This is a genomic window from Micromonospora aridisoli, from assembly GCF_056150025.1.
On record NZ_JAXCFK010000002.1, the window covers coordinates 56,945 to 114,615 of the forward strand.

Here is a 57,671-nt window from a genome sequence, read left to right on the forward strand (position 1 = left end):
TCCGGGCGCTGATGGACAAGGCGGCGAGCACGGGCACGCTGACCAACCCGAAGAAGCTCAACGCCTTCCTCAGGTCGGTCACCGACGCGGTCACCGTCGACCAGGGCTTCTCGCTGACCGACATGGCCGTGCAGTTCCGCAATCTGCGCGGCGAGAACCTGACCTTCGTCACCAGTCCGCACCTGGGCAGCCAGACCATCAACGGCGAGTCGGTGGTCGTCTCCGACCGGGAGAACGCCCTGGCCATGTACCGGGCGATGTCCGGAGACACGATGGCCGACTGGATGCGGGCCAACAAGCAGTCGACCACCGAGAACGGCTGACCACGACCGAAGGACCAAGGGTGACCCGGAACGGCCCGGTGCTGCGGCTCGCGGGCCGAGGGGTGCGGCGATGGTGCGGATCGCGCCTCGGCTGAGCATCTGCTGTGAACCAACAGCCGAACGTCTATTTCGTTCTGGACGGTCGGCCATTTCAGCAGGATGACGCGGCGGAGAACGTGAACTGGACGCCACGCGAACTCGCCACCACGGGAATGCGTACGTAAAGTGTTCCCGCCCCCCAATGCGAACACGAGCTGGAGCACGAATGCCGGTTCACAGCCCCTCTCTGCTCGAGCCGCCTCGCGCGTCCGCCGCCCCGCCGACCCGACCGAGCGGCGGCTCCGGCAAGTCCGCCAAGAAGCGCACCCGGCGCAAGGACCCCCTCTGGGCCCGACTCACCGTGATCTTCGGTGCCGCGCTGATGATGACCAGTGGTGTGGCCATCGTCGGCAGCAAGGCGTTGATCAGTCAGGCCACCGGCAGCATCGCCCAGCGCAACCTGCTCGGCGACGCCGGCAAGACCAGCGCGGAGGGCGGGGCCGACCTCAAGGGCCCGATCGACATGCTGCTGCTGGGAGTGGACGCCCGGGAGCGATGGGCGGCCGACGACGTACGCGCGGACAGCATCATCGTGCTGCACATTCCGGCGACCCACGACCAGGCGTACCTGATCTCGATCCCGCGGGACACCGAGGCGCGGATCCCGGCGTTCGAGAAGACCGGCTACCCGGGCGGCGTCGGCAAGATCAACGGCGCGTTCCAGGCGGGCGCACAGAACGGCGGCGGCTGGGAGGGCGGTGCCCAGTTGATGGCCCAGACCATCAAGGGCATGACGGGGGTCAGCTTCGACGGCGCGGCGATCATCAACTTCGGTGGCTTCAAGAACGTGATCGACGCCCTCGGCTCGGTGCGCATCTGCCCCAAGCAGGAGGTCACGTCGATCCACATGTCGTACGTCGACGGCAAACCGATGTGGAACGCGGACGCCAAGAAGACCGGCAAGCCGCGCACCCCGGTGGTGCACAAGAAGGGCTGCCAGGAGATGGAGGGCTGGGCGGCCCTGGACTTCTCCCGGCAGCGGTACGGCCTCAAGAACAGCGACTACGACCGCCAGCAGAACCAGCAGCAGCTGATCAAGGCGATGGCCAAGAAGGCCACCCAGAACGGCAGCCTGACCAACCCGGTCAAGCTGAACGAGCTGGTCAAGGCGGCCGGCAAGGCTTTCATTCTGGACACCGGTGGGGTGCCCGTCGAGGACTTCGTCTTCACCATGCGCGGGGTCACCGGCAATGAACTGATCATGCTGAAGACCAACGGCGGCACGTACAACGCCAAGGGCAACGGCACCGAGGCGCTCAGCGAGCAGACCCTGGACATGTTCCGGGCGGTCCGACAGGACAAGCTCGCCGAATTCGTCTTCTACAACCCCGAGGTCATCTCCTCCCGGAAGTGACCCGACGGCAGGTGGCGATGTCGCGAACCACCGTCACCCAACGTGTCCGTTCCGTAGCCTGACATGAAGCAGATTCATGTCGCTGCGGGAGGGACGTCACGGCCAGAACGGGACGGGCGGGCGGAAAGCGGGCATCCGGGCACGGCTCCGGACGGCCGCGGTGGCCCCGCGTACTGCTCGGGATCGGGCTGGCGGTGGTGCTGCTGACCACGCTCGCCGTGGTGGGCATCCGGGTGCTCGCCGACCGGTACGAACGCACGATGACCCGGGCGGAGCTGCTCGACCCGAGCGCCCGCGCCGACCGCACCGACCTGGACGGCCCCCTCAACTACCTGCTCGTCGGCTCGGACCGGCGGCCCGGCGACACCGCCGCCGAGCAGCGCACCGACACCATCCTGATCGTGCACGTGCCGGCCGGGCTACGCGAGGGTTATCTGGTCTCCGTCCCGCGCGACCTGCTGGTGGCCATCCCACCGGGCGGCGGCTATCCGGGTGGCGAAGACAGGATCAACACCGCGTACGAGTACGGCGGGGGCGGCGAGGCTGGCGCGCACCTGCTCTCGGCCACCCTGGCCCGGCTCACCGGCATCCGCTTCGACGGTGCCGCGCTGGTGGATTTCGCCGGCCTGCGGAACGTGATCGATCTGCTCGGCGGGGTCGAGATGTGCGTACGCGAGGAGGTGCGATCGATCCACACCGACCGGGTCTTCCGTCCCGGCTGTCAGCGGATGGACGGCGCGCAGGCGTTGGACTACGTGCGTCAACGGTACGACCTGCCGGGCGGTGACTACGACCGGCAGACCCACCAGCAGCAGTTGCTGGGGGCGATGCTGGAACGTGCCGGCGAGACCCGGCTGCGCAGCGATCCGGTCCGACTGCATCGGCTGATCGGGGCGGTCGGCGACTCGCTGACCGTGGACACCAACGGGGTGCCGGTGGAGGACCTGCTGCTGGCGCTGCGCGGCCTCGCCACCGACGGGCTACGGGGCGTGCAGGTGCCGTCCTATCCTCAGATGATCGACCAGGTGTCGTACGTGCGGCTGGACAACGGCGGTGAGGGGCTGTTCGAGGCGGTCCGCGGCAGTCGGATGCCGGACTGGGCAGGTGCCCATCCACGCTGGGTGACCCGGCTCTGAAGGGTCGACGGGCGCGGTCTGCGGCAGGGCCTCGCGGTCCGGTCGCGGGAGGCCGTGTGACGAGGTTCTAGGCTTGGTACCCGTGTTCGGACCTCAGATACCCACCGTGACCATCTCCGAGATCAACGATGAGACCTACCTGCTCGACGTCCGGGAGGACGACGAGTGGGCGGCCGGTCACGCCCCCGGCGCGCACCACCTGCCGATGATGGAACTGCCCGCCCGCCTGGCCGAGGTGCCGACCGACCGGGACGTGGCGGTCATCTGCCGCTCCGGCGGTCGCTCCGCCCAGGTCGTCGCCTATCTCCTGCGTAACGGCTGGGAGCAGGTCAGCAACGTCACCGGCGGGATGGGCGACTGGGCGGCCGCCGGACGGCCGGTGATCGGCTCCGACGGGCAGCCGGGTCGGGTCCTGTAGGGAAGCACGCCGATGGACGGCCCGCTCGTGTTCGCCCACCGTGGCGCCTCGTACGACCTGCCGGAACACACTCTCGCCGCCTATCTGCGCGCGCTCGACGAGGGCGCCGACGGCCTGGAGTGCGACGTCCGGCTGACCCGCGACGGGCACCTCGTCTGCGTGCACGACCGGCGACTGAACCGAACCAGCAACGGCCGTGGTCTGGTCAGCGCCCGTACCCTCGCCGAGCTGGAGCAGTTGGACTTCGGTTCCTGGCATCCGGGCGGTGTCCCGGCCAACGGCGACGAGGTGCTGGACGACTCGCACACCCGGCTGCTCACCCTCGAACGGTTGCTGGAGGCCGTGCTCGCCGCCGGCCGGCCCGTCCGGCTGCTGGTCGAGACGAAGCACCCGTCCCGGTACGGCGGCGACGTGGAGCGCCGCCTGGTCGCCCTGCTGCACCGGTACGGCCTGGTCGAACCACACCCGGACGCACCGGTGCAGATCACCGTGATGTCCTTCTCCCCGCTGGCGATACGCCGGATCCGGATGCTGGCCCCCGCGCTGCCGACCGTACTGCTGCTGGAGGTGCTGCCCCGCTGGCTGCCGCTGGGCCGGCTGCCGTTCGGTGCCGGCATCGCCGGCCCGGGGATCGCGCTGGTCCGCGCCCGCCCCGCGTTGGTGCCGGCGCTGCGGGCGGCCGGCAGCCAGGTCTACGTCTGGACCGTGAACGAGCCGGCCGACCTCGACCTGGTACTGACGGCCGGGGTGGACGGCGTCATCACCGACCGCCCGGCGCAGACTCTCGCCCGGCTGCACCGGTAGGTGCGACCCGGCAACCCGGTGGTGGAGGCGAGGCGGCCGCCCCGGGGGTGCCCGGGAACACGAGAGGCGGTGCACACTCGGGTCATGCCCGACCGCACCGACTACTCGGCTCTCATCGCCGGGCACACCGTCGTCATCGACATGATCAACTCCGGTGACGCGGGTCTGCCGGTCCTGAACCAACTGCTCCGGGTGGCCCAGCCGGCCCTCGGCGCCGCCGGGATGGCGTTCGTGGAGTTCGCGCCCAGTGGTGGCCGGGTGATCGCCGCCACCGGGGCCGCCGAGTGGACCGTCGGCCGGCCGCTGCTCCCCAACGATCCGGTCACGATCTGCCTGCTGGCCGGTCCACGGGTGCAGTGCGTACAAACCGACCAGCTCACCAACGCGCTCGCCGACGAACTCGCTGAACGCGGCCTGCGGCGGATGGTCGTCGCCCGAGCGGAGATCGGCGGGCACACCGTTGGCAGCCTGCATGCCCTCTACCACGCCGGCGACGAGGACCCGAGCGCCGAACAACGCGGCGTGGTCGGCTACCTCAGCGCCTGCATCGCCCACATGTACGGCGACCAGAGCGGCCTGCCGGTCCACGGCGACGGTCCGGTGGTGGCAGCACTCGCCGACGGGTTGGCCGTGGTCGACCGGGACGCGCACGTACGGCTCTGGAACCCGGCCGCCGCTCAGGTGACCGGCCGCTCCACCGCCGACGCCATCAATCAGCCACTCCCCTTCCCGCTGCCGCCGTCCGGGCAGGTGCTCGACCACCGCCTGCCGAACGGGCGCTGGCTGCGGATCACCTCTGGTGAGCTGCCCGGGCCCGGCGCCCTGCGGGTGGTCACCTTCCGGGACACCACCGACCAGCAACGGCACGACCACGAACGGGACCTCTTCGTCGCGGTCACCAGCCATGAACTGCGCACTCCGGTGACCGTGATCAAGGGCTACGCGGACACCCTCACCGACCACTGGGAGTCGCTGAGCGAGACCGACCGGCGGCAGGCGGCACGGGTGATCGGGCAGCGGGCCAACGAGTTGGCCCGCCTGCTCGACCGGCTGCTCTCCTCGGCGGCCGAGGCGTGGCCGGGTGACGGGCCGCCGGCCCCGTTCGACCTCGGCGAGACGCTGCGGGCGGCCGTCACCGACCTCCCCACGGAGCTGCGTCGTCGGACCACCCTCCAGGTGCCGGCCGAGTTGCCCAGGGCGATCGGGCACCGGCAGAGCCTGGCCACCGTGCTCACCGAACTGCTCACCAACGCCGGAAAGTACTCCCCACCCGACTCCCCGATCGACGTCACCGCCGGTGCCGACGGCCAGACCGTCTGCTTCCGGGTCAGCGACCGGGGCATCGGCGTACGCCCGGAGCACGTCGAACGGGCGTTCGACCGCTTCTGGCAGGGTGACTCCGGCGACCGGCGTCGCTATCCCGGCACCGGTCTCGGCCTCTATCTCGTCCGCCGGATCGTTGAACAACAGAATGGGTGGGTATTCCTTCGACCGAGAAACGGTGGGGGTACGGTCGCAGAGGTGCGGCTGCCCCGCAGGTGACAGTGGGGGTCACGGGGCGAAAGAGGGGCGGAAGTGGCGACGACAGCGGTCGAACGGGCGTGGTGCGTGGTGGTGCCGCACCACGCCAGTGGTGCGCGCATCGCCCGGCATCGGCTCGCCGCCGAGCTGGCCGGGGCCGTCTCCCCGGCGGTGCTGGCGGATCTGGTGGCGGTTCTGGCTGAGCTGGTGGGCAACGCCGTGCGGCACGCTGACCCGTTACCGGGAGGCGTGGTCCGGGTCGCCTGGCGGCTGCGCTGCACGCCCGAGGGGCCGCAGCTGCGGCTGCGGGTCACCGACGGCGGTGCCGCGTGCCGCCCGCAGATCCGCCCGCCGAACATGGAGGCCGCCGACGGCCGTGGCCTGCACATCGTCTCCGGCCTGGCGAGCGGCTGGGGCGTGGAGCGCGACGGTCTCGGGCAGAGCGTCTGGGCCGACTTCGACCCGGTCGGTGACCGGTCGGCGCTGGTGCCGACCGGCTGAACCGGCCGGTCTAGCATCCGGTGCCGTAGCGGCGGCCCGGACTCCGCGTCGGCTCGACCGAGGGCGTCGACCCACGCGCTAGGCTGTCTCGCCGTGAGCAAGCGTCGAAAGAACCAGCGAGCCGTCACCGGCCCCGGCAAGCGGGAACGGATCCGGGACGTCTTCGTCCCCCGGCCCTTCGAAGGGCTGGCCGACGAGCCCGAATGGATCGCCCTGCGGGAGCTGGTGCCCGCCGCCTCCGCGCCGCTGCGGCTCACCCAGGAACTCGTCGACGAGTACGGCGACCGGCCGGTCACCCTGGCCACCGTGCTGCCGATGGCCGCTCCGGCGATGAGCCGGCAGGACGGGCACGTCTTCGTCGGGCTCCAGCGCCATCTCCAGTCCGGCGACGTCTCCCGCGACCTGGCCGAGTCGCTGCTCTGCGCGCTGCGCACCGCTCCCGGCGCCCCGGTCGCGGTGCCACCGCTACCCGGCCCGGGTCCCCGGCTGCAGGACATCCTGGTCGACGGTCCGCTGGAGATCAGCCTGCACGAGGGCTTCGAGTTCTGGCTGGTGCCGGAGGCCGCCGACGATCCGACCGTGCAGGCCTCCCTGGAGCGGGCCAACGCCGCGATCTATCCCACGGTGCGGCTGGCGTCCGCGCGCGCCGCGTACTGGTGCCGGGTACCGGAGAAGGCCCACGTCCGCTGGGTGCTCCCCGAGGCCGAGGAGGCCGCCCTGGACGCCCTGGCCCGGCTCGGCGCGGCCGGCTCGCTGACCCTCGGCGAGGAGACCCGGTTCGCCGGCATGTTCCGTGCCCACGGGCGGCTGGTGCCGGTCTGGGACCTGCCCGAGGAGGTCCCGGCCGGCGACTGGGAACAGCCGGTCGCCGACTTCGCCAAGCGGTACGCCGACGCCCTGGCCGATTCCGCCCCGCTGGACGCCGCCGCCCGCCGGTCCCGGCAGGGACTGCTCGGCCGCCAGCTCACCCTGCGCTGACCGCGCCCGGTTGTTAATAAGGGGCCCTTGCTCTACCGCAGGCGTTAAGAAGGTGCCCTTCCTTGCTCTCGGAGCAGCGGGCAAGACATGCAACGGGGGCCGCCTCGCCCCGAACCCAGCTCCGAGCCGGCGATCGGGATGAGTTCGATCCCGGCCCGCTCCAACTGGGCGTTGGTCTCGACGTTGCGCTCGTAACCGACGCAGAGGCGGGGCGCGAGCGCCAGGGTGTTGTTGCCGTCGTCCCACTGCTCCCGCTCGGCGGTCACCGGGTCGAGCCCGGTGTCGATCACCCGTAGCCGGTCCAGGTCCATGGCGTCGGCGGCGGCCCGCAGGAACGGTGCCGGCCCGTCCACCCGCGGGTCATCGCCGTCGGTGCCGGCGATGACGGTGTACGCCGACAGGGTGCTGGCCACGTTCGGGTACATCAGCACCGCGTCGACGTCGACCATCGTGCAGATGGTGTCCAGGTGCATCGTGGCCCGTTCCTGGGCGATCGGCACGACGAGGATGGTGTGCGCCAGGCCGGCCGCGAAGACCCGCCGCGCCAGGCGCTCGGCACCGGCGGGCGTCGTCCGCTCACCGACCCCGACGGCCAGCACCCCGGGTGCCAGCAGCAGCACGTCGCCCCCTTCCAGGGGTTCCAGACCTGGTCGGTAGACGAACTCGGTACCGGCGAACCGGGGATGGTGTCGATAGATCGCATCGGTCAGCGTGGTCTCCCGCCGCCGGGCGGGCATCGCCAGACTCGTCACGCCGACCCGGTCACCGATCCACAGTGACGAGTCGCGGGTGAACAGCAGGTTGGGTAGCGGATCGATGATGAAGTCGTGCCGGTCCATCAGGGTGTAGACGAGCCCACCCCGGCGCTCCCGTCCCAGCCGCAGCTCCTCGTGGGCCAGTCCGGCGACGAGAACGTCGGCCAGCGCGGCCGGGTCGAGATAGGCCAGGTGCGCGCCGACCCGGGCGCGCAGGGTGTCGCCCAGCCGGGGCGAGTTGAGCACCTCCTCGGTCAGCTCGGTCCGGGCGTCCGGCACGGCCAGCGCCTCGGTGAGCAGGTCGGTCAGGTAGAGCACTTCGACGCCGCGTTGCCGCAGGGCCGCCGCGAAGGCGTCGTGCTCCTCCTGCGCCCGGCCCACCCACGGAATCGCGTCGAAGAGCAGCGAGTCGTTGTTGCGCGGGGTGAGCCGGGCGAGTTCCGGCCCCGGCCGGTGCAACAGGACGGTGCCGAGTCGACCGACCTCACTGTCCACGAAGTGGCTCACCCTCGCAGCGTAGGGCAGGGTTTGGCGGTATCCGGTAAAACAACCGTGGGTGAATATGGCATTCATCCACAGTCATTCCGGCGCTCCGGCTTGCCGACCACCGGGACTGGCAACGTAGGGTAGTGAGAAAGTAACTTCGAGGGACCTTTTGCCGGAGGTCGCGATGACTGTCTTCCCCGCTCGTCGAGCCGTACCGTCCGCCAGGGCGCTGCCGCCCGTGGCGGTGCCGCACCCCCGGGTCGAGTCTCCCGGGGTGGTCGCGACCCCTCGCCCGTCCCCGTTGGAGTGGGCACGTCGGCGCCGGGCCGAGCGGGGCGCCCGACGGCTGGAGGCGGCCGGTGCCCGCGCCCTCGGCCAGCTCAACCACCTCGGGCCGGCGTGGCACGTCATCGACTGGCCCCGCACCGACGCGGCCGACGTCCTGCTCGACGACAACGCCGACAACCGGGCCGGGTTCCTGGCCATCGGCCCGAGCGGACTCTTCGCCGTCACCATCGCCGACCACGGTCGGGCCCGTGTCCTGGTGGCCGGCGACGTGGTGCAGATCAACGGTAAGCGCCCGCCGTACGTTGCCGAGGCCCGCCGCGACGCCCGGCGCGCGAGCAAGGCACTGACCGCGGCCGTCGGCCATCCGATCCCGGTGACGCCGGTGCTCACCTTCGTGGGTTCCGGCGTCATCAGCGTCTACGGCCTTCCGAAGGACTGCCTCATGGCGACCCACCGGGAGCTCGACCGGCTGCTCGTGGCCGGCGGCAACCGGATCAGCCCGGCCACCGCCGAGAAGCTGTCCCGGGTCGCCCAGCACCCCAGCACCTGGGGAAACGGCGACTACCCGCCGGCAGCCGACTACCGGTGGTACGACCACGGCCGAACGGCCGCTGACAAGCCGGCCGGCCGCCGGTAACGTCAGCGGCGACGCCACGCGGCCGGGCACGGCTCAGCTCGCCGGCCCGCGCCGTCGCCGACCGGGCACTGATCAACACCGACGGCACCTGACGCCAACGCGGTCGGCGGTCCCTGCCGCGACCGGCTAGCGTGGACGTACCGTCGGTGTGCATAGGAGGCTCGGTGGCCCACGTCGAACTCTCGCTCTCGGAAGTGTTCCCGCCCTCCGTGGGGACACCGACAGAGCCGGGGTACGACAACATCAGCCGCTGGTCGGCGACGGTTTCCAGCGCCGAAGAGCCCTGCCTGCTGATCGACGCCGAGACCCGGGTGCTGGCCGTCTCGACCGCCGGTTGCGAGCTGCTGGGGCTGGGCGCGCCGGAGGACGTGATCGGTCTGCCACTGCTCGAGGGCGGGCTGCGGCTGCTGGATTTCACCGCCTACCGGGGCGAGCTGGCCGAGCCGGAGATCGACAAGATCCCACCCCTGCTGGCGCTCACCTCCGGGCGCCTGGCCCGGGGTCTGCTGCGGATCGAGGCGGCGGAGGAGGGCACGCCCGACGCGACCGTCGACGCCATCTCCACACCCGTGGTCACCGACGGCACGGTCGCCGGCTCCCTCACCTTCTTCTCCGAGGTCTGAACGCTCCCGTGCCGCTCATCCCACCCCGCCAAGCCGGCGTCGGTCGGCCGGTCGGCACGCCCCGACGGTCGGTCGCCGCAATCGCGCTGACGCTGCTCCTGCTGACCGCATGCGGCGAGCCCCCGGAGCTACGCGACGGGGCGCGAGGGCTGCCGACGCTGGCGCCCACGGCGACGCCCGGCACGTCGGCCACCCCCACGTCACCACCCGTCGGCGGGCTGCCCGGTGCCGGTCTTCCCCGACCCACGACCGATCCCGGACTGGTCGCGGTCGCCTGTCAGGGTGGCCCCACCGGGCAACGGATCATCGATCTGGTCCGTGGGCGCGGTGGGATGCTTCCCCGCAACGCGCGGGTCAGCGTCCGCACAGGGCCGTTGTGCGCTGCGGACTGGCAGTTCACCACCCTCGACGTGGCCGGGTACGAGCCGCTCCAGGTGGTCACCCGTGATCGAGCCGGAACCCTGCGCCTGGTCACCGCCGGCACCGACGTGTGCACGGTCGAGGTACGGGTGGCCGGCCCCGCCGGTATCCAGACCCTCGCCTGCGGCAGCGACGGCGGGGGTCCTCCGGTGCCAGTTCCCTCGACGACACCATCACCCACGCCGTCGGGCACGCCATCGGGGTCGTCGCCCTCGCCGTCGGGATCGTCGCCGACGCCGGGTGCGTAGGCTGAGCGTATGCCGGGAACGCCACCGACACGCTTCGTCTACCTCGGGCCCGAGGGCACCTTCGCCGAGCAGGCGCTGCGTACCGTGCCCGCCGCCGAACGGGGCAGCCGCACGCCGGCCCGCAGCGTCGGTGAGGCGTTGGAGGCCGTCCGCGCGGGCGAGGCCGACGCGGCCCTGGTGCCGCTGGAGAACTCCATCGGTGGCGCGGTCGGGGTGACCCTCGACGAGTTGGCCGAGGGGGAGCCGTTGGTCATCACCCGGGAGGTGATCCTCCCGGTCGAGTTCGTGCTCGGCGCACGCCAGGGGACCATGCTGCCGTCGGTACGCAGCATCGCCGCGCACCCCCAGGCGTCCACCCAGTGCCGGGGCTGGTTGCGTACGCACCTGCCCGACGCGGTCGTGGTGGACGTGCTGTCCAACGGCGCGGCGGCGGCCGGCGCGGCCAATGGCGAGTACGACGCGGCGATCTGCGCCCCCATCGGTGCGAGCCGACACCGGCTCGCCGTGCTGGCCGACAAGATCGCCGATCACCCCGACGCGGTGACCCGCTTCGCACTGCTGTCGAGGCCCGGCCCTCCTCCACCGCCCACCGGCGACGACGTGACGTCACTCGCCGTCTACATCGCCCACGACCGGGTGGGCGCGCTGCTCTCCGTGCTGATGGAGTTGGCGGTCCGGGGCGTCAACCTGACCCGGATCGAGTCCCGGCCGACGGGCGAGGCGCTCGGCCGCTACGTGTTCTTCCTCGACTGCACCGGTCACGTCGCCGATGCCCGGCTCGGCGAGGCCCTGCAGGGCCTGCGCAGGGTCTGCGCCGACGTGCGCTTTCTCGGCTCGTACCCCCGGCATCGATGGGACCGGACGAGCGGCGATCGGCCGGTCGCCGCTCCGGCGGGGCTCTCCGACGCCGACTACACCGACGCCGCCGCCTGGCTGGCCCGACTGCGGGCCGGCGAACTCACCTGAGCGACCCGGCCACCGGACCAGATCGCCGGCCGCGCTGAGCCGGCAGGGCGGTTCAGCGCGTCGTCAGCCCCAGCCCAGCTCGTGCAGGCGCGCGTCGTCGATGCCGAAGTGGTGGGCGATCTCGTGCACCACGGTCACGGCCACCTCGTCGACCACGTCGTCGTCCGTGTCGCAGATGCGCAGGATGGGGTTGCGGTAGATGAGGATGCGGTCCGGCAGTACGCCCGCGTAGTCCCAGCCCCGCTCGGTCAACGCGTGTCCCTCGTAGAGGCCGAGCAGGTTCTCACCGGGCGGCGGATCATCCTCCACCAGAATCACCACGTTGCTCATCAGCGCCAGCAGTTCCTCCGGAACCTCGTCCAGCGCCTCCCCCACCAACTCCTCGAACCGCTCACGCCCCATCTCCACCGCCACGCCCCCATTCTTCCCCACCCCACCCGCGATCTTGCATTTCCGGTCGCCGTGAAGCGGCGCAGAGGCCGCGCAACGGCGACCGGAAAGTGCAAGATCCGGCGGGGCTAGGTGGGGTCAGGAGGTCAGGCGGGCGGTGAGGGTGATCTCGGCGCCGGGCGAGAGCAGGCGGGAGATCGGGCAGTTCTGCTTGGCGGTCTCGGCCAGCTTGGCGAACTGCGCCTCGTCGATGCCGGGCACCTCGCCGACGGTGTCCAGCTCGATCCGGGTCACGGTCATCCCGGCGTCGGTCTTGTCGAGGTGCACCTTCGCGGTGGTCTCCACGGAGGTGGGCGTCGTGCCGGCGTCGGCGAGAGCCTTGGAGAAGGCCATCGAGAAGCAGCCGGCGTGCGCGGCACCGATCAGCTCCTCGGGGTTGGTGCCCTCACCCTCCTCGAAGCGGGACTTGAAGGAGTAGTTCCCTTCCAGCCCGCCCTTGCCGGTGCGGATGGTGCCGGACCCCTCGGTGAGGTTGCCCTGCCAACGTGCGGAAGAAGTGCGGATAGGCATACACCTGACGCTAGTCCACCGGGGGCCGGCAGGCGACCGACCGCCTCGGCCGCGTCGGCGTTCCTCGCGTCACGGACCGGCTGTGTCATGATGCGACGGATACCCTCGGGGCACGGCGGCCGAGCCACCAGGAGAGGTGAGCGATGACCAACGACCTCCCCATCCCCCGTCAGGACGACCGCTCCGAAGGCGCCAGCGTCCTCGAGTGGGGTGCGGAGGACGAGTCGCCCGCGGCGGGTCGGTTCCGGCGGGCCTTCGGTGGTCTCGGCCGGGACCACCGGATGCCGCTGCTGCTGGCCGGGCTCGGTGCGGTGGCGGCCCTGGCGTCGCTGCTGGGCGAGTGGTCGACGATCACCATCCCCAACGGTGGACCGGACCCGTCCACCCCGCTCGAAGTCACCAGCGGCGTGGCGGACGTGGGGCTGGGCTCCGCGTACCTGGTCGGGCTCTTCCTGCTCGGTGCCGCCGTGGCCCTCGCGCTGCGCGGCACCGATCACGTCCGGGCCAACGCCCGGGTGGCCGGGCTGGCGCTCGCCGCCGGCGTGCTCGCGCTGCTCGCGGCGACCGTGGTGTCGCTCGACGACACGATGCGACGGAGCATGTTCTACAACCCGGAGTTGACCTTCGACCTCGAGTACGGGCGTGGCCTGCTCGTCGCTTTCGTCGCCGTCGGGCTGTTCGCCGCCGCGCTCCTGCGGACCTCGCCCGAGCCGGCCGGGATGGCGGCGGACGAGCCGCGGCGGCGCGCCCGGCGCAGGGCCCTGGAGCCGGAGCCGGAGGGGGACCGCCCGCCCGCCGACATCACCGTCACACCGACGGTTCCCTTCGCCCGGGAGGCGCCGCCCGACTGACCGCCGGAGTCACCTCCGGTGCGTCGCCCGTTGGCACCCGATTCGCCTGGAAGCCATGGTTGCGACCAGTTCTGCGAGGTACGGTTGCTGCCCGCCGTCACGCCGGGTCGCCGATCGACGAGGTGAACGGCTGGTCGCGACGGCGGCGGGCGAAGGAGGAACGATGAACCGCCCGGGCCTGCCCAAGCTGATCGCCACCGACCTCGACGGGACGCTCGTCCGTAGCGACGACACCGTGTCAGCCTTCACACACGAGGTGCTCGACCGGGTCCGCGCGGCCGGCATTCCGGTGGTGGGCGCCACCGGTCGCGGGCCCCGGTTGACCGAACTGACCCGCAACGACATCCGTGCCGCCGACTTCCTCGTGCTGGCCGGTGGCGGCCGGGTGGTCGACCAGAGCGACCCGGAAGGGCCGGTGGTGCTACGCGACGAGCGCCTCTCCAGCGAGGTGCTGGCCGTCCTGCTCGCCGAGCTGGAGGCTGCGGTCGGCCCGCTGACGGTCATGGTCGAGGCGTCCGACGAGCACGACGCCCCGCTCTGGGGTGACTACCACCCCGCCTGGCCGTACCAGGACGCGTTCGAGGTCCGCAGCCGCGCGGAGTGCCTCTCCGGTGATGTGATCAAGGCGTTCGCGCGTACCGCCGATCACCACGTGGACGAGTTGCTCGCCGTCGCCAGGGAGATCGTCCCGCCGCATCTCGCCACCCTCACCCAGGCCGGTCTGGGATTCATCGAGATCTGCCCGCCCGGGGTGGACAAGGCCTCCGGACTCAGCGTGATCGCGCAGAGCCTCGGCGTGGACCCGGCCGACGTGCTGGTCTTCGGTGACATGCCCAACGACCTGCCGATGTTCGCGTGGGCCGGGTGGGGACGGGTGGCCGTCGCCAACGCCCACCCGAGCCTGCGCGCGGTCGCCGACGAGGTGACGCTGCGCAACGACGACGACGGGGTGGCCGTCTACCTCGACCGGCTACTGTCCCGGTGATGGACTCCACCCCGCTCCTGGTAGCCAGTGACATCGACGGGACGCTACTGCGCGACGACCGTACGCTGAGCGCCCGGACCGCCGCCGCGCTGGCCCGGATCTCCGCTCAGGGCACGCCGGTCGTGCTGGTCACCGGCCGGCCGATCCGCTGGCTCCGGCGGGTGTACGACCAGATGGCCGAGCCACTGCCCGCGGTCTGCGCGAACGGCGCGGTGGTCTACGACCCGACGAACGACGAGGTGCTGCGGGCCGATCCGCTGGCACCGGAGCTGCTCGCCGAGGTGGTCCGACGCCTGCGTGCCGAGATACCGGGGGTGAGCCTGGCGGTGGAGGTGGTCGACAGCCGGCAGATGCGCCACGAGGCGCACTACCCATTGCGCTGGGACCCAGACGACGAGGCGATCAGGGCGGTGGAGACCGCCGAGGAACTGCTGTCGGCACCGGCGGTGAAGCTGCTGGCCCGCGCCGGTGAGCAGGACCCGGACCGGTTCACCCGGTTGATCGCGGCCGCCCTCGCCGGGCTGGCGGAGGCCACCCACTCGTCACACTCCGGGCTGGTGGAGATCTCGGCGGCCGGGGTGACGAAGGCCGCCGGCCTGGCCTGGTACTGCCACCGCCTCGGCATCGCCGCGCCAGACGTACTGGCCTTCGGTGACATGCCCAACGACCTGCCGATGCTCACCTGGGCGGGGCGGGCCGTGGCCGTGGCCAACGCCCATCCGGAGGTGCTGGCGGTCGCCGACGAGGTCGCTCCGGCGAATTCGGCCGACGGGGTGGCCGCGTACCTGGAGAAGACCTTCGGGGTGGACTAGGCCGGGCCGGGTGCGGCGCGCGACGGGCGTGCCGCACCCGGACCGGACGGTCAGAGGTACTGGCCGGTGCTGTGTCCCTCACCGCCCGGCTGCCCCATGCCGGGCATCCCCGGCAGCATGGCCCCGGCCGGCCCGCTGGGCAGCGCCTGCCGGCCGGAGCGCATCTGCTCCAACTGCACCCGGGCCGCCATCTGCTGCGCGACCAGGGCCGCCTGGATGCCGTGGAACAGCCCTTCCAGCCAACCGACCAACTGGGCGTGGGCGATGCGCAGCTCACCCTCGCTCGGTGCCTGGTCCTCGGTGAACGGCAGCGAGATCCGCTCCAGTTCCTCGCGCAGCTCGGGGGCGAGCCCCTCCTTCAGCTCGACGATCGACCGCTGGTGGATCTCCCGCATCCGGTGCCGGCTGGCGTCGTCCAGGGGAGCGGCCTTGACCTCCTCCAGCAGCTGTTTGATCATGCTGCCGATCCGCATCACCTTGGCCGGCTGCTCGACCAGGCGCGACGGATCCTCGCCGGGTCCGTCGTCGGTCTGCACGGTGCCGACGGGGCGACCGTCCGGTCCGACCACCACCACGGTGCCGGAGTGGCCGGTGCCGTCCCGGCCGGGCTCGTCGTTCTGTCCAGCGGAGCGCGCTTCGGTCATGCCCTCCATCTTTACCCAGTGGCAGCCACCAGTGCCCGCCGGCCCGCTGTCCGGTCTCGCGCGGGCGTCAACCCCGGCCGTTCCGGAAACCGCGCTACCGTCGCCCGATGCCCTCCGATCCCCGGGCGGTGCTCACCCGCCCCGCGCCTGAACCGGACGTGACCGTCGCCTATGGCGAACACCCCGACCAGATCGCCGATCTACGCCGTCCAGCGGGCTCCGGCCCGCCCCGGCCGCTGGTGGTCGTGGTGCACGGAGGTTTCTGGCGTGCCGAGTACGACCGGCGGCACACCGGGCCGCTGGCGAGCGCGCTGGCCACGCTCGGGTACCCGGTCGCCCAGCTGGAGTACCGGCGCACCGGGCAGCCCGGTGGTGGTTGGCCGGGCACCCTCACCGACGTGCTGGCGGGGATCTCCGCGCTGCCCGGACTGGCCGCGGCCGCCCTGCCCGGGCGGGTCACCTCGGCGCCGCCGGTGCTGGTGGGCCACTCGGCTGGCGGGCACCTCGCGCTGTACGCCGCGGCGCACGCCCCCGGCGCGGTCGCTGGCGTGCTGGCTCTCGCCCCCGTGGCGGACCTGGCCGAGGCGTACCGGTTGGATCTGGACGCCGGTGCGGTGGCCGCGCTGCTCGGCGGCGGCCCGGCCGACGTGCCGGAGCGGTACGCGACCACCGATCCCCGGTCACTCGTACCACTGCGGCAACGGACCGTAGTGATACACGGCACGCTCGATCAGCAGGTCCCCATCGACCTCTCTCGAAGTTATGTGACCGCCGCCCGCGCCGCGGGTGCCGATATACGCCTGATTGAGCTGGCAGATAGCGAGCATTTCGGCCTTATCGCGCCAGGCTCGACGGCCTGGCCGGAGGTAACCGACGCGTTGCGGTCTCTGCACGAAGATCATTAGCCATTGACGCAGCGTCGCGGAGCAGGTAGAACGCCGAAGGGGCGGATGCCGCCCGGCAACACATTCGAAGGGAACCCGGTGTCGCAGATGAACCGCAGGCGGGCACTCCAGCTGCTGGCCGCGCTCGGTACGGGCGGACTCGTCGCCGCGTGCGGCTCCGACGCCGAGCCCGAGGTCACCGGCACAGAGAGCCCGATCAAGATCGGGCTCATCGCGCCACAGTCGGGTGCGAGCAAGGCCGTTGGCGACGAACTCCTCAACGGCTTCGAGCTGTACCTGGACCTCAACGACAGGCGTCTCGGCGGCCACCCGGTCGACCTGATCACCGCCGACGAGGGCGACAACGTGAAGTCCGGTCAGGCCGCCGTCGACGGACTGCTCAAGCAGGGCGTGCTCGCCCTGACCGGGGTCGCCAGTTCGTCGGTCATGTTCGGTATCCGGAACGTCGTCGAACAGGCGCGGGTTCCGCTGATCGGCTCGAACGCCTCGCCCGCGAGCCTGCAGAGCGTCGTCTACATCTGGCGCACCTCGTACGTGCTCGACGAGGCGGGCCGGGCGCTCGGTCGTTACCTGAAGGACGAACTCGGTCCCTCCGACCGGGTCGCGACGATCCTGCCGGAGGGGGTCGTCGGCGTCGAGGACGTGCTGCGCGGCTTCCGCCAGGAGTTCGGCGAGTCCGACCCGCGCATCGCCTCCCCGGTGGTCTGGACCACCGGCAACAGCAGTCCGAGCAAGACCGCCTACGTCTCGGACATCAACCGGGCGCTGTCCGGCAACCCGTCCGTGGTCTTCTGCTTCTACTCCGGTGACGCGGCGGCGGCGTTCATCATGCAACTGCGCGACGCCGGGTTCCGGGGTCAGATCTACGCCCCCGGCTTCCTCACCGAAGGCTCGGTGCTGGAGAGCATCCGGCCGGCCAACGACGCGCTCGGCATCCGCACCGCGTTGAACTACTCCGCCGACCTGAACAACGCGGCCAACCGCCGGTTCGCCTCGGCGTACCGCAAGAAGCACAACACCTCCCCGACCACGTACGCGATGGCCTCGTACGATGCGGCCAAGGTGCTCGACCAGGCGATCCGTCTGGCCGGTTCGGCACCCACCCCGCAGCAGGTCAACCTCGCGCTGGGCCGGATCGGGCAGATCGACAGCCCACGCGGTGCCTGGCAGTTCAACCAGCCGCGCACGCCGCAGCAGAAGTGGTACCTGCGCGAGGTGCAGCGCGACGGTCAGGTGGTGTCGAACGTGCTGGTCAACGAACTGGCCACGCTCGGCTGATTCGAAATCCGACAGACGGAGGCCGGCCCCACCTGGGGCCGGCCTCGTCGTTCTGACGGGCTCAGAACCGCAGTTCGGCGATGCAGCACTTCACGCTGCCACCGCCCTTCTTCAGCTCGGCCAGTTCCACCGGCACCGGTGTGTAGCCGGCCGCCTTGAGGCGACCGGCGAGCCGGGTTGCCTCGCTGTTGAGCACCACGTTGGCACCGTCGCTGACCAGGTTCAACCCGAAGGCGAGGGCGTCCTCGTCGTCCGCCAGCACCGCGTCGGGGAAGAGCTGGGTGAGCACCCGCTGGCTGGCGGCCGAGAAGGCGCCGGGGTAGTAGACGACGTTGCCGTCGTCGATCGAGGCGAGCGCCACGTCCAGGTGGTAGAAGCGCGGGTCGACCAGCCGCAGCGAGATCACCGGCCGGCCCAGCGCCTCCTGGGCCTCGGCGTGTGCCGGCAACTCCGTACGGAAGCCGTGGCCGGCCAGGATCAGCCCGCCGTGCGCCTCCGGCAGGTACGCGAAGTCACCCTCGCCCTCGTTGGTCTCGTTCGGCGCGATGAACCGCCAGCCCTGCGACTCGTAGAAGGCCCGGTGCGTGGCCGCCTCGGCGGCCCGCTGCTGGTGCTTGAACTGCGCCCCGTAGACCGTGCCGTCGACCATGAACGCGCCGTTGGCGGCGTAGACCATGTCCGGCAGGCCGGGCTCGGGCACCAGCAGATGCACCTCGTGGCCGAGGCCGACCAGGGTCTCCCGCAGGCGGTCCCACTGTTTGACCGCCAACTCCGCGTCGACCGTGGCGGTCACGTCCATCCACGGGTTGATCGCGTACTCGACCGCGAAGTGCTCGGGAGAGCACATGAGATATGTCCGCTTTCGCGGCACTCGCTGCTGGTTCACGGTGACCAAGGGTAGGTACGGTAGAACTTTGGTAACAGCCGCAAACATTGCTTCCCAGAGGCGGAACATTGCAGATCGACGCCGTAGACCAGCGAATCATTGCTTTGCTCGTCGCTGACGCTCGCGCCTCGTACGCGGACATCGGCACCCGGGTGTCGCTCTCCGCTCCCGCGGTCAAGCGACGCGTCGATCGTCTGCGGTCGGCCGGAGTGATCCGGGGATTCACGGCCATCGTCGACCCGGCCTCGGTCGGGTGGACCACCGAGGCCTTCGTGGAGCTGTTCTGCGCCGGCCGGACCACACCGGCTCAGATCGGCGCCGCCGTGCGTCGTCACCCCGAAGTGGTCGGTGCGTACACCGTCTCCGGCGAGGCCGACGCGTTGGTGCACCTGCGGGCCGCCGACATCGCGCACCTGGAGGAGGCGCTGGAGCGGCTGCGGGCCGAGACGTTCGTGACCTCCAGCCGCAGCACCATCGTCCTCTCCCGGCTGGTCGAATCCCCGGGGGTCGGCCCCTCCACCGGCTGACCCGGAACCCGCCGGGACGGATGGAACCGGACGCCGAGTCGCCGCGTCGAACCGCCCATGAAACGGGGAGCCAAGGTCGTCACTGCCGGCGGGTCGCTGGTCGCGCTGGCGCTGCTCGCCGGCAGCGTGGCCGTGTCGCAACCCGCGCCGACGGGTCCCGACTCCGCCGGAACACCGATGGTGCCGGTCGGCCTGGTCAGCTTCGACTCCTGTGCCGACGCCCTCACGGAGCTGCGTAGCGCGGCCGCCGCCTCCGTCGGCCCGTACGGCTTCGCCGGTGACTCGGTCCTGTTCGGCGACCGGGCTGCGGCGATCGGTGGCGCGGAGTCGGTGGCCCGCACCTTCGCCGGGGCACCGGGCGAGGCCGGCGTGGACGCCTCCGCAGGTCACTCGACCACGAACAACCACGAGGCCGGCGCGGACGAGCCCGACCTGGTCAAGACCGACGGTCGACGGATCGTCACGGTCACCGGCGGCGTGCTGCGGGTGGTCGATCCGGTGAGTCGGAGTGTCACCGGTCGGCTCGACCTGACCGGCGGCCGGGAGGATCTGCGCTGGCACGAGCATCGGATGCTGCTGCTCGGCGACCGTGCGCTGGTGCTCACCGAGGAGATGGTCGTCCCCGCCGACGTGTTCCGATCGGTCCGCCGGCCGGACACCCGTCTGCTCCTGGTCGACCTGGCCGAACGGCCCCGACTGCTCGGCACGTACCGGATCCAGGGCAGCACGGTCGACGCCCGGCTGACCGGAGACACGGCCCGGGTGGCGGTCCGCGCGCCCGCCCGACTGGAGTTTCCGATCGCCGATGAGGGCAGCGATCCGGTCCGGACCAAGCGCAACCGTCAGGTGATCTCGCGGGCCGGGGTCGAGGCGTGGCTGCCGGAGTACGAGTGGACGGCCGGACCGGAGCGGCACACCGGGCGGGTGGGCTGCGACCGGCTCAGTCGGCCGGAACGGATGACCGGCTCGTCCACGCTCACCGTGCTCAGCTTCGACCTCACCGCGGACCGACTGGGCGACGGCGACCCGGTCGCCGTGGCCGCCGACGCCGACACCGTCTACGGCACGGCGACCAGCCTCTACCTGGCGGGTCAGCGTCCGATGCCGCTCGTCGGCACACCCCGCTGGCGGCCGTCGTCGGCCGAGCAGGTCACCGACATCTACCAGTTCGACACCGCCGCGCCGGGCCGTCCGCGTTTCCTCGCCGCCGGCTCGGTGCCCGGCTGGCTGGTCAATCAGTACGCGCTCTCGGAGTGGGCGGGGCACCTGCGGGTGGCCACCACCACCGGTGAGTTCTGGGGCGAGGGGCGCGCGTCCGAGTCGGCGGTCCGCGTGCTGCGTCGCGAGGGCGGATCACTGGTAGCGGTCGGCGTGGTCGGCGGCCTCGGGCGGGGTGAACGCATCTACTCGGTGCGCTACCTCGGACCGGTCGCGTACGTGGTCACCTTCCGGCAGACCGATCCGCTGTACGCGCTCAACCTGGCCGACCCGGCCGCACCCGTGGTCACCGGCGAGTTGAAGATCACCGGCTACTCGGCGTACCTGCATCCGCTGCCCGAGGGTCGCCTGCTCGGCGTCGGGCAGGAGGCCGACCGCCAGGGCCGCGCCGAGGGCGTACAGGTGTCCCTCTTCGACGTCCGCGACCCCACCCGGCCGACCCGGCTGGACCAGTGGCACCTGCCCGGCGGGTGGTCCAACGCCGAACACGACCCGCACGCCTTCCTGTACCGGCCGGACAACGGACTGGTGGCGCTGCCCGTCGACGCCGGTGTCCGGCTGCTGCGGGTGGACGACGACACGATCCGGGAGATCGGCGAGGTGACCCACCCGGCCGGGGGCGACCACGACCGGGGGTGGGGCCCAGCGGTACGTCGGTCGTTGGTGATCGGTGACGTGCTCTGGACGGTCTCCGACGCGGGCGTACGCGCCACCGACCCGGCCTCGGCCCGGAGCCTGGCCTGGATCGCCGCGACCTGAACCTCCCTCCCCCGCGGGTGGGGCCCGGTTTCTCGGGGTTTCCGGGCCCCACCCGCCTTGACCTCAACCACGCTTCAAGTGATCGACTCGAAGAGAAGCGTCGGTTGGGGGGAGAGCCATGCGGGCGGTGTGGATCCACGAGTTCGGCGGTCCCGAGAAGCTGGTGCCGGGCACCGCTCCCGATCCCGTACCCGGGCCGGGTCAGGTGCTGATCGACGTGGTCCACACGAACATCACCTTCGTGGAGACCCAGTTCCGGGCGACCGGTTTCGGGCCGTCGGGCACCACCCTGCCGGTGATCCCGGGCAACGGCGTCGGCGGCGTGATCAGTGGGGTCGGGCCGGGCGTCGACCCGGAACTGGTCGGCCGACGGGTGGTCAGCGGCACCGGCGGCTCCGGTGCGTACGCCGAACGGGTCGCCGTCGACGCGTCGCTGCCGGTGGCGGTACCGGACGGCTTGCCGCTGGACCAGGCGGTGGCCCTGCTCGCCGACGGGCGTACGGCTTTGATGCTGGCCGACGCGGCCGGGCTCCGGCCCGGCGACCGGGTGCTCGTCGAGGCCGCCGCCGGTGGAGTGGGCGGCCTGCTGGTCCAGCTCGCGGCACGCGCCGGTGCCCGGGTGGTCGGGCTCGCCGGCGGTACGCGCAAGGTTGCGCTGCTGCCGCCGCTGGGTGCTCAGATCGCGGTGGACTACCGGGAGCCCGACTGGGCGGGGCGGGTACGGTCGGCGGTCGGCGCGGTCGACGTGGTCTTCGACGGGGTCGGGGGCGAGATCGGGCGGGACGCGTTCGAACTGCTCGACCGGGGTGGCCGGATGCTCAGCTTCGGACTGGCCAGTGGCGAGTGGGCCGGCATCGACGCGGAGACCGCCGTCGGACGAGGTGTGACCCTGCTCCGGCCGACGCCGACACCTGCTCAGCTGAGGGCGTACACCGAGCGGGCGCTTGCCGAAGGAGCGGCCGGGCGGTTGCGCGCGACGATCGGCCAGCGGTTCCCGTTGGCACGCGCAGCCGACGCGCACGCGGCGATCGGGGCCCGGTCGACGGTCGGCAAGACCCTGCTCGACGTGCGCTGAGCGTCGTCACAGGTACATGCCGGTGCGGTGCTCGCCACGCCCCGGCTTGTCCCCCTCGCCGAAGAACCGCTTGCCGCCGAACTCGCCGTGCAGACGGTCGTCCAGTTCGTCCGCGAGCCCGGTCATCACCTGCACCGCCAGCATCAGGTGCGTCGGCTGGAAGTTGCGCCCGAAGACCGGGATCGACGCCCACACGGTGTCGTCGGCGCAGTAGAGGCGACCGATCGGCATCCGGTTGGTCAACTCGGAGAGCTTGACGTAGAGCCGCTCGGTCGGCTCGACCTCGGTCAGCACCGGAGAGAAGACGTCGACCAGGGGCGGGTTGTCCCGTACCCGGACGAAGACCATCGCCGAGCCGGCCCGGATGTTGATGTCACCGTCGGAGTCGACCTGGAGCCGGTCGGAGTCCGACTTCAGCATGGTCGAGACGACCGTGCGGACCCGCTCGGCCAGATCCAGCACCTCGGTGTCGGCCTCGGCCTCGTCGGTGGCGGCCAGGGCCTTCTCCAGCTCGGCACCGATCTCCCGCGCCAGGTTCGCCTCGCTGCGGGCGGTCCCCAGTGCCGGCCCGGGAATCGGTTCACCGTCGCCGTCCTCGATCGCGTAGACGAGGAAGGCCGGATGCGGGGCCCCGTAGATGTCCCGCAGGGTGCGAGACAGGAGTGCGGCCAGTCGGGTGGTCTCGTCGGTGGCGCAGTCGAGCCCGAACAGGTCGCCCGAACCGTCCACCACCCCCGGCGGCGACCAGCCCAGCGCGACCATGTCGGCGACCGCCGCGCGGTCCAACCGGTAGCCCTGGGGCAGCGTCGCGTTGCCCACCGCCCGGGCGGCGAACCGGCCCTCCGGCCGAACCTCGACGTAGACGGAGTAGACGGCGTCATCGGTCCCGGAGGCGGTCGGGTCGAGGGTCAACGCCACCTCCGCGCCGGGCGGCAGCGTGGACAGCCGGTCCGCCAGCGCCCGGGCGAACTCCCGCCACGCGTGGGTCACCTTCGCCCGTAGGTCGGCCGTGCTCGGCTCGTCGAGCAGGATCGACTCGTGGTGCGCCGGCGTGCCGGGCGGCGCCGAGGGGTGGTCAGCCGTCATGATCGCCTCCGTCCGTTCCGGTCACCCTACCCAGCCGGCCGCTGGCGGGGATCAGCGCGGACCGTGATCGGACAACGACCCGGAGGCGGTCAGTCGTGGTCGGATCCGACCGGGTCGGTACGCGGTTGCCGGTCGCCGCCCAGCTCTACCGGCCAGGTGCCGGCCAGGGCCGTCAGAGTGGCCGCGGCCGTGGTCGGGTCCGCGCCGCGCCCGACGGCCAGACCGAGCAGATACGCGGTTACCGGGGCACCCGGTCGCAGCACCTGGTGGGCCACGTCCCGAGCGAGGTCCAGCACGGTGGGCACCGGCACCTGCGTGGGGTCGAGACCCAGCTCGGTGCAGGCGGCCGTCACCCAGTCGTCCATCACCGTCATCGCGTCCACTCCTCTGCCCGACGTAGATCACGCTCAGTGTCGCAGTCGAACCAGGGCGCCGGGCCGGCACCGCGCCACGCCACCTCGCGCACGATCAGGCCGGCGAGCAGTTCCCGCAGCGGTGCACCGGTCACGTCGCCACCACGCTGAACGGTCAGTCGATCGAGAGCGACACACAGTGCCGCCGGCCGCCATACCCCGCACAGCGTCTGCCGCCGCCCCGACCCGTCCACGAAGCAGACCCCGTCGGGCGGGCGGTCAGGGTCGCCGCGGAGCAGGTGGTCCAGCAGCTCGCCGATGGCTGACCGGGTCAGCAGGGGAAGGTCGGCGGCGAGCAGGGCGACGGCGGGCACATCGGTGTCGAGCAGGGCCACCCCGGCCGCGACGGCCGCCACCGGCCCACCGCCCGGCGGTTCCTCCCGGGTGAGCCGCACCCCGGCGATGGCCGGCCCGGGGCCGACCAGGATCCGGGGCGACGCGTCGGCCACCGCAGCGAGCACCCGCTCCCGCATCGGCACCCCGCCGACCGGCAGCACCGGCTTGTCCCGCCCGCCCATCCGGCGCGCCGCGCCGCCCGAGAGCACCACCGCCGCGTACGCCGTCATTGCGCCACGTTAGCCGTCCGCACCATCCCCGCGGCCACAGCGGCGGCGGTCATGGTAGCCAGCTCCTGTCGAGCTGAACGCACAGGCGGATCGCGCCTCGAACCCACGGCTGACGGCCCAGCTGGATCAGCTCGACAGTGCGACCGCAGACATCCGGGCGCTACGGGTCGCGGGGGTCAGAAGCCCGAGACCGTGCACGGGCGGGACAGGCCGTTGGGGCAGGATGGTGTGGTGGGACGGGCTTCGGAGCGGCGCAGCGTCGTGCGGGTTGACCTGGATGCGGCGGAGGCCGGCCGGCGTCGGGTTCGGCGGCCGGACACGGTCGCCGCCGAGGAGCCCCTGGAGATCCGGGTCGGTCCCGGCGGGCCCGGGCGACGGCCGCCGCTGACTGTCACCATGCGGACCCCCGGCGCCGATCTCGACCTGGCCGTCGGTTTCCTGCTCACCGAGGGGTTGATCCGCTCGGCGGACGACGTGTCCACCGCCCAGTTGTGTGCCGGCACGGATACCCCGAACACCTACAACGTGGTCGACGTGACCCTCGCACCCGGCGTGCCGGACCCGGTAACCGACGCGACCCGGCACTTCCACACCACCAGCGCCTGCGGGGTCTGCGGCAAGGCGAGCATCGACGCGGTGCGTACCCGGTCACTCTTCGACGTCAGCGACGACCCGCTCAGCGTGCCCGCCGAACTGCTGGCCGAACTGCCGCAGCGGCTGCGGGCCGAGCAGCGCGGCTTCGACCGCACCGGCGGACTGCATGCCGCGGGCCTGTTCACCGCGGATGGCGAACTGGTGGTGCTGCGCGAGGACGTGGGTCGGCACAACGCGGTCGACAAGGTCGTGGGCTGGGCGGTACGCGAACGCCGGCTGCCGCTGGCCGGGCAGGTGCTGCTCGTGTCGGGTCGGGCCAGTTTCGAGTTGACCCAGAAGGCGTGGATGGCGGGTCTACCGCTGCTCGCCGCGGTTTCGGCACCGAGCACCCTCGCGGTCGACGTGGCCACCGAGGCGGGGCTGACCCTGGTCGGCTTCCTCAGGGAGCGAACGATGAACGTCTACACCGGCGGGCACCGGGTCACCGGCTGACCATGATCCCGGGCTGGGCCCCACCGTCAGCGGGCCAGCATCTCGAACAGCTCCAGCCGGGCCGCCGCGTCGCGGGCGATCAGGAAGCCTGCGATGCCCAGCACCCAGCCGAGCATGCTGCCCGAGGAGCGGACGATCCACGCGTTGAGCCGGTTGAGCACCGGCTCGACCCGGCGTGGCCAGGCGACCCGAGCACCCAGCAACAGCATCGCCGGCAACACCATGACCAGGCAGTAGCCGACGAGCAGTGCCAGGACGGTGGAGACGGCCAGCCCGGAGGTGGTGAGCAGGCCCAACGCGCCGAGGTAGGGCAGCATCGTCGCCACCTCGGCCAACGCGGCGAACAGTGCCAGCCCCACCAGCCAACGCGACGACGAGTCACCGGCGGTCACCCGGTCCCGCCAGCGCAGCACCCGACCCGTGCCCGCGCCGCGCTTGCCGTCGTAGCGGAAGCTCAGCGCGAAGAGACCGACACCGAGCACCAGTTGGCCCCAGAGCACCGGCCGGTTGTCCAGCGCACCGCCCAGCAACTCGGCCAGGCCGCTGCCACCGAAGTAGAGCAGCACCCCGACCACGAAGTAGAAGCCGGCGATGGTGCCGAGGTAGGTCAGGACCCGCCGGACGCTCACCGGCCCCGGGGCGAGCAGCAGCCACACCGGGATGAACAGGGTGCCGATGCTGGTGCTGTCGACCAGGGCCAGGCCGGCGAGGGACAGCAGCAGGGCCACGCTCATGCCGTCCCCGGGGCAAGCTCGGACATGCGGCGATTATCCGGCACCGCCGCCAGGTCGATGACCCCGCCAGGGACTCGGCGACGCCGTGACCCACCGGATCTGCTCGGTCGGTCGTCATCACGGGCGTCGTCGTGCGCGCCGCCTCGCCCGGCGTCGCGCCCGGGGCAGCCCGGTCGCCGGCCAACCGTCCAGCCGCGACGGGGGCACACCCCGGCGGAGCAGATCGTCCAGCAGCAGAGCGAGCGAGTAGTCGGGATGCTCGGCCAGCACCCGTTCCAGCGCCACCGCCGCCAACGCGCCCTGCCCGTCACGCCAGGCGGCGAACGCGAGCAGAGAACCCGGTGCGGCGATCAGCTCCGGCTCGGCCCGGCGTAGCAGCTCGGCCCAGAACGCGACATCCTCGTCCCGGCCGTCGGTGCGCTCCCAGGCGTGGTCGCGCACCGGTAGGTGGGTCAGGAGCAGGCAGAGCCAGGCCACCTCGTCGTCGGTCAGGCACTCGCCGCCACGGTGGCGCCGCTTGGTGGCCCGCAGCGCCGCCGTGCCGGCCGCTCTCAGCGCCCGGGCACCGAGCAGGTCGGTGGAGGGTGCCGCCGCCAACAGGTCGGTGAGCCGTTGCTCCGCGCGTCCGACGGCGTGCCGCATCGCCTCCCCGCCGGCCGGTGCCACCTGCGCGGCGAGCGCCGCCCGGTCGGGCAGGGCCACCTGTCCGGCGAAGACCGCCGCGGCGGGTACCGCGCTGGCCTGCGGGTCGTACGGGCTGCCCTCCGGCGGACAGCACTGCGGCTCGTCGCAGAGGTAGGACCACCAGCGCCCGTCGGTGACCCGTAGCGCGTCGAGAACTGTCAACCCCGCCTCGGCCAACGCGGCTCGGACCACGTCCACCGCCGGGGTCACCCGGGCGGCCGGGCCGTACCCGATCACGGTGGCCGCGTCGGCGCCCTGCCGGGCGGTCACCGCCGCGATGTGCTGGCCGGGCTCGTAGGGGTCGCCGTCGCCGGGCAGGTCGCCGCGCGCGGCGAAGACGATCCGCTTGCCGGACAGCGCCACCACCACGATGCTGTCGGCCGGATGGAAGCCGAGCAGGTACGGCACGGCGGCGATGAGGTCGGCGGGAGAGCGGACGGACAGTCGGGGCAGGTCGGTCGAGTTCATGCAGGCAGCCTGCGAGGCGACGGGTGAGCGCCGCTGCCCCTGTGGACGACACGCGGGTTATCCACAGCTACGGACCGTGTTCTGCCAGGTCACACGCGATCGGCGGCCGCCCAGAAGTCGGCGAGCAGTCGGTTGAATGTGGCCGGTTGCTCGCCCTGCGGCTCGTGTGCCGCGTCGGCGACCCGCACAAGTCGCCCGCCGATGTGTTCGGCGACGCGCGCGCCGACCCGGCGCATCACCTCGGCCATGCCCGGCCGGTAGCCGGGTGGCACGATCTCCCACCCACCGACCACGACAAGCTTCCCGAAGGCCGACTCCCGCAGCGGTTCCGTCGCCAACTCGGCCAGCCAGCAGGGTCGCTCACCCAGCGCGGTCCGTGCCGCCCGTAGCAACCAGGCGGCAGGTTCCGGGCGAGGCCGTTCGCCGTAGGCCAAGTCGACGTACTCCGCTGGGCTCCCCTGGCGGGCGCCTGCCATGAACCTGCGACCGTCCGCTATGGCGGCCGCCACGACGGGATCATCGGCGGCGACCGTGTGCGCGCACGGCTCGATGAGCGTCAGCGAGCGGACCAGGTCGGGCCGGGAGGCGGCGGCGAGCATCGCCACCGTGCCGCCGTACGAGTGGCCGACCAGGTGGGCTCCGGTGCCCAACAGCGCCACGATGTCGGCGGCATCGACGGTGTAGTCGCTCGTCACGTCGCTGTCGTCGAGGTCGGGGCTGGCGCCGAAGCCGCGCCGGTCGGGCAGCAGCACCCGACGGTGTACGGCGAGGGGCCGTTGATGCTCGAACGCACGGCCGGCCCAGGTGAAGGTGCCGTGGACGAGGATCGCCGGAGTTGCCGACGCCGGACCCTCCCAGACCGTGACGCTTATCGGCGGCCGCACTGTCGCACCCTATCGACAGAGCGACTGTCGACGGCGGACCCGACGGGTCGCCCGCTCATCACCGCCGAGCCGAAACGCTACAAGGGGTACGCCGTCGACGTGGTTCCCGTCGGTTAAGCGATACGTTGCGGGGATGGATCTGGCGTACCTGCGGGCGCATCCGGAGCAGTTGCCGACCTTCCTGACCCACCAGCGGATCAGGGAGACGCCGGTGTCCGGCGGCGACATCTGCTCGGCCTCCCGGCTGACCCTGGACGACGGTCACTCGGTGTTCGCGAAGACCTGGCCGGAGAACGCGCGGCCGGTGCCGGAGGGGTTCTTCGCCACCGAGGCGGCCGGCCTGCGCTGGCTTCGCGAGGCCGGTGCCGTCGCCGTACCTGAGGTGCTGGTGGCCTTGCCGGACCTGCTGGCGCTGGAATGGATCGAGCCGGGCGAGTCGGGTCCGGAGGCCGCCGAACGTTTCGGTCGGGAGCTGGCCGAGTTGCACCGGGCCGGCGCCCCGGCGTTCGGCGCCCGGTGGCCGGGGTTCATCGGGGCGCTGCCGGCGGACAACACACCCGACGACGGTCCGTGGGCGGAGTGGTTCGTGCGGGCCAGGCTGCTGCCGTACCTCCGCCGCTCGGTGGACGGCGGAGCCCTGAGCAGTGCCGACGCCGCCCTGGTCGAACAGGTGATGGCCCGGATCGGCGAGTTCGGCGGCGACGAGCCGCCCGCCCGGATCCACGGCGACCTCTGGCCGGGCAACCTGCTCTGGGGCGGTGACGACCGGGTCTGGCTGGTCGACCCGGCGGCGCACGGCGGACACCGGGAGACCGACCTGGCGCAGCTGGCGCTCTTCGGGGGCCCTCCGCACCGGGATCGGATCCTGGCGGCGTACCAGGAGAGCTGGCCGCTGGCCGACGGCTGGCGCAGCCGTGTCCCGCTGCACCAACTGCACCTGCTGCTCGTGCATACCGCGCTCTTCGGTGCGGCGTACCGCGATTCGGTAACCCGGAGCGCCCGGGACGCCCTTCGGGGGGTCGACCGCGCTACCGTCGAGCGGTGAGCCTGCCCCCGCCGACCGGTCTCGTCGACCGGTACGGCCGCGTCGCCCGGGACCTGCGGGTGTCCCTGACCGACAAGTGCAACCTGCGCTGCACCTACTGCATGCCGGCCGAAGGGCTGCCCTGGCTCGCCGGGCCGCAGCTGCTCACCGACGACGAGGTGGTCCGGCTGATCCGGGTCGCGGTGTGCCGGCTCGGGGTGGACGAGGTGCGGTTCACGGGGGGTGAACCGCTCATCCGACCCGGTCTGGTCGGCATCGTCGAAGCCGTCGCGGCGCTCGAACCGCGCCCCCGGATCTCGCTGACCACGAACGGAATCGGCCTGGACCGGCTCGCTCCCGCGCTACGCGCCGCCGGCCTCGACCGGGTCAACGTCTCGCTGGACACGCTGGATCGGGAGCGCTTCACCCGACTCACCCGCCGGGACCGGCTGGCCGACGTGCTGGACGGTCTGGCCGGGGCGGCCGCCGCCGGACTAACCCCGGTCAAGGTCAACACCGTGCTGATGCGCGACGTCAACGACGACGAGGCGGCAGCACTGCTGCGCTTCGCCCTCGACCACGGCTACGAGCTGCGGTTCATCGAGCAGATGCCGCTGGACGCGCAGCACGGCTGGGACCGCGCCGCCATGGTCACCGCGGACGAGATCCTGACCGCGCTGCGTGCCGCGTACGATCTCAGCCCTGACCCGACCGAACGCGGCACCGCCCCCGCCGAGACCTGGCTGGTCGACGGCGGCCCGGCCCGGGTCGGTGTTATCGGCACGGTGACCAGACCGTTCTGCGGCGACTGCGACCGGACCCGGCTCACCGCCGATGGACAGATCCGGAACTGCCTGTTCGCCACGGAGGAGTCGGACCTGCGCGGCGCGCTGCGGGCCGGGGCCGACGACGAGGAGCTTGCCCGCCGCTGGCGGTCGGCGACGCTCACCAAACGGGCCGGGCACGGCATCGACGATCCAACCTTCCTGCAACCGACCCGGCCGATGTCGGCCATCGGAGGCTGACCATGGCGAGCGTCACCGTCCGTTACTTCGCCGGAGCCAGGGCGGCGGCCGGCCGTGCCGAGGAGACCGCCACCGCGGGACGGTCGCTGGAGGAACTGGTGGCCGAACTGGCCGAACGGCACGGCGAGCGCATGGTGCCCGTGCTGGCGGTCTCAAGTTTTCTGATCGACGGCGTGACCTGTCATGATCGGAGGCAGCCGCTGCCGGCCGGGGCGACGATCGACGTCCTTCCTCCCTTCGCCGGTGGCTGAGGGGGATCCACACGTGTTCGCGGTACTCGGCTTCGTGACCACCCTTGCCGTGATCACCGGGCTGATCCATCTGTACCTGTGGAAACGGCTGGTCAAGGACACCACCACCGCCGGCCGCTGGCGACGGGCCGGCACGATCACCGCGGTCGTGCTTGCCCTGCTCGTGCCGGCGACCATGGTCGGCACGCGAGCGGGGATGTACTGGCTCGCCTGGCCGGGCTATCTCTGGCTCGCGCTGATGTTCTACCTGCTGGTGCTGCTCGTCGCGCTGGAGATCCCGATGCTGGTGACGCGGCTGGTGCTGCGCCGCCGGTCGGCCCTGGCCACGCCGGAGCCGGTCCTGGTCGGCGTCGCCGGTGCGCCCGCATCCGGGCCGGCGGCCGACGAGCCGACCGCCGCCGACGAACCGACCGGGCCGCCTCAGCCGGCGAGCGGCGGTCCGGCGGATCCACCGGCCGCTGGCGCGGTCGGCCCCGACCACGACCCGGGACGTCGCCTGCTGCTCGCCCGCGGTGCCGCGATCTTCGCCGGGCTCACCGCCACCGGACTGGTCGGCTACGGCGTACGCACCGCGATGGGTCCGCCCCAGCTGGACCGGGTACAGATCCCGCTGGCCAAGCTGCCTCGCAGCATGGACGGTCTGCGCATCGCCACGGTCTCGGACATCCACATCGGCCCGCTGACCGGCCGGGCGCACACCGAGCGGATCGTGGCGGCCATCAACCGGCTCGACGCCGACATCGTCGCCGTGGTCGGCGACCTGGTCGACGGCACGGTGGCCGAGCTGGGTGACGACGCGGCTCCGCTGCGCGGGCTGCGGTCCCGCCACGGCAGCTACTTCGTCACCGGCAACCACGAGTACTACTCCGGCGTGGAGGAGTGGGTGGCCGAGGTCGACCGGCTCGGGCTGCGGGTGCTCCAGAACCGGCGACTGGAGATCGCCACCCGCGGCGGTGTGATCGACCTTGCCGGCGTCAACGACGTCTCCGCCACGGGCAGCGGAGTCTCGGCGCCGCCGGACTACCGCGCCGCGCTGGGCGACCGTGACCCCTCCCGACCGGTGGTGCTGCTGGCCCACCAGCCGGTGGCCGCGCTGGAGGCGGCGAGGTACGGCGTCGACCTGCAACTGTCCGGCCACACCCACGGCGGCCAGATCGTCCCCTTCAACCTGCTGGTCAAGCTGGAACAGCCGGTCGTCTCCGGGCTCGGCGAGGTGGACGGCACGAAGGTGTACGTCACCAACGGCGCCGGCTTCTGGGGGCCGCCGGTGCGGGTCGGGGCGGAGCCTCAGATCACCCTCGTCGAGCTGCGCTCGGCATAGCGCAGCTCACCTCCGTGCGTGGCGCCGAGCGGGAGCGCGGCCGGTCGTGGCAGGATGCGGCGTGCCCCCGTTCGATGCCGTACCCCCCGGTGGCCTTCCGCCGTTCGTCGCGGACCTGCACATCCACTCGAAGTACTCGCGGGCCTGCAGCCGCGACCTGACCCTGCCGAACCTCGGCTGGTGGGCGCGACGCAAGGGCATCGCGGTCCTCGGCACCGGCGACTTCACCCACCCCGCCTGGTACGACCACCTGCGTGAGACGCTGCACCCCGCCGAGCCGGGCCTCTACCGGCTGTCGCCGGAGGCGGAACGGGACATCGCCCGCCGGCTGCCACCCCGGCTGGCCAGCGAGGCGGAGAGCGACCCGGTCCGGTTCATGCTCAGCGTGGAGATCTCCACGATCTACAAGCGGGACGACCGGACGCGCAAGGTCCACCACCTGATCTACCTGCCGGACCTCGACGCGGTGGGCCGCTTCAACGCCGCGCTCGGCCGGATCGGCAACCTGGGCTCCGACGGCCGGCCCATCCTCGGCCTGGACTCGCGCGACCTGCTGGAGATCACCCTGGAGGCGAGCGGGGACGGCTACCTCGTTCCGGCGCACATCTGGACCCCCTGGTTCTCAGCCCTCGGCTCGAAGTCCGGCTTTGACGCGATCGCCGACTGCTACGCCGACCTGGCCGACCACATCTTCGCGGTGGAGACCGGGCTCTCCTCCGACCCGGAGATGAACTGGCGGGTCGGCAGCCTGGACCGCTACCGGCTGGTTTCCAACTCCGACGCGCACTCGCCACCCGCGCTCGCCCGCGAGGCCACGGTCTTCGCCGCGCCCCGGGACTACTTCGGCATCCGGGAGGCGCTGCGTACCGGTGACGGGCTGGCCGGAACGATCGAGTTCTTCCCCGAGGAGGGCAAGTACCACGCCGACGGTCACCGGCTGTGCGGGGTGAACTGGGCACCGGAGCGTACCCGGGAGGCCGGCGGGCGCTGCCCGGAGTGCGGCAAGCCGCTGACGGTCGGCGTGCTGAGCCGGGTCGAGGACCTGGCCGACCGGCCCGAGGGATACCGGCCGGAGCATGTCCCCGAGGTGACCCACCTGATCCAGCTCGCCGAGATACTCGGCGAGATCAACAAGGTTGGTCCGCGCTCCAAGCGGGTCGAGGGGAAGCTGACCGAGCTGGTTGCCGCGCTCGGGCCCGAGCTGGAGATCCTGACGCGTACTCCGCTGGACGAGATCGGCCGGGCCGGTGGCGAGCTGCTCGCCGAGGGCATCGGCCGGCTCCGGCGCGGCGAGGTCCGCCGGGTGCCGGGCTACGACGGTGAGTACGGCGTGATCACCCTGTTCGAGCCGGCGGAGTTGAGCGGCACGAAGGTTGCCGCCGGGCAGGAGACGCTGTTCGACGTGCCGGTACCCGCCCAGCGACGCGCCCCGGAGGCCACGAAGACGGACGTCGGTGCGAAGCGGTCAGCGGTGAAGCCCGAACCGAAGCGCAAGTCGGTACCCCCGGCGCCACCGATCGCGCCAGCGCCATCCCCGCACGAACCGTTCGAGCCGATGCTCGCCGGTATGGAGGAGGTCGGCACCGGCCTGCTCGACCGGCTCGACGCGATGCAGCGGGTGGCCGCCTCGGCCCCCGGCGGCCCGCTGCTGATCGTCGCCGGACCGGGCACCGGCAAGACGCGGACGCTGACCCACCGCATCGCGTACCTCTGCGCCGAGCTGAACGTCTTCCCCGAACAGTGCCTGGCGATCACGTTCACCCGGCGGGCCGCGGAGGAACTGCGGCACCGCCTCGACGGTCTGCTCGGGCCGGTCGCCGAGGACGTCACCGTCGGCACCTTCCACTCGCTCGGGCTGACCATTCTGCGCGAGAACGCCGAGGTCGCCGGTCTGCCCGAGAACTTCCGGATCGCCGACGACGCGGATCGGGCGACCGCGCGGACCGACGCCGGAGACGATCCGGCCCGGTACACCGCCCTGCTGCGCAAGCAGGGCATGGTGGACCTGGACGAGCTGCTCACCCTGCCGGTGGCGCTGCTACGGGAGGACCGGAGGCTGGTCGACCGGTACCGGGAGCGGTGGCGGTGGATCTTCGTGGACGAGTACCAGGACGTCGACGCGGTGCAGTACGAGCTGCTACGCCTGCTCAGTCCGGCCGACGGGAACCTGTGCGCGATCGGCGACCCGGACCAGGCGATCTACTCGTTCCGGGGTGCCGACGTCGGGTACTTCCTGCGCTTCTCGCAGGACTTCACCGACGCGAGGCTGGTCCGACTGAACCGCAACTACCGCTCCTCCGCGCCGATCCTCGCCGCGGCGGTGCAGGCCATCGCGCCGTCCTCGCTGGTCCGGGGTCGCCGGTTGGATCCCGCCCGGTTGGATCCCGAAGCGCCGCTGGTCGGTCGGTACGCCGCGGCCTCCGTCGCCGACGAGGCCGACTTCGTGGTACGCACCGTGGACGAGCTCGTCGGTGGCCTGTCCCACCGGTCGCTGGACTCCGGTCGGATCGACGGCCGGTCGACCACGCTGTCCTTCTCGGACATCGCGGTGCTGTACCGCACCGACTCGCAGGCCGCGCCGATCGTGGACGCCCTGGCCCGGGCCAACATTCCGGTGCAGAAACGCTCGCACGACCGGCTGCGGGACCGTCCCGGAGTGATGGCCATCGCCCGCGAGCTGCGCCACGCCTCGGGCCTTGAGGGTGCCCTGCCCGCCCGGGTACGCCTCGCCGGCCAGGTGCTCGCGGACCGGTTCGCCGTCCCGACCCTGGACGGGTCGGGCGGGGTACGTCCGGAGGATGTCCGCACCGCTGTCGACCTGCTGACGCCGCTGGCCCGCCGGTGTGGTGACGACCTGGAGATGTTCCTGTCGCAGCTCGCCACCGGCGCGGAGGTGGACGCCCTCGACCCGCGGGCGGAGGCGGTCACCCTGTTGACCCTGCACGCCGCCAAGGGGCTGGAGTTTCCGGTGGTCTTCCTGGTCGGTGCCGAGGACGGGCTGCTGCCGCTGCGCTGGCCCGGCACCACACCCGACGAGGCTGCGGTGGCCGAGGAACGCCGACTCTTCTTCGTCGGGCTGACCCGCGCCCAGGACCGGCTCTACGTCAGCCACGCCGCCCGCCGGGTGCGACAGGGCTCGGAACGGGACTGCCGCCCGTCGCCCTTCCTCGACGTGGTGGACCCGGGCCTGTTCGAACGCCTCGGCGACAGCGACGGACCTCGGCGACCGAAGGACCGCCAGCTGCGCCTCATCTGAGAGTGTTCACCGGTAACCACGGTGGGTGGCATCGGTGCCGTTACCCTTCGATGACGTGGGCGACGCCGAAGGCCGGCCGCCATCCACCACCAGTTGCACCCGACGGCTCAGGAGGGCGTGCATGGCGAACTACGGACCACCGGGCCCAGGTCCGCAGCCGTGGCACGAGCCCCGACCCGGTGAGTGGTACGGCCGCGGCCAGTCGCCCGAGCCTGAGCCGCCCTATGACCCTGACCGGACCTACGAGTCCGGTCAGACCTATGAGTCCGGTCGCACCTACGGTGGTCAGGTCTACGGCGAGGGCCGAGCATACGGCTCGGGCCAGGACCACGGTTCCGGGTGGAGACATGGCTCCGGCTACGAGCCCGATCAGGGTTACGGCTCCGATCAGGGGTACGGGTACGGGCCGGGGCAGGCCGCGCAGTCATCGGGTGCCTGGGTGCCGTCCGCGCACCAGCACGACGCGGAGACCGGGTACGCCGGCACACCGGTGCCCCCGCCGGAGCGCAGGCGCGGTCGGATGCTCGTCGTGCTGGCAGCCGTCCTGGTACTGGTGCTGGGCGGGGTGACCGCGACCTACCTGCTGGGGCAGGACAACGAGACCCCGACCCCGGTCGCCGCGCCGACCGAGGAGGTGGCGTCCGAACCGGACGCGCCTGACGACGAGGAGGTCCCTCCCGACGAGCCGGCCCCCGCCTCGTCCGCCGACCCCCGGTTCGTGCAGGCCGGGCAGTGTGTACGCAACGACGCACCGGCCGGCGGCAAGCCCAAGCTGCTGTTGAGCGACTGTGTGCCGAGGTCGTACGAGGTGCTGCGGCGCTTCGACGGCGAGACCAGCGGTGAGCGGGACGCCGAGGAGAAGTGTGCGGCGGTCGACGGTTACACCAACTGGTACTTCTACGACAGCGAGTTGGACTCCCTCGACTTCGTGCTCTGCCTCAAGCAGCGTGACTGACGGGTCGATTACCAAAACTAGTGCTGTCTAGCCTGGAGGCTAGACAGCACTAGTTTTATGTCGAGGGCAACACGCCGATACCGCCGTCTATCCATGTCTAGCCTCCCCTCTAGACGGCCCGATACTCTGCGATGCGTGGATCCGGTCCGCAACCCGTACGCGCCGGGCGCCGGCCAGCGCCCGCCCGAACTCGCCGGGCGGGGGCGCGAACTGGACGTCTTCGACATCGTGCTGGAACGCATCGCGCGGGGCCGACCGGAACGCAGCCTGATGTTGACCGGGCTGCGGGGCGTCGGCAAGACGGTCCTGTTGAACACCCTGCGGTCCCAGGCGATCAACCGGCTCTGGGGCAGCGGCAAGATCGAGGCGCGACCGGATCAGTCGCTGCGCCGGCCGATCGCCGCGGCCCTGCACATGGCCGTCCGGGAGCTGGCGCCACGGCACCGGGCACCGGAGCGGATCGACGCCTTCCTCGGGGTGCTCAAGGCATTCGCCCAACGCGGTGCCCCCACCGGTCGGGGCGGGTCGGCACCGAAGCTGCGTGACCGGTGGCAGCCCGGCATCGACGTACCGGCGGCCAGCGGACGGGCCGACTCCGGCGACATCGAGATCGACCTGGTGGAGCTGCTCACCGACGCCGCATCGGTCGCCAGCGACGTCGGCACCGGTGTCGCCATCTTCATCGACGAGATGCAGGACCTCGGGCCGGAGGACGTCTCCGCGCTCTGCGCCGCCTGCCACGAACTCTCCCAGCTCGGCGCGCCCCTGATCGTGGTCGGTGCCGGCCTGCCGCACCTGCCGGCGGTGTTGAGCGCGGCCAAGTCGTACTCCGAACGGCTGTTCCGGTATCAACGCATCGACCGGCTCGACCGGATCGCCGCCGACCACGCCCTCTGCGCACCCGCCGAACGGGAGGACGTCGAGTACGAGGCGAAGGCACTCGACCTGCTCTACGAGAAGTCCGGCGGCTATCCGTACTTCGTCCAGGCGTACGGAAAGGCGACCTGGGACCACGCGCCCCGGTCACCGATCACCGTGGCCGACGTCCGGGTCGCGGCACCGGAAGCCGAGGCCGAGCTGGCCGTGGGGTTCTTCGGATCCCGCTTCGAGCGGGCGACTCCCGCCGAGCGGGAGTACATGCGGGCGATGGCGACGCTCTCGCTGGTCGAGGGCGCGGCGGACGGCGGCGGACGGGACGACATGGACGCGGCGGTGCCGACGTCGGAGATCGCCCGAGCCCTCGGCCGCAAGCCCGCCAGCCTCTCTCCGGCCCGCGACGCGCTGATCAAGAAGGGCCTGATCTACTCCGGCGAACGCGGCACCGTTGCCTTCACCGTCCCGCACTTCGGCCGCTACCTGCGCACCCAACCCGCCTGACGCAGCCGTCGATCGACGACGGGCCGGATCTGTGGCAGCGCAGCAAGCCCGGCCCCGGCGTGTCGGGCACCTTTACTGCCACAGATCCGTGGGGCGGTCGGTCTTCGCCAGCTCGACGAAGCCCCGCCACGCCGCCGGCTGGAAGCTGAGCGTGCCGCCGTCACGGTCCTTCGTGTCCCGCACGAGAACGACGCCGGGAAGGTTGTCGGCGACCTCGACACAGTTCCCGCCATTGTTGCCGCTCTTGCTGCTCTTGTGCCACTGCGCGCCGGTCATGTCCATGATGCTGCCGCTTCCCTGAGAAGGTCCAGGGACTGCGCCCGTGACAGCGCCTCACCACGGATGCGTTCCCACCTGCGGGCCAGGGTAGCAACTTCCGCAGGCTGATCGATGATCTGTGATTCGGCCTGGCTGTCGGCGTGCCCGAGCACGCTGCCGTCGTCCATCTCGGCGAGGGTGAAGGGCCCGCCCAGCCCGGGGTACATCCCCACCGACGCGGGTACGACGTGGATCGAAGTGGTGGGCTGCGCGCCGCACGCCACCAGGTGCTCGCACTGCTCACGCATGAGCGCCCGGTCACCGTAGGCGGACCGGCGCAGCACCAGCTCGTCAAGCACCACCACCAGCATCGGTGGGTTCTCCCGGCGCAGAATCGCCTGCCGATGCAGGCGAGCCTCCACCAGCCGTCCGACGTCGTCGGTGGTCAGTTTCTCCCCGGCCAGGGTCGCCCGCGCGTACGCCTCGGTCTGGAGCAGGCCCGGCACCCAGGTCAGCTCGAACCAGCGCAGCGCCACCGCCTCGCGCTCGATGTCCACCCACCGCCGGAACCACGCCGGCTCGCGCCGCTTGAGGACGTCCGGCCACAGCTCGGTTACCTCGCGGCCGAGTACCTCGGCGACCCGCCGCCGGGTCTGCGGACGCGGGATGCGTCCATGGCTTGCCCACCGCGCGGCGGTCTTCGCGTCGACACCGACCTGCGCTGCGAGAGTGTCGGCGGTTTCGCCCGCCTCGGTCATGGCGGTGACGACGGCACGATTCATTCCGCGTTCCTTCCTGAACGTCCGGGGACACTCAGCATCCACTCCGATACGGGGTGTAGGCGGAAAGGAATCGCCGGCAGGGTGGAAATCAGAACGGCACGCGCCAGTGGCGATCCCCCCGAACCCGCTGGCCGTGCTGTCGGGGCCGCCCCCCATCCGGCGAGCACCTGTCGGGGGCGGCCCCACCCGACCTCTCCTGGCGACCGAGGAGGCACCCGTGACCCCAGCGCCGGCACGTTGTGCGGTGACCGGCCGTCGGGAGGACGGGACTCCCACCGTCCCACCCGGCGTGTACCTGCTGAACCGGGCGGCGTCCCCGCAGTTCCACGCGCCGATCGTGGTCCGGGTGATCCGCGAGCTGCCCGACCGGCACCCGCCGTACGGCTGGACGTGGCTCGACTGCTACCAGCTCGACCGGCACGGGGATGCGATCGAGAAGCGCCAGTTGTTCGTCATGCCGGAGGGGATCCGCCCGGTGCGGCTTCCACCGGTCCCGTACGCCGCTCGACCCGCTCCGGCGCTCGACGTGAAGAGGCCAGGTCAGACCCTGGACCAGGGTGGCGGGAAGACCACCTCGCCCTGCGGGGGTGGCGGCTCACCGCTGGTCGACGGCGGCAGCACCAGCGCCTGCCACGGCTCGCCCAGCCCGGACCACGGGCTGGTCAGCCCCAGCCGGTCGGCCCGGCTGAAGCCGAAGCGCCGGTAGTAGGCCGGATCGCCGAGCACCACCACCAGCCGCTCACCAAGTTCCGTCGCCGCCTCCAGCGCGGCCTGGACCACGGAGGTACCGAGCCCGATCCGCTGCCGATGCGGCGCCACCGCCACCGGACCCAGCGCCACCGCTGGCGTGCTGGCCGCGTCCGAGCAGACCATCACCCGGGTCAGCAGGGCGCAGCCGACGATCTCACCGCCGTACTCGGCGACCATCGCCAGCTCCGGCAGCCACGCGTCGCTACCGCGCAACTCGTCGACGAGGCGTACCTCCGGTGGGACGGCCACGTCGGGCCGGGCGAAGGCCGCGGCCAGTACCCGGCGGACCGCGCCGGTGTCGGCCGGATCCTCGGGACGTAACCGCAGGGTCGTCACGCGGCGAGGTTACCCCGCGCGGCTGGTCCATCCGCGACGGTCCCCGAACCGGGCGTGGCGGCACAACCACCCGATCGATCGACATCCCCCGTTGCGGGGCGTAGCGGGGGCCCGGACGGGGTATGACTGTTCCATGACGCCCGTACGATCCCTCGCCCGCGCCATGTTGAGCGGCATCTTCGTGGTCAGCGGCGCCCGCAACTTCGCCAACCCCGGTCGCCTGGTGCCTGCGGCGAAGCCGATCACCGATCGGGTGACCCCCCTGCTGGAGCGGGCGGATCCGCGCATCCCCACCGACACCGAGACGCTGATCCGGGCCAACGCGGCAGTGCAGTTCGGTGCCGGGCTGATGCTGGCGACCGGGCGGTTCACCCGGCCGGCGGCCCTGGTGCTGGCCGGCACGCTGATCCCGGTGACCCTCGCCGGGCACGCCTTCTGGAGCAACGAGGACCCGGCCGCGAAGAACAACAACCAGATCCACTTCCTGAAGAACCTCGGCCTCTTCGGTGGGTTGTTGCTTGCTGCGGCGGACACGGAGGGTAAGCCAGGGCTACGCTGGCGGGCTGGTCACCGGATCGGCCACTCCCGACGGTCGGTGCGCCGCGCCGTCCGGACCGCCCGTCGCGAGGCCCGGATCGCCCTGCGGTCGGCGTCCACCGCTCGGCGACTCCCCGGCTGAGCTGCGAACCGTCCACCCCACCCCGGCCAACGCCGCGAATCACCTGAACCGCCCGGTAGGCGTTAACGCGGTTGAAATGTCAAAAGAATGTGTGGGATCGGACACGGTCGCATAACGCGGGAGGCACTGAAGTGAGGCGCCGTTCTAGGCTCCGTACTGGACCTGGACGGGTAGGACGACCTTGGTACGGGGGTGGCCGCGCCATGCCGGCGAGCGTCGGTAGAGGGCTCGACCGCCTCGCCACAGTCCGTCGCGTAACGCGTGGGATCGATCGTAGGACAGTCGTACGGGCCGGCATCGTCGCCGCCGTCGCCTACGCCGCATGGCTCGCCATCGGTGCGTTCGGGCGTCCGTACAACTTCTTCGACATGAAGATCTACCACGGCGCGGTGGTCTGGTGGGCGAGCGGTCACGAGCTGTACGAGTTCGTCGCGCCCGACACGACCCTGGGCTTCACCTACCCGCCCTTCGCCGGGCTGGCCATGCTGCCGATGGCACACCTGCCGGTCACCCTGGCCGGTCTGGTCAACGCCGCGGTCAGCATCGCCGCACTGGCCGTCGTGCTGGCAGCTCTGCTGCGCCCGATCGTGGACCGGTTGGGCTGGCCACTGTGGTACACGGTGGCCATCGCCACGCCGCTCGCCGTCGCCATCGAGCCCACCCGGGAGACCCTCGGCTACGGACAGGTCAACCTGCTGCTGTTCGCCCTGATCATGGCCGACCTGGTCGCCTTGCGCTGGCGGTCGCGCCGCGGCACCCACCAGGCCGAGGACGACGGCCCACTGCTGCGATTCATCTACGGCGGTGCCTGGGCCGGCGTGGGCATCGGGCTGGCCACCGCCGTGAAACTGACTCCGGCCCTGTTCATCTTCTACCTGATGATCACCCGGCAGTGGCGGGTCGCCGCGACGGCGATCGGCACCGCCATCGGGGTGACGATCGGCAGCTTCGGCGTCGTCGGAGCGGAATCGCGCGCCTACTTCGGCAGCGTGCTGTGGCAGACCGAGCGGGTCGGCGCCGCCGACATGACGCCCAACCAGTCCCTGGCCGGCCTGCTGGCCCGCCTCTACGACTCGATCGAGACCCCGGGGCTGCTCTGGCTGGCCTTCTCCGTGCTGGTGTTGGCGCTCGGCCTGTCCCGGGCGTCCAACGCGCACGCCGACGGCGACGAGCTGACCGCCTTCACGCTGGTGGGTCTGACCGCCAACGTGATCAGCCCCATCTCCTGGACGCATCACCTCGTCTGGGTGATCCCGGCGATCATCGTCCTGGCCGACGCCGCGATCCGCCGTCATGACGCCAGCCGGGGACCGGCGCTGCGCTCCGCGTCGGGGCCGTACGGCGGACCACCGGGCGTCTCGGCGCTCCGCCCGCCGATCTGGTACCCGACGTTGACCGGGTTCCGCCACGGCATCGCCGCCGTCGGGCTCTACCTGCTCTTCCTGATCTCTCCTATCTGGCCGTACGAACACCAGCTGCCGGAGGTCTCGCACTACGAGGACGGCCTGTTCGGCGCGCTGATGGAGAACTCGCTGGCGCTCGCCCTGATCGTGCTGGTCGCCGCGCTGCCCTGGCGGCCCGGCGCGGAACCCGCCTACCACACCGACCGGGCGGCACGCGCCTCGATGCTCCACGCACGGCGGTAGGCGTCGGCGACCGCGGTGGGTCAGGCGGTCGCCGTCAGGGGCAGTTGACCCACTCCTCCGAGCCGTCGGTGAAGACCTGCCGCTTCCAGATCGGCAGCCGGGCCTTCGCCTCGTCCACCAACCGCGCGCAGGCGGCGAAGGCGGCGGCCCGGTGGGCGGTGCTGACCGCCGCCGCGAGGGCCACGTCACCGATGGCCAGCGGACCGATCCGGTGGGAGACCGCCACGGCGTACACGTCGGGGTCGGCGGCGATCTCGTCGGCCACCTCCCGCAGCACCTTCTCGGCGCTCGGGTGGCCTTCGTACTCCAGGCTCGTCACCGACCGGCCGTGGTCGTGGTCCCGGACCACCCCGGCGAATGAGACCACCGCGCCGGCCCGGGAATCCGCGACCGCCGCCTCGTGCGCGGCCAGATCCAGCGGCTGGTCGGTGACGGTGCTGACCACGGTCACCATGCCCGCTCCCCGGGCAGCAGCGGCAGCGGCACGACCGGAACCCGATCACCGACCGAGCCGGTGGTGCCGGGCGCGATCACCGCGAACCCGTCGGCACCCGCGAGCCCACGCAGCATGGCCGAACCGACGTGCCGGACCGGATGGGCGGTCCCGGCAGCTCGGTCGAGCCGGACCAGCGCCAGATGGGTGTGATCACCACGACCGGCGACCGGCTCGGCGAGAACGGCGTGCGACAGCACCGGCATCGGTCGACCGGCCAGGCCGGCCAGCAGCGGCGCGACCAGCGACACCAGCGCCACGATGGCGGACTGCGGGTTGCCGGGCAGCCCGGCGACGAACCGGACGTGCCCGTCGGCACCGACCAACCTGGCCACCAGCATCGGAAAGCCGGGGCGGACCGCGACCGTGTTGACCACGTAGTCGGCGTCCAGTGCCGCCAGCGCCGGGTGCAGGTGGTCGACCGGGCCGTGCATGGTGCCACCCGTGGTGCAGACCAGATCGGTGTCGTCCAGGGCGTCACGCAGCGCGGCCACGTGGGCGGGCAACGTGTCGGCGACCGGGCCGACCACGTCACTCGGATGCACCTGGCAGCCGTACCGGCGCAGCCAGCCCGGCACCGCCGGACCCAGCGCGTCGCGGACCCGGCCGGCGGCCGGCGGGCCCGCCGTGAGCAGTTCGTCGCCGAAGACCAGCAGCGCGGCCCGGGGCTGCCGGCGTACCCGCAGGGTGTCGTGGCCGCACGAGGCGGCCAGGCCGATCACACCCGGGTCGACCGGCGTGCCGGCCGGCAGCAGTTCCTCACCGGCGGTGGCCTCCTCGCCGGGCTGCCGCCACTCCGGCGTGGCCCGTGGCACGCCGTCGACGAACCCTTCCGGCGTACGCGTCGACTCCTCCACCCGCAGCACCGCCGAGGCACCGGTCGGCACCATCGCCCCGGTGGCGATCTCGACCGTCGTCCCGTCCTCGGTCAACGGGGCGGGCGTACTGCCCGCGAGCACCCGCCCGACCACCCGCCACGGACCGGCACCACGCACCGCCCAGCCATCCACACTCGACGTCGGAAACGCCGGAAGGTCGGTCCTGGGGGTCAGTGGCTCGGCGAGGGTGTGTCCGTCGGTCTCGGCGAGCGGACGCTCGACGGCGGGCAGCGCGGCGGCCAGCCCTGCCGCGTACACCCGGGAACGCGCGTGCGCCCAGTCGGCTGGTGGCGCGGAGACCTCGTCGGTGGAGGCGGTTTCCGTTCTCACCGGCCGAGCCTAACCGGCTGCCGGATGGTCGCCACCGCGCAACTGATCGACGGTGTGGGCGAGGATCGGCCCCAGCACGGCCATTCCGTCGCGGGCCCCGCCCGTCGACCCGGGCAGGTTGACCACCAGCGTGCGGCCGGCCACCCCGGCGACGCCGCGGGACAGCGCGGCGGTGGGGACCTTGTCGCGGCTGTGCGCACGGATCGCCTCGGCGATGCCGGGGATCTCGTAGTCGAGCAGGGCCCGGGTCACGTCGGGCGTGCGGTCGGTGGGGGTGATCCCGGTGCCACCGCTGGTCAGCACCACGTCGACACCGTCCGCCACGGCCGCCTCGACCGCCCGGCCGACCGGGTCGCCGTCCGGCACGACCACCGGTTCGTCCACCGTGCAGCCCAGCTCACGCAGGCCGGCGACGAGGAGTGGACCGCTCGTGTCGGCGTAGACGCCGGCGGCGGCCCGGTTGGAGGCCACCACCACCCGGGCGCGGATCACGGCCGCTCCTCCGGACGCTCCCACAGACCGGTCTTGCCGCCATCCTTGCGCAGCACCCGGACCGCGTCGACGCTGGCCGCCGGATCCACCGCCTTGACCATGTCGACCAGGGCCAGCCCGGCGACCGCGACCGCGGTCAACGCCTCCATCTCGACCCCGGTGCGGTCGGCCGTCCGGGCGGTGGCGGTGATCTCGACCGTGTCGGGGGTCAGCGTCAAATCGACCGTGACGCCGTGCAGGGCGATCGGATGGCACAGCGGAATCAGGTCGGGGGTGCGCTTGGCACCCATGATCCCGGCCAGCCGCCCGACCGCCAGGGCGTCACCCTTGGGCAACCCCTCCCCACGCAACAGGTTGATCACCTCGCGGGTGGTGCGCAGCCGGCCGGCGGCCGTCGCCGCACGCCCGGTTACCTGTTTCGCGGAGACGTCGACCATGCGCGCCGCGCCGGCCTTGTCGACGTGGGTCAGCTGGGCGGGTTCGGTCACGGTCGCGAGCCTATCCCTCGGGTACGACAGGCTCCCTTCCTGGATCGGAAGGAGCGACGCGGGGACGCCGCCCCTTCCTCACCAGCCTGCCGCCGGTTGCTGGGGTAGACCCGGCGGCAGGGGTCGCGACGAGATCCGGCAACTGTCGGATCTCCCCCCGTCGACGAACGTTCCGGAGGTTAGCGATCCCGGCGATAAGAAATCGATAAGAATGTCAGGCCAGAAGGATCCCGTCACCGACGGCGGTTGCGCTCCGCCTCAGGGCAGCGATGCGACGCTCGATCTCGTACCGCTCCGGCGCGCCGGTCGGCTCGATGAGTGCCAGTGCTCGTTCGAGGTGCCGTCGAGCTTCGGCCGGGTCCGCACTCACCAGGTGCTCGGCGAGACCGGCCAACGCCCGCGCCTGCTCGTAGCGGTTGTCGATCCGGATCGCCAGGTCAAGTGCTCGCTGGTGGACCCGCACGGCCCCGTCGACGTCGCCATCGGCCGTCAGTGTCAGGCCGAACTCGTTCAACGCACTGCACTCCGCCTGCCGTTCGGCCGAGTGGGCGGTGATTTCCAGCGCAAGCTCGTGCTGCCGTCGGGCTTCCGCGAGCTGACCTGCGCCTCGGTACGCGACGGCCATGACGTTGCGCGCGTCCCCTTCTCCGTACCGATGCCCGGTCTGGGCGTACAGCACCATGGCGGACCGCAGCAACCGCAGAGCCTGAGCGTGCTCCCCCAACCGCACCCGTACGGCGGCGAGGTGACTCAAGGCGTTGGCGATCTGGTAGCGATCGTCCTCGACCCGGGCCCACAGCAGATGAAGGCGGTGCACGCGCAGCGCTTCGTCGTAGCGACCCAACGAGGTGAGTGCGAGACCGAGGTTCGGCAGGTGTATCCGAGCCCGACTGATCTGCGACATCGGAAGGTCACGCGATGCCGCGACAGCCAGATCGGCGGCCTCCCGAAAATCACCCCTCAAGCAGTGGATCACGCTCAGGTTTCCTCGGAACCTGGCGATGTCTCCTGGATGGCCGGACACCTCGGCCACCGCCAGCGCATTCTTCAGACACTGGACCGCCTGATTCTGTGAGCCGATCTTGCTCAATGCAGAGGCGAGATAGTTGTTCATGATGCCGATCGCGCGACCGTCCTCCAACTGCTCTGCAGCGGCGAGCCCCAATTCGTGCGTACGCTGGATGTCTTCGAAGTAGCCGCGCACATAGTAGAAACGCCAGAGTACGCGAGCCAGCTTCCAGGCGTAATCATGGAGGGAATTTCTCGCGGCCAGATCGATGAAGAGATTCAGGTTGCCCCGCTCGCGCTCGACCCAGTTGATGTCGACCGCCTCCGGCCCGGGCAGGAGATCGGGCCGTTCCGGTACCACGTCGCCGATGTCGCCGTGAATGTCCACGAGCCTGTTAAGCGTTTCCGTGGCGCCGATCGACATACTCATGACCTGATCAAGCAGACTGACGAGCGCCGCCCTTCGCGTCTCGTCCGAGTCCATTTCAAGACACTTCTCACGTGCATATTGTCGGACCAGGTCGTGCATTCGATAGCGACCATTCTCCGACTCTTCCACCAGGTGTCGGTCCACCAAGTCGTCGAGAATGGTTCCGGCTTTCGTGTAGGACAGCCCGGACATCGCCGCAACCATGCTTATGCAGTAATGACCGGTGTGCAGACCCAGGAAGCGGAAGACCCGCTTACTTACCTCGTGCAACGGTTCGTAGGAGGCGGTGAAGGCCGCCGCGACGCTGCGCTCACCCGTTCCGAAGCTGACCAAGCCCGACTCATTGCCGGCAAGGCGCGCCGCCAGATCGACCAGTCGACGGTTGCGTCGATGGGCCAGCCGCGATCCGACCAGCCGGATCGCCAGCGGTAGGTAGCCACAGTTGCGGACAATCTCCGCTGCGGACTCGGGCTCGGCCGAGACCCGTTCTTCTCCAGCGCTGGCCGCCAGCAGTCGTACACCCGCCTCCGACGACAACACGGACAACGACTCGGGAGGTCCGACATCGAGATCGAGAAGCCGCCGCCGGGAAGTGATCAGTACAACCGACGACGCGGTGACCGGAAGCAGCGGAGCCACCTGTTCGCTGTCAGCCGCATTGTCCAGGACGACGACGGCGCGGCGAGCGGACAGCTCTCTCCGCCACAAGCCTCGTCGCTCATCCATTTCCAATGGGATTCGTGAGGCCGGCACACCCAACTGGCGAAGGAGCACCACGAGGGCGGTGGCGGGATCGACCAGATTGCCGTCCTCGTGACCGCGCAGATCGATGAATAGCTGACCATCCGGGTGCGAGGCCGCAAGACGCCTGGCGACGTGCACGGCGAGGGTCGTCTTACCGCTTCCCGCCATCCCGTCGATCAGATGAACGACGGATGCCGAGCCATCGCCGGCACGGCTCCTGCCAACCAGCCGTTCGACGATCTCATCCCTGCCCACAAAATCCGCCACGGGTCTGGGTAGCCAGTCCCAGTCGGGCCCGTGACTGTCGGGCGTGCCCGAAGTCCGCGCGATCGACTGGTCACCGCCGACAGATCCTGGAGCGACAGAGGCCGGCACCACAGCACCCTGACGCTCGACCAGTTCCTGATGCAGTCGCCGGAGATCGGACCCTGGCTCCACCCCGAACTCGGTCCGGATGGCACGGGCCGCAGATCGAAACACCGAGATCGCGCCGGCAGTGTCGCCCCGCCGGTGCAGCGCCCTCATCAGCAGAAGCAGTGCCGGCTCCCGGATCGGATGGGCCGCAACCGTCCGCCACAGCAGCGGAAGAGCCTCCGCAACGTGATCCGCCTCCAGGTGTAGATCCGCAAGGAGTTCCACGGCGAGCAGGTACTGCTCCTGGGCGGTCGCCACGTGGGCAGTCAGCGATGCCCCGAGAGGTACGCCGAGCAGGGGTGGCCCGGACCAGAGGGGCATCGCCTGGCTAAGCAGCGATCGTGCGGTCCCCGCCTGGTCGCCGAGGTTGAGTTGACGCGCCCGCTCGACCTGATGAAGGAAATGGAACAGGTCGACGTCGTCCGGGGCCACCTCCAGCCGGTACCCACCGCACTGGCGGACCAGCACTCCCCGGCCAGCTTCGTGGGCCTCGAACGCACGCCGAAGATTGGCGGCGTAGGTCCGGACGTTTGGTACGGCCGAACGCGGTGGTGTCTCGGGCCAGATCTCGTCGATCAGGTCCTCTGTCGCAACCGTCCGTCTCGGGTTCATCACCAGCTTGGCCAGAACGGTTCGCTGCTTCGGCGTACCGAGGTCCACTCCAGACGAACCAAACGAGACCCGAAAGCCGCCAAGCACCTCAATCTTCACTTCTCGAACCCCTTGTGAGGCAGGCATTCGCGTGATCGCACCTTAACAATGCGCATCGGATCGGGTGAACCGCAACAAACGCTCGGTCACGGCGGTGGCGGCATCGGCAATGCGGGACCACAATCCGAGGTGGCGACGACCAAGCTGTGCGAAATTGGTTAAGCCGGCTGGCGGCAGGGAGAAGTCGCTCGACAAACTCCACGATCGATGCGCTCCGCACAGCTCATATGGACGGAACGTCATGAATGGTGGCATCCTTAACTAATGTTGCGCATTGTCACATTTATCCTGGCTTAGCCGACCCGTCTCGACTTAACCTCGCTTTCGCCATCGAGGAATCGCCATCGATGAGCTGGGGCGTCGAGATTGGGGAGGCCGGTATGCGCGGCAACGATTGGGCCTGATCAATACCTTGAGTCGCCCACTGCCGACGGTAGGCTTGCCGTCACGGTGGTGCACTCGTCAGGGGAGGCATGATCCGTTCCTCGACACGAGACAATGAGACCGATCGGCGGCTCCTGCTGCTAGTCGGTCTCGTCGTCGTGGCTGCCGTGGCAGCCGTTGTCGCCTCGACCATGATCGCGTCGGCCTCGCCGTTGGTCACCCCCCTCAACGAGGTGTCCGCCCTGGCGATGTTGGTCTTCATCAGCGCCGTAGGCACCCTCGTCTGGACTCCTCTCCGGATCAGGTCGACAGCCCACCGCATCAGCTGGAACGAGACCGCGCTGGTCATGGCCCTGGCCCTCGCGCCCACGCCGTGGGTGGTGTTGTGCACCGCCGCCGGCGTGGCACTGGCCTCTCTGCGACTACCGCCGATCAAGCTCGCCTTCGGCGTGGGCAAGAACGTCCTGATGGCCGTCGGGGCCGGCGCCACCCTCCAAGCCGCGGGCTGGGACGGCCTCACCGGCGACCCGTGGCAGCTGATTCCCCCACTCGCAGCGGCCTACCTCGCCGCCGCTCTGCTCGACGAGATGCTGGCGATACCCGTGATCGCCCTGGCCTCCCGAACTCCCATCTCCCAGCACTTCCGCAGCAACCTCGACCTGAGGATCGCGGGCTACCTCGTACGCTTCTGCGTCGCCACCGGCAGCCTGCTCATCCTCGAAGCGGACCCCAGGCTCCTGCTCGCCGTGCCACCACTCGTGCTCAGCCTGCACCTGGCGTACTCGGGTCGGATCCGACAACGGGCCGAGCAGCAGGTGTGGCAGCGGCTCGCCCAGACAACCGACGCCCTCAACGTGGTCGAGCTGGACGAGGTCCTCACCACCGCGGTCACCCGGGCATCCGAACTCTTCTCCGCCGACGAGGTGGAGGTCGAACTGCGCGACGCCGACCGGGTGGTACGCGGCGGCACCGACGGAGTCACCTACGACGGGCCGGCCGACGAGCCCACCAGCGTTCAGGGCGCGGTGGTCCCCGCCCGGCTGGAAGGGCACGACAAGACCGTCGACGTGGGCATGCTGCGGCTGCGCTTCCGCGGACCGGTGAAGCTCTCCGAGCGAGAGCAGTACACGCTGTACACGTTCGCCTCGGCGCTGTGCACCGCCATCCGCAACGCCCAGGCGTACGCCGAACTCGCCCGGGTGGCCCGGGCCCACGCGCACGACGCCACACACGACGCGCTGACCGGCCTACCGAACCGGCGCCACCTGCTCGACGCGGGCAACGACCACCTCCACCAACGGCACGCCGACGGCGTGACCGCCCTGGTACTGATCGACCTGAACCACTTCAAGGAGGTCAACGACACCCTCGGCCACACCGCCGGCGACCAGATGCTGGCCGCCGTCGCCGAGCGGCTGCGCGCCGCCGCGCGGGCGGAGGATCTGGTCGCCCGGCTCGGCGGCGACGAGTTCGCCGTACTCCTGCGCGCCCTGCCGGCCCCCGCGATGGCCGCACATCGGGCCGAGACGCTGCTGGCGGCGCTGCACGAGCCCTTCGACATCGACGGCATGCGAATCAACGTGGAGGCCAGCGGTGGTATCGCCGTCGCTCCCGCCACCGGCGGCATGGTCGAACTGCTGCGCCGTGCGGACGTCGCCATGTACCAGGCCAAACGGGCCGGGCAACGCGTCGCGACCTACGCGTCCGCCCGGGACACCGCCGACCTGGGCCGCCTCACGCTCGGCGGCGACCTGACCCGGGCCGTCGCCGACCACGAGTTCACCGTCAACTTCCAGCCGATCGTCGACCTCGGCACCGGTGAGGTCATCGCCGCCGAAGCCCTGGCCCGGTGGCGCCACCCCACCCACGGCATGATCGACCCACTGCGTTTCCTGGAGACCGTCGAACGCTCCGGCCTGCTCCCGGCCTTCGCCGAGGCCATCCTCGACCAGGCGCTCATCGCCGCCGGCACCTGGCGTGACGCCGGCTTCGACGTTCCCGTCGCGGTCAACGTCTCCCCCCGCAGCCTCCTCGACACCCGGTTCCCCGGTTCCGTGCTGGCCCGCCTGCGCGCCCACGACCTGCCACCCGACCGGCTGATCCTGGAACTGACCGAGACCCTCACCCTCAGCCAGCTCGACGTCGTCGACCAGGTGCTCTCCCGCCTCCGCGAAACCGGCGTCCGGCTCGCCCTGGACGACTTCGGGACCGGCTACTCGTCGCTCTCCCTGCTCTCCCGGATACCGGTGCACCAGTTGAAGATCGACCGGAGCTTCGTCACCGCCATGGAGTCCTCCACCGAAGCCGCCGCGATCATCCGCTCCACCCTTGATCTCGGTCGCAGCCTCGACCTCGCCGTCGTCGCCGAGGGCGTGGAGCGGGAGGCCCAGCGACGCGCGCTCTGGGAACTGGGCTGCACCGCCGGCCAGGGGCACCTCTTCGCCCGCCCATTGCCCGCCGGAACACTGCTCGCCGCCCTCCAGCGCGGCACCGGCAACCGCACCGGCTGCCTCGCGGTAGCCCTGCACGACGCCGGTGCGGTGGTCCGGCTACCGCAGGGACGTCGACAGGGGGGCCGGGGCCGGCACCAGCCGGCCTGACACACTTGCCCGGGTGAGTACCACCACCCAGACCCGCCACCGTCCCGGGTGGTGGTACCGGCTGTCCACCACTGGCGGCGGTCTCGTCCTGGACCTCGGCCTCTACGCCACCTCGGCCGCGTTCGCCGGAGTCACCGCGGCGACCTCCACCCTCCTGCCGCACCGCGCCTGGGGCGGCATCGCCGCATTCGGTTACCTCACCGCGGCGATCGTGGCACTCGGTCAACTGCTGCTGCGCCGGCACCGGCCGGACTCGGCGCTGGCTGGACTGCCCGCACGCTGGCTGGTCACCGTGCTCACCTGGGCCGGCGTCGCCCTGCTACCGCTCATCCGGCAGAGCATGCAGCGTGCGGCGGGACGCATCGACCGGGCCCAGGAGGAAGTGCTCGTCGTCGAGGAATCCGGGCGGCGACTGGTCGACACCGGCACGCCCTATCTGGGGCCGGAGTCCATCGCCGCGCTGCCGCCCGGCGAACAACTGCTCGGCTACACGCCGTACCAACCGGGAATGGCCCTGTTCGGGCTGCCCCGCGCGGCCGCCGACGCGTGGTGGACCGACGCCCGGATCTGGTTCGCCGTCGGCACCGCCCTCGCCCTCCTCCTCGCCGTCCGCGTCCTGCGCCGAACCGTGGACGCGACCGCGACGACCGACCACGACGCGGCCCTGCTACGCGGGGTGCAGGCCGCCACCGTCCTGCCGGTCTGCGCGCTGACCCTCGCCACCGGCGGCGACGATCTTCCCGTACTCGCGCTCTGCCTGCTGGCGCTCGCGATGGCCGCCACCGCACGACCTGGCTGGGCCGGCGTCGCCGTCGGGCTCGCCGGTGCGCTCAAGCTGTTCGCCTGGCCGGTCGCCGTGGTCCTGGTCATCTGGGGCATCTGCCGGCGGGCCGGCCGGCGGGTGGCGGCCGGCGCGCTCGGACTGCCCGCCGCCGCACTGCTGCCCACCTTGCTGGTCGACCACGACGCCCTGGTGGAGAACGTGCTGCGCTTTCCCCTCGGGCACGGCCTGGTCTCCAGCCCGGCAGAGTCCCCGTTTCCCGGCTACCTGATCGCGAACGCGCTACCGGCGGGACGGGCGGTCGCCGCGGCACTGCTGGTCGCCGCCGGGGTGGCGACCGCCGTCCGGCTCGTCCGCCACCCGCCCCGCACCGCCCGCACGGCGGCGCTCGTCTGCGGGTACGGGCTGCTCGTGGCGATCCTGCTGATGCCCGCCACCCGGTTCGGCTATCTCCTCTATCCGGCGGCCTTCCTCGTCTGGGCACTCGCCCTCGACGTTCCCGGGATCCGGCAACCAGCGGGCGAAGACGGCCCGCAGGGCGTAGACCTGAGGACATGACCACCTACCGCGACCGCACCGAGGCGGGCCAGGTGCTCGCCGACCGACTCACCGCGCTGATCGGCGAACCCGACGTCGTCGTCCTGGGCCTGGTACGCGGCGGCGTACCGGTGGCTCGGGTCGTCGCCGAACGCCTCGGCGCGCCACTGGACGTACTGGTGGTCCGCAAGCTCGGCATGCCGTGGGCCCCCGAGGTCGCCTTCGGTGCGCTCGGTCCGGGCGGGGTGCGAGTGGTGAACGACGTGGTGGCCGGCCAGCTCGGCCCCGACGACATCGCCGAGGTCCAGCACCGGGAACAGGCCGAGCTGGATCGGCGCGAACAGCTCTACCGGGCCGGCCGGCAGCCGCTGGACCTGACCGGCCGAACGGCCGTTCTCGTCGACGACGGGCTGGCCACCGGGGCCACCGCCCGGGCGGCCGTGCAGGTGGCCCGGCACCTCGGCGCCCGTCGGGTCGTGGCCGCCGTCCCGGTCGGCGCCCAGGAGGCGTACGAGATGCTCGCTGCCGAGGCCGACCAGGTGATCTGCGCCCAGCGACCGCCCGCCTTCACCGCCGTCGGGGCGTACTACGACGACTTCCACGAGGTTTCCGACGAGGAGGTGACGGAGGCGCTGACCGCTACCGCGTGAGCCGACCAGGTACCGTCGGGTGATGAGCCTGACCTGTCCCAAGTGTCACGGAGAAATGCGCCAGTACGAGCGCAGTGGCGTCGTCATCGACCAGTGTGGCGAATGCCGCGGGATCTTCCTCGACCGCGGCGAGTTGGAGAAGCTGTTCGAGGCGGAAGCCAACTGGAGCGCGCAGCAGGCCCCCGCCGCACCGCAGCCCGCCCAGCACGTCTCCCAGCCGGGCGGCTACCAGCCCCCGCCCCCGCCGCCCGCGCCACACCAGCCCGGTTACGGTGCCGTCCCGCCGCCGCCACCCCCGCCGCACGGGTACCCGGCTCCGGCCCCCGCGTACGGCCACGCCCAGCAGCACTACGGCTACCACGGGCACTACCGGCGGAAGAAGCGCAAGAGCTTCCTCGACGAGATGTTCGGCTGAGCCCCCGTCGAACCCAGGGTGACCGGGCCGCACCGGCCCGGTCCCTCCATCCCGGCTCTCGCAGCGCGGGACGGCGCGAGCTGTGCGACGCTGCCGACATGGGGTTGCGGGCATCGCACATCGCACTGGCCAACGCGTACGACGGCATCACCAGTGCCGTCGCCGACCTCGACGACGCGGATCTGCAGCGGCCGACCCGGTGTCGCGGGTGGCTGGTCGCGGACCTGCTCTTCCACGTGCTCTGCGATGCTCAGCGGGCGCTCGTCGCCCTGGCCAGCCCCGCCGACGGACCGGCCACCGTCGACTCCGTCAGCTACTGGCACTCGTTCCCGGGCGGCGACGGAAGCGCCCGGCACGCCTGGTGGGCGCGACGCTCCGCTGCCGCGTTCGACCGTCCGACCGGCGTGGTCCGGCTCTGGGCCGACACCGCACCCGCCGCCGTACGCGCCGCCGGCAGCGCGGACCCGGACGGCTTCGTCACCACCCAGGGGCACGTGCTGCGGGTAGCCGATCTGCTGGACACGCTCACCACCGAAGCGGTGGTCCACCACCTCGACCTGGTCCTGGACCTACCGGCCGCGTCGCGGCCCGGACCGGCCGCGACCCGGGTCGCGACGACCACCCTGGACGCTCTGCTCGACGGTGCCGTTGCCCGGCCGTCCGGTTGGAGCGACCACGACTACCTGCTCAAGGCGACCGGGCGGCTACCGCTGACCGACCCGGAGCGACGCGAACTCGGCGCGCTCGCCGACCGCTTCCCGGTGCTCGGCTGATCAGACGATCGCCATGTCCACGAAGCGCGACAAGTGCAGCTGGGCGGCGACCGTCACGGTGTCGGTCGGGCCGTTCCGATGCTTGGCAACGATAAAGTCCGCCTCGCCGGCGCGGGGCGACTCCTTGTCGTAGTAGTCGTCACGATGCAGCAGGATGACGACGTCCGCATCTTGTTCGATCGAGCCAGATTCGCGCAAGTCAGACAATTGTGGGCGCTTGTCGGTGCGCTGTTCCGGGCCTCGGTTCAGCTGGCTGACCGCAATGACCGGGCACTCGACCTCCTTGGCCAACAGCTTCAGGCCCCGGGACAGGTCCGCGACCTCCTGCTGCCGGCTCTCGGTACGCTTCGGCGAGGTCATCAGCTGGAGGTAGTCGACCACAATCAACTTGAGGTCGTGCCGCTGCTTGAGCCGACGGGCCTTCGCCCGGATCTCCATCAGGTTCATGCTGGGTGTGTCGTCGACGAACAGCGGTGCCTCGCTGATCTCACCCATGCACCGAGCGAGCTTGGTCCAGTCGTCATCGGAGAGTTGCCCGCTGCGCAGCACGTGCAGCGGCACCCGCGCCTCCGCCGACAGCAGCCGCATGACGATCTCGACCTTGCTCATTTCCAGCGAGAAGATCGCCGATGCCTGGTTCGCCCGGATCGCGGCGTTACGCGCGAAGTCCATGCTCGCCGTGGACTTCCCGAGGCCAGGTCGCCCGGCCACGATGATCAACTGACCGGCGTGCAGTCCGTTGAGCAGGCGGTCCAGGTCGGTGAATCCGGTCGGCACGCCGGTCATCACGCCACCCTGGGCGCCGACCGCCTCGATCTCGTCCAGCGTCGGTTGCAGCATGTCGGCCAGGACGGCGAAGTCCTCGCTGACCCGGCGCTCGGTCACGTCGTAGACGGCCTGCTGCGCCAGGTCCACGATGTCGTCGACGTCCCGGCTGCCGCCGCTCGCCGTGCCGTAACCGAGTTGGACGATCCGGGTACCGGCCTCGACCAGGCGGCGGAGCACGGCTCGTTCGCTGACGATGCGCGCGTAGTAGGCGGCGTTCGCGGCGGTCGGCACGCTCGCGATCAGCGTGTGCAGGTATGGAGCGCCACCCACGCGGGCCAGATCACCGGAGTCGGCCAGTGCCGCGGCGACGGTGATGGCGTCGGCCGGCTCACCCCTGCCGTAGATCTCCAGAATGGTGTCGAAGATGGTGGCATGGACCGGCCGGTAGAAGTCGTTGGTCTTGAGGATCTCGACGACGTCGGCGATGGCGTCCTTGGAGAGCAGCATGCCACCGAGGACGCACTGCTCCGCCGCCACGTCCTGGGGCGGCGTCTTGTCGAACTGACCGTCGCGTGGCGCATCGCCGGACTGTTGCACGCCGCCCGGGAACGACTCCGTCCGCCTGTCATCGGTGACCGACACCGGGCCCCCTCCACTGCGTCGGATCGGTTCCAGGCTTACCGCCCGGGTGCGACAACGTCGACCGGCCGCTTCGATCGGGGGTCATCGGTCGGCAGGTCGGTGGCAACCATACGGACTCCGAGGTCAGCCGCTCAACAGTGCCGGTGGACGAGCCTTGGGACAACCTGTGGACGCGAGTGGACAAGCATGTGCGCAGCGTGTGCACAGGTTGTGGATAACGGATGGGGAATTCTCGGCAGCAACCCCTCTGACCTGCGCAAACTTCTTCCCCAGCCTGTGGAGCGAATTTCCGGGTAGGGCTTTGTCCTGAACCTCCCGTAAGATCGGTGGCCTACGGCTACACCTGGACAGCGGATTGCACTTTCGGTTGAGAAGGGTCACGCTCCGGCCGTGAGTTACCGGGACTGGGCACGCGGAGAGGACGGTCCGCGCGAGCGGCGACCGGCCGCTTCATGGGCCGATCCCGTCGAACGTTCACCGGCCGAGCGGTACGACTCGGCGGTCGAGCGTTACCGCACCCCGAGCCGTCGACGGGCGATCGAGCGCGGCCAGGAGGAGCCGGCCGAGCCCTACCTGCCGCGTTGGGCGCTGGAGTCGGGTGTCAGCAGCGTCGACGGCGGCGGTCGGCATGCCGCACCGGACGACGATGACGATGACGACCGGCCGCGCTACGGCGACGATGGCTGGCGGTCGTCGAGGTCTTCCCGCAGCGGCCGGAGCCGCCGGTCCGACGAGGCGGAATGGCGTGACGCACGGCCGCGTGCCATCGCGCCGTCGCCCGCCGTGACACCGGAGTCCGACCACACCCGCGAGTGGACGTTCGACCGTCCACAGGAGGAGGGGTACGTCGGTAGTCGGCGGGCCGAGGAGGACGAGCCGGTCTCGGGCGTGTCGCCGCAGAGTCGGCCCCGCCGAGCGCAGTCGCGCCGTCGGCAGGTGACCTGGTCCGGCCTCCAGGACGAGGATCAGCAGACGACCGGTTCCGAGCCGGCCGCTGACCCGACTCCTCGACGTAGGCGGCGGGCGGCGGAGCCGGCCCCCGGGCCGGCCATGGATCCCTGGGATCGGGCGGCGGAGCCGTGGGAGCGGTCGGCGGAGCCGGAACCGCGGCCCCCTGCGGTGGATCCGTGGGACGCCTCCGGTCTGCACGCCTGGCAGCAGCCCACCGGCCTGGGCCGTCGAGCCGAGGCCGGCCCGGTCGACCCCTGGGACGCCGACAGTACGAGCCAGTGGCTTCAGTCGGCCCCGGCGGACCAGTGGTCGGAGCCGGACAGTACGGGTCAGTGGGACCGCGATCCCGAGGTGGATCGGCGGGCTCGGCATCAGGACCGGAACCGGTGGGACGACTACTCCGAGCCGGACCGGTGGGATCGCACTCAGCCACCCCGGTCGGGCGGCGCGCCCGGTGCCGAGCAGTGGTCGTGGGGCAGCCGGCCGGAGCCGGAGCCACCGCAGGAGACCTTCTGGTCGGGCACCCGGTTGGCCGGTGACGATCCCCGTTGGGTGGATGCGCCCGCGTCGGCCCCACGGTCGCCGGTGGTGGGTTACACGGCGCCGCGTCCCCGCCCGACGCCGCGGCGACGTCCGGTGGCTGTTCCGCAGGCCCGGCCGGTGGGTATCGCGGCGGTACGACGGCGCATCGAGTCGGTGGGCAGCGCCGGTTGGAACCGCCGGCTGGAAGACGACCTGCTCGACCCCGATCCGGGTGGCCCCTGGCTACCGCTGCTCTACACCGCGGCCTGTTACGTCCTGCCAGCGGTCGTGATCTTCGTCTGGCTGCTGACCCTGGACGGCACACCGCCCGTGGGCTGTGTGACGGACATCAGTGGCGGTGGTTGCGAGTCGCCTCGGGCGCGGGCGTTCGGGGCGATGGTGGGCGGGATGCCCCGCTTCGGTCTGGCCCTGGCCAGCAGCTTGGCGATCGCGACGCTGCTGCGTCGGGTGGGTACGACCTGGCGTCCGACCACGGTGGCGCTGGCCGCGGCCGTGGTGGGTGGCGGCCTCTCCACGGTGATGATCAGCGCGGTGACCGGCCAGCCGATCGGTTGATCGGCGAACCGCGACGACGGGTCCGGTGCGTGCTCCTCGGCCGGCA

55 protein-coding genes and 1 pseudogene (1 of these 56 cut by a window edge) are annotated in these 57,671 nt (G+C 71.5%); 36 read left to right on the forward strand and 20 right to left on the reverse strand.

The genetic code is table 11. The features are described from left to right. The 8 genes from SM447_RS03720 to SM447_RS03755 form a co-directional block, all read left to right on the forward strand. Positions 1-323 carry the 3' portion of an LCP family protein gene (locus SM447_RS03720; RefSeq protein WP_474571310.1) on the forward strand. The gene continues 904 nt to the left of window position 1, outside the view, so 323 of the gene's 1,227 nt are visible here — the last part of the coding sequence; its start codon lies off the left edge, out of view; the stop codon is at positions 321-323. Positions 324-588: 265 nt separating this feature from the next. After that, a complete protein-coding gene (locus SM447_RS03725; RefSeq protein WP_474571311.1) occupies positions 589-1,776 on the forward strand; it encodes an LCP family protein in 1,188 nt (395 codons plus the stop codon). 194 nt (positions 1,777-1,970) lie between these two features. Next, the gene (locus SM447_RS03730; RefSeq protein ID WP_474571312.1) at positions 1,971-2,912 is read left to right on the forward strand and encodes an LCP family protein; all 942 of its coding nucleotides are present in this window, start codon (positions 1,971-1,973) and stop codon (positions 2,910-2,912) included. A gap of 82 nt (positions 2,913-2,994) precedes the next feature. Then, complete coding sequence (locus SM447_RS03735; protein ID WP_474571313.1) at positions 2,995-3,330, forward strand: rhodanese-like domain-containing protein; 336 nt, start codon at positions 2,995-2,997, stop codon at positions 3,328-3,330. A gap of 12 nt (positions 3,331-3,342) precedes the next feature. After that, positions 3,343-4,134: a glycerophosphodiester phosphodiesterase gene (locus SM447_RS03740; protein ID WP_474571314.1), complete on the forward strand. Its 792-nt coding sequence runs from the start codon at positions 3,343-3,345 to the stop codon at positions 4,132-4,134. Positions 4,135-4,218: 84 nt separating this feature from the next. Next, on the forward strand, positions 4,219-5,676 hold the full coding sequence (locus SM447_RS03745; protein WP_474571315.1) for a sensor histidine kinase: 1,458 nt from the start codon (positions 4,219-4,221) through the stop codon (positions 5,674-5,676). Between the two features lie 66 nt (positions 5,677-5,742). Further along, on the forward strand, positions 5,743-6,156 hold the full coding sequence (locus SM447_RS03750) for an ATP-binding protein (protein ID WP_474571875.1): 414 nt from the start codon (positions 5,743-5,745) through the stop codon (positions 6,154-6,156). Positions 6,157-6,249: 93 nt separating this feature from the next. After that, positions 6,250-7,134, forward strand: coding sequence for a DUF5926 family protein (locus tag SM447_RS03755; protein ID WP_474571316.1), 885 nt, complete (start codon positions 6,250-6,252; stop codon positions 7,132-7,134). 44 nt (positions 7,135-7,178) lie between these two features. Here the strand turns inward: SM447_RS03755 and SM447_RS03760 are convergent, their stop codons facing one another. Next, a complete protein-coding gene (locus SM447_RS03760) occupies positions 7,179-8,396 on the reverse strand; it encodes an arginine deiminase (protein WP_474571317.1) in 1,218 nt (405 codons plus the stop codon). Positions 8,397-8,559: 163 nt separating this feature from the next. On the opposite strand from SM447_RS03760, the gene SM447_RS03765 reads away from it, so the two are divergent. From SM447_RS03765 to pheA, 4 genes and pseudogenes are all read left to right on the forward strand, one after another. Continuing rightward, the gene (locus tag SM447_RS03765; RefSeq protein ID WP_474571318.1) at positions 8,560-9,300 is read left to right on the forward strand and encodes a hypothetical protein; all 741 of its coding nucleotides are present in this window, start codon (positions 8,560-8,562) and stop codon (positions 9,298-9,300) included. A gap of 164 nt (positions 9,301-9,464) precedes the next feature. Next, complete coding sequence (locus SM447_RS03770) at positions 9,465-9,923, forward strand: PAS domain-containing protein (RefSeq protein WP_474571319.1); 459 nt, start codon at positions 9,465-9,467, stop codon at positions 9,921-9,923. Positions 9,924-10,003: 80 nt separating this feature from the next. Then, positions 10,004-10,483, forward strand: a pseudogene (locus SM447_RS03775) (hypothetical protein); the annotation flags it as partial. 117 nt (positions 10,484-10,600) lie between these two features. Next, entirely contained in the window at positions 10,601-11,557 is a 957-nt protein-coding gene (gene pheA / locus SM447_RS03780) for a prephenate dehydratase (RefSeq protein WP_474571320.1), read from the forward strand. 63 nt (positions 11,558-11,620) lie between these two features. On the opposite strand, the gene SM447_RS03785 is transcribed toward pheA, so the two are convergent. Together SM447_RS03785 and SM447_RS03790 are read right to left on the reverse strand one after the other, a co-directional pair. Beyond that, positions 11,621-11,965 carry a metallopeptidase family protein gene (locus tag SM447_RS03785; RefSeq protein ID WP_474571876.1) on the reverse strand — a complete coding sequence of 115 codons (345 nt, stop codon included), beginning with the start codon at positions 11,963-11,965 and terminating at the stop codon, positions 11,621-11,623. Positions 11,966-12,085: 120 nt separating this feature from the next. After that, positions 12,086-12,517, reverse strand: a complete 432-nt coding sequence (locus SM447_RS03790) for an OsmC family protein (protein ID WP_474571321.1) — start codon at positions 12,515-12,517, stop codon at positions 12,086-12,088. Between the two features lie 143 nt (positions 12,518-12,660). Between SM447_RS03790 and SM447_RS03795 the strand changes: the two genes are divergently transcribed. From SM447_RS03795 to SM447_RS03805, 3 genes are all read left to right on the forward strand, one after another. Then, positions 12,661-13,368 carry a hypothetical protein gene (locus tag SM447_RS03795; protein ID WP_474571322.1) on the forward strand — a complete coding sequence of 236 codons (708 nt, stop codon included), beginning with the start codon at positions 12,661-12,663 and terminating at the stop codon, positions 13,366-13,368. A 163-nt stretch (positions 13,369-13,531) separates the two neighbouring features. Then, complete coding sequence (locus SM447_RS03800) at positions 13,532-14,353, forward strand: HAD family hydrolase (protein WP_474571323.1); 822 nt, start codon at positions 13,532-13,534, stop codon at positions 14,351-14,353. Then, complete coding sequence (locus tag SM447_RS03805) at positions 14,353-15,165, forward strand: HAD family hydrolase (RefSeq protein ID WP_474571324.1); 813 nt, start codon at positions 14,353-14,355, stop codon at positions 15,163-15,165. The genes SM447_RS03800 and SM447_RS03805 overlap by 1 nt, the downstream gene beginning before the upstream one ends. A 50-nt stretch (positions 15,166-15,215) precedes the next feature. On the opposite strand, the gene SM447_RS03810 is transcribed toward SM447_RS03805, so the two are convergent. Next, a complete protein-coding gene (locus SM447_RS03810) occupies positions 15,216-15,818 on the reverse strand; it encodes a bacterial proteasome activator family protein (protein ID WP_474571325.1) in 603 nt (200 codons plus the stop codon). Positions 15,819-15,916: 98 nt separating this feature from the next. Between SM447_RS03810 and SM447_RS03815 the strand changes: the two genes are divergently transcribed. Continuing rightward, a complete protein-coding gene (locus tag SM447_RS03815; protein ID WP_474571326.1) occupies positions 15,917-16,714 on the forward strand; it encodes an alpha/beta hydrolase family protein in 798 nt (265 codons plus the stop codon). A gap of 78 nt (positions 16,715-16,792) precedes the next feature. After that, entirely contained in the window at positions 16,793-17,992 is a 1,200-nt protein-coding gene (locus tag SM447_RS03820; RefSeq protein ID WP_474571327.1) for an ABC transporter substrate-binding protein, read from the forward strand. A gap of 61 nt (positions 17,993-18,053) precedes the next feature. On the opposite strand, the gene ddaH is transcribed toward SM447_RS03820, so the two are convergent. Further along, the gene (gene ddaH / locus SM447_RS03825) at positions 18,054-18,887 is read right to left on the reverse strand and encodes a dimethylargininase (RefSeq protein ID WP_474571328.1); all 834 of its coding nucleotides are present in this window, start codon (positions 18,885-18,887) and stop codon (positions 18,054-18,056) included. Between the two features lie 59 nt (positions 18,888-18,946). On the opposite strand from ddaH, the gene SM447_RS03830 reads away from it, so the two are divergent. The 3 genes from SM447_RS03830 to SM447_RS03840 all read left to right on the forward strand — a co-directional run bounded on the left by SM447_RS03830 (position 18,947) and on the right by SM447_RS03840 (position 22,457). Beyond that, on the forward strand, positions 18,947-19,405 hold the full coding sequence (locus tag SM447_RS03830) for an Lrp/AsnC family transcriptional regulator (protein ID WP_164448819.1): 459 nt from the start codon (positions 18,947-18,949) through the stop codon (positions 19,403-19,405). 57 nt (positions 19,406-19,462) lie between these two features. After that, positions 19,463-21,382 carry a beta-propeller domain-containing protein gene (locus tag SM447_RS03835; protein ID WP_474571329.1) on the forward strand — a complete coding sequence of 640 codons (1,920 nt, stop codon included), beginning with the start codon at positions 19,463-19,465 and terminating at the stop codon, positions 21,380-21,382. Positions 21,383-21,500: 118 nt separating this feature from the next. Further along, complete coding sequence (locus tag SM447_RS03840) at positions 21,501-22,457, forward strand: zinc-binding dehydrogenase (protein WP_474571330.1); 957 nt, start codon at positions 21,501-21,503, stop codon at positions 22,455-22,457. A 6-nt stretch (positions 22,458-22,463) separates the two neighbouring features. Here the strand turns inward: SM447_RS03840 and SM447_RS03845 are convergent, their stop codons facing one another. The 3 genes from SM447_RS03845 to mobA all read right to left on the reverse strand — a co-directional run bounded on the left by SM447_RS03845 (position 22,464) and on the right by mobA (position 24,522). Next, positions 22,464-23,543, reverse strand: coding sequence for a T3SS (YopN, CesT) and YbjN peptide-binding chaperone 1 (locus SM447_RS03845; protein ID WP_474571331.1), 1,080 nt, complete (start codon positions 23,541-23,543; stop codon positions 22,464-22,466). An 89-nt stretch (positions 23,544-23,632) separates the two neighbouring features. Then, a complete protein-coding gene (locus tag SM447_RS03850; RefSeq protein WP_474571332.1) occupies positions 23,633-23,917 on the reverse strand; it encodes a DUF6457 domain-containing protein in 285 nt (94 codons plus the stop codon). After that, positions 23,914-24,522 (reverse strand): molybdenum cofactor guanylyltransferase, encoded by a 609-nt coding sequence (mobA, locus tag SM447_RS03855; protein WP_474571333.1) that lies wholly within the window; start codon positions 24,520-24,522, stop codon positions 23,914-23,916. Before mobA ends, SM447_RS03850 begins: the two co-directional genes overlap by 4 nt. 231 nt (positions 24,523-24,753) lie before the next feature. On the opposite strand from mobA, the gene fdhD reads away from it, so the two are divergent. Beyond that, positions 24,754-25,608, forward strand: coding sequence for a formate dehydrogenase accessory sulfurtransferase FdhD (gene fdhD, locus SM447_RS03860; protein WP_474571334.1), 855 nt, complete (start codon positions 24,754-24,756; stop codon positions 25,606-25,608). A 26-nt stretch (positions 25,609-25,634) separates the two neighbouring features. Here fdhD and SM447_RS03865 read toward each other — a convergent pair whose 3' ends face one another. The 3 genes from SM447_RS03865 to SM447_RS03875 all read right to left on the reverse strand — a co-directional run bounded on the left by SM447_RS03865 (position 25,635) and on the right by SM447_RS03875 (position 28,378). Beyond that, on the reverse strand, positions 25,635-26,342 hold the full coding sequence (locus tag SM447_RS03865; RefSeq protein ID WP_474571335.1) for a GAP family protein: 708 nt from the start codon (positions 26,340-26,342) through the stop codon (positions 25,635-25,637). Positions 26,343-26,459: 117 nt separating this feature from the next. Further along, positions 26,460-27,494, reverse strand: coding sequence for a DUF4192 domain-containing protein (locus tag SM447_RS03870; RefSeq protein ID WP_474571336.1), 1,035 nt, complete (start codon positions 27,492-27,494; stop codon positions 26,460-26,462). 89 nt (positions 27,495-27,583) lie between these two features. Then, positions 27,584-28,378, reverse strand: coding sequence for an alpha/beta fold hydrolase (locus tag SM447_RS03875; RefSeq protein ID WP_474571337.1), 795 nt, complete (start codon positions 28,376-28,378; stop codon positions 27,584-27,586). A 133-nt stretch (positions 28,379-28,511) separates the two neighbouring features. Here SM447_RS03875 and SM447_RS03880 point away from each other — a divergent pair, with 133 nt between their 5' ends. The 7 genes from SM447_RS03880 (at position 28,512) to SM447_RS03910 (ending at position 37,587) form a co-directional block, all read left to right on the forward strand. Next, positions 28,512-29,423 (forward strand): fructosamine kinase family protein, encoded by a 912-nt coding sequence (locus tag SM447_RS03880; protein ID WP_474571338.1) that lies wholly within the window; start codon positions 28,512-28,514, stop codon positions 29,421-29,423. Continuing rightward, entirely contained in the window at positions 29,420-30,427 is a 1,008-nt protein-coding gene (gene moaA / locus SM447_RS03885; RefSeq protein WP_474571339.1) for a GTP 3',8-cyclase MoaA, read from the forward strand. The genes SM447_RS03880 and moaA overlap by 4 nt, the downstream gene beginning before the upstream one ends. Positions 30,428-30,429: 2 nt before the next feature. Then, the gene (locus SM447_RS03890) at positions 30,430-30,678 is read left to right on the forward strand and encodes a MoaD/ThiS family protein (protein WP_474571340.1); all 249 of its coding nucleotides are present in this window, start codon (positions 30,430-30,432) and stop codon (positions 30,676-30,678) included. A 13-nt stretch (positions 30,679-30,691) separates the two neighbouring features. Further along, entirely contained in the window at positions 30,692-31,999 is a 1,308-nt protein-coding gene (locus tag SM447_RS03895) for a metallophosphoesterase (protein WP_474571341.1), read from the forward strand. Between the two features lie 61 nt (positions 32,000-32,060). Continuing rightward, entirely contained in the window at positions 32,061-35,255 is a 3,195-nt protein-coding gene (locus tag SM447_RS03900) for a UvrD-helicase domain-containing protein (RefSeq protein WP_474571342.1), read from the forward strand. Positions 35,256-35,745: 490 nt separating this feature from the next. Continuing rightward, positions 35,746-36,210, forward strand: coding sequence for an LppU/SCO3897 family protein (locus SM447_RS03905; RefSeq protein ID WP_474571877.1), 465 nt, complete (start codon positions 35,746-35,748; stop codon positions 36,208-36,210). Between the two features lie 135 nt (positions 36,211-36,345). After that, on the forward strand, positions 36,346-37,587 hold the full coding sequence (locus SM447_RS03910; RefSeq protein WP_474571343.1) for an AAA family ATPase: 1,242 nt from the start codon (positions 36,346-36,348) through the stop codon (positions 37,585-37,587). A gap of 72 nt (positions 37,588-37,659) precedes the next feature. On the opposite strand, the gene SM447_RS03915 is transcribed toward SM447_RS03910, so the two are convergent. The 3 genes from SM447_RS03915 to SM447_RS03925 all read right to left on the reverse strand — a co-directional run bounded on the left by SM447_RS03915 (position 37,660) and on the right by SM447_RS03925 (position 39,713). After that, the gene (locus SM447_RS03915; RefSeq protein ID WP_474571344.1) at positions 37,660-37,863 is read right to left on the reverse strand and encodes a DUF397 domain-containing protein; all 204 of its coding nucleotides are present in this window, start codon (positions 37,861-37,863) and stop codon (positions 37,660-37,662) included. Next, positions 37,860-38,627: a DUF5753 domain-containing protein gene (locus tag SM447_RS03920; RefSeq protein WP_474571345.1), complete on the reverse strand. Its 768-nt coding sequence runs from the start codon at positions 38,625-38,627 to the stop codon at positions 37,860-37,862. The genes SM447_RS03915 and SM447_RS03920 overlap by 4 nt, the downstream gene beginning before the upstream one ends. 540 nt (positions 38,628-39,167) lie before the next feature. Next, the gene (locus SM447_RS03925; protein ID WP_474571346.1) at positions 39,168-39,713 is read right to left on the reverse strand and encodes a GNAT family N-acetyltransferase; all 546 of its coding nucleotides are present in this window, start codon (positions 39,711-39,713) and stop codon (positions 39,168-39,170) included. A 133-nt stretch (positions 39,714-39,846) separates the two neighbouring features. On the opposite strand from SM447_RS03925, the gene SM447_RS03930 reads away from it, so the two are divergent. Together SM447_RS03930 and SM447_RS03935 are read left to right on the forward strand one after the other, a co-directional pair. Then, positions 39,847-40,392, forward strand: a complete 546-nt coding sequence (locus SM447_RS03930) for a DoxX family protein (protein WP_474571347.1) — start codon at positions 39,847-39,849, stop codon at positions 40,390-40,392. 203 nt (positions 40,393-40,595) lie between these two features. Beyond that, entirely contained in the window at positions 40,596-42,038 is a 1,443-nt protein-coding gene (locus tag SM447_RS03935; protein ID WP_474571348.1) for a glycosyltransferase 87 family protein, read from the forward strand. A 34-nt stretch (positions 42,039-42,072) separates the two neighbouring features. Here SM447_RS03935 and SM447_RS03940 read toward each other — a convergent pair whose 3' ends face one another. From SM447_RS03940 to SM447_RS03960, 5 genes are all read right to left on the reverse strand, one after another. After that, the gene (locus SM447_RS03940) at positions 42,073-42,492 is read right to left on the reverse strand and encodes a molybdenum cofactor biosynthesis protein MoaE (protein ID WP_474571349.1); all 420 of its coding nucleotides are present in this window, start codon (positions 42,490-42,492) and stop codon (positions 42,073-42,075) included. Continuing rightward, positions 42,486-43,739 (reverse strand): molybdopterin molybdotransferase MoeA, encoded by a 1,254-nt coding sequence (locus tag SM447_RS03945; protein WP_474571350.1) that lies wholly within the window; start codon positions 43,737-43,739, stop codon positions 42,486-42,488. The genes SM447_RS03940 and SM447_RS03945 overlap by 7 nt, the downstream gene beginning before the upstream one ends. 9 nt (positions 43,740-43,748) lie before the next feature. Continuing rightward, positions 43,749-44,231: a MogA/MoaB family molybdenum cofactor biosynthesis protein gene (locus tag SM447_RS03950; RefSeq protein ID WP_474571351.1), complete on the reverse strand. Its 483-nt coding sequence runs from the start codon at positions 44,229-44,231 to the stop codon at positions 43,749-43,751. Then, positions 44,228-44,719, reverse strand: a complete 492-nt coding sequence (gene moaC, locus SM447_RS03955) for a cyclic pyranopterin monophosphate synthase MoaC (protein WP_474571352.1) — start codon at positions 44,717-44,719, stop codon at positions 44,228-44,230. The genes SM447_RS03950 and moaC overlap by 4 nt, the downstream gene beginning before the upstream one ends. A 214-nt stretch (positions 44,720-44,933) precedes the next feature. After that, positions 44,934-48,026, reverse strand: a complete 3,093-nt coding sequence (locus SM447_RS03960; RefSeq protein WP_474571353.1) for an AfsR/SARP family transcriptional regulator — start codon at positions 48,024-48,026, stop codon at positions 44,934-44,936. A 473-nt stretch (positions 48,027-48,499) separates the two neighbouring features. Here SM447_RS03960 and SM447_RS03965 point away from each other — a divergent pair, with 473 nt between their 5' ends. From SM447_RS03965 to SM447_RS03985, 5 genes are all read left to right on the forward strand, one after another. Continuing rightward, the gene (locus tag SM447_RS03965; protein WP_474571354.1) at positions 48,500-51,010 is read left to right on the forward strand and encodes a putative bifunctional diguanylate cyclase/phosphodiesterase; all 2,511 of its coding nucleotides are present in this window, start codon (positions 48,500-48,502) and stop codon (positions 51,008-51,010) included. A 13-nt stretch (positions 51,011-51,023) separates the two neighbouring features. Next, entirely contained in the window at positions 51,024-52,349 is a 1,326-nt protein-coding gene (locus SM447_RS03970; RefSeq protein ID WP_474571355.1) for a glycosyltransferase 87 family protein, read from the forward strand. Then, positions 52,346-52,978, forward strand: a complete 633-nt coding sequence (locus SM447_RS03975; RefSeq protein ID WP_474571356.1) for a phosphoribosyltransferase — start codon at positions 52,346-52,348, stop codon at positions 52,976-52,978. Before SM447_RS03970 ends, SM447_RS03975 begins: the two co-directional genes overlap by 4 nt. A gap of 19 nt (positions 52,979-52,997) precedes the next feature. Then, positions 52,998-53,393: a TFIIB-type zinc ribbon-containing protein gene (locus SM447_RS03980; protein WP_474571357.1), complete on the forward strand. Its 396-nt coding sequence runs from the start codon at positions 52,998-53,000 to the stop codon at positions 53,391-53,393. 98 nt (positions 53,394-53,491) lie between these two features. Beyond that, entirely contained in the window at positions 53,492-54,166 is a 675-nt protein-coding gene (locus SM447_RS03985) for a maleylpyruvate isomerase N-terminal domain-containing protein (protein WP_474571358.1), read from the forward strand. Here the strand turns inward: SM447_RS03985 and dnaB are convergent, their stop codons facing one another. Beyond that, positions 54,167-55,531, reverse strand: a complete 1,365-nt coding sequence (gene dnaB / locus SM447_RS03990) for a replicative DNA helicase (RefSeq protein WP_474571878.1) — start codon at positions 55,529-55,531, stop codon at positions 54,167-54,169. Between the two features lie 435 nt (positions 55,532-55,966). On the opposite strand from dnaB, the gene SM447_RS03995 reads away from it, so the two are divergent. Next, positions 55,967-57,625 (forward strand): hypothetical protein, encoded by a 1,659-nt coding sequence (locus SM447_RS03995; protein WP_474571359.1) that lies wholly within the window; start codon positions 55,967-55,969, stop codon positions 57,623-57,625. Positions 57,626-57,671 lie beyond the last annotated feature (46 nt).

Coding starts and splice junctions, on each gene's coding strand:
- SM447_RS03790 (WP_474571321.1), bottom strand. CDS start 12,517: ATGCCTATCCGCACTTCTTCCGCACGTTGGCAGGGCAACCTCACCGAG.
- SM447_RS03935 (WP_474571348.1), top strand. CDS start 40,596: ATGCCGGCGAGCGTCGGTAGAGGGCTCGACCGCCTCGCCACAGTCCGT.
- SM447_RS03880 (WP_474571338.1), top strand. CDS start 28,512: ATGGATCTGGCGTACCTGCGGGCGCATCCGGAGCAGTTGCCGACCTTC.
- SM447_RS03845 (WP_474571331.1), bottom strand. CDS start 23,543: ATGACGGCTGACCACCCCTCGGCGCCGCCCGGCACGCCGGCGCACCAC.
- SM447_RS03835 (WP_474571329.1), top strand. CDS start 19,463: ATGAAACGGGGAGCCAAGGTCGTCACTGCCGGCGGGTCGCTGGTCGCG.
- SM447_RS03870 (WP_474571336.1), bottom strand. CDS start 27,494: ATGAACTCGACCGACCTGCCCCGACTGTCCGTCCGCTCTCCCGCCGAC.
- SM447_RS03975 (WP_474571356.1), top strand. CDS start 52,346: ATGACCACCTACCGCGACCGCACCGAGGCGGGCCAGGTGCTCGCCGAC.
- SM447_RS03765 (WP_474571318.1), top strand. CDS start 8,560: ATGACTGTCTTCCCCGCTCGTCGAGCCGTACCGTCCGCCAGGGCGCTG.
- SM447_RS03725 (WP_474571311.1), top strand. CDS start 589: ATGCCGGTTCACAGCCCCTCTCTGCTCGAGCCGCCTCGCGCGTCCGCC.
- SM447_RS03940 (WP_474571349.1), bottom strand. CDS start 42,492: ATGGTGACCGTGGTCAGCACCGTCACCGACCAGCCGCTGGATCTGGCC.
- SM447_RS03840 (WP_474571330.1), top strand. CDS start 21,501: ATGCGGGCGGTGTGGATCCACGAGTTCGGCGGTCCCGAGAAGCTGGTG.
- SM447_RS03920 (WP_474571345.1), bottom strand. CDS start 38,627: ATGAATCGTGCCGTCGTCACCGCCATGACCGAGGCGGGCGAAACCGCC.
- SM447_RS03985 (WP_474571358.1), top strand. CDS start 53,492: ATGGGGTTGCGGGCATCGCACATCGCACTGGCCAACGCGTACGACGGC.
- mobA (WP_474571333.1), bottom strand. CDS start 24,522: ATGACGGCGTACGCGGCGGTGGTGCTCTCGGGCGGCGCGGCGCGCCGG.
- SM447_RS03810 (WP_474571325.1), bottom strand. CDS start 15,818: ATGGAGGGCATGACCGAAGCGCGCTCCGCTGGACAGAACGACGAGCCC.
- SM447_RS03740 (WP_474571314.1), top strand. CDS start 3,343: ATGGACGGCCCGCTCGTGTTCGCCCACCGTGGCGCCTCGTACGACCTG.
- pheA (WP_474571320.1), top strand. CDS start 10,601: ATGCCGGGAACGCCACCGACACGCTTCGTCTACCTCGGGCCCGAGGGC.
- SM447_RS03930 (WP_474571347.1), top strand. CDS start 39,847: ATGACGCCCGTACGATCCCTCGCCCGCGCCATGTTGAGCGGCATCTTC.
- SM447_RS03865 (WP_474571335.1), bottom strand. CDS start 26,342: ATGAGCGTGGCCCTGCTGCTGTCCCTCGCCGGCCTGGCCCTGGTCGAC.
- SM447_RS03795 (WP_474571322.1), top strand. CDS start 12,661: ATGACCAACGACCTCCCCATCCCCCGTCAGGACGACCGCTCCGAAGGC.
- SM447_RS03805 (WP_474571324.1), top strand. CDS start 14,353: ATGGACTCCACCCCGCTCCTGGTAGCCAGTGACATCGACGGGACGCTA.
- SM447_RS03745 (WP_474571315.1), top strand. CDS start 4,219: ATGCCCGACCGCACCGACTACTCGGCTCTCATCGCCGGGCACACCGTC.
- SM447_RS03815 (WP_474571326.1), top strand. CDS start 15,917: ATGCCCTCCGATCCCCGGGCGGTGCTCACCCGCCCCGCGCCTGAACCG.
- SM447_RS03915 (WP_474571344.1), bottom strand. CDS start 37,863: ATGACCGGCGCGCAGTGGCACAAGAGCAGCAAGAGCGGCAACAATGGC.
- SM447_RS03800 (WP_474571323.1), top strand. CDS start 13,532: ATGAACCGCCCGGGCCTGCCCAAGCTGATCGCCACCGACCTCGACGGG.
- SM447_RS03890 (WP_474571340.1), top strand. CDS start 30,430: ATGGCGAGCGTCACCGTCCGTTACTTCGCCGGAGCCAGGGCGGCGGCC.
- SM447_RS03850 (WP_474571332.1), bottom strand. CDS start 23,917: ATGACGGTGATGGACGACTGGGTGACGGCCGCCTGCACCGAGCTGGGT.
- SM447_RS03965 (WP_474571354.1), top strand. CDS start 48,500: ATGATCCGTTCCTCGACACGAGACAATGAGACCGATCGGCGGCTCCTG.